We start from the raw sequence: 57,671 nt of genomic DNA on the forward strand, positions 1-57,671 counted from the left end.
CACCATCGGCCGCCTGCTCAAGCATCGTCAGCTGACCGGCATCTGTCTCGGCCAGTTCGCCGGCAACTCGACGCTGGTGTTCTTCCTCACCTGGTTTCCGACGTATCTCGCCACCGAGCGCCATATGGCGTGGCTGAAGATCGGCTTCTTCGCGATCATGCCGTTCATTGCGGCGTCGATCGGCGTGATGTTCGGCGGGATTTTCTCCGACTGGCTCCTGCGGCGCGGCAAGTCGCCGAACGTGGCGCGCAAGCTGCCGATCATCGCCGGCCTGCTGCTCGCCTCGACGATCGTTCTCGCCAACTATGTCGAGAGCAACGTGGCGGTGATCGCGATTCTGTCGGTGGCGTTTTTTGCGCAGGGTATGGCCGCGCTTGGCTGGACGCTGGTGTCGGACATCGCACCCGACGGCCTGCTCGGCGTGACCGGCGGCATCTTCAACTTCGCGGCCAATCTGGCCGGCATCGTGACGCCGCTGGTGGTGGGATTCATCGTCGCGGCAACCGGCTCGTTTGTCGGCGCGCTGGTGTTCATCGGCGCGATCGCGTTGATCGGCGCGCTGTCGTACATCTTTATCGTCGGCGATATCAAGCGGATCGTGCTGGCGGATTGAGCGGCGCCTGAAGCGCTGGAAATCGATGTGGAAACTGAAGGGACGCGGCTTGCCGCGTCCCTTTCTTGATTTCAGTCTTCCTTGCGCACGAAGCGCAGCACGGCATCGACGATCATCGCGCGATGCCGTGCGCGCAAACGCGGATGCGACGGATCGCGGCCGAACGCCGTGCCGAAGGTATGGCGATTGCCGATGCGGTGAAAGCACAGCGAGCTGATCAGCAGATGCAGGTCGATCGCATCGACGTCGCTGCGAAACTGTCCTGCCGCGATACCGCGTTGGAGCAGATCCTCGATCGTGTGGATGACGGTGACGTTGCGGCCTTTGAAGGACTTCACCTGCTCGACGTACTTCGCGCCGTGAATGTTTTCGATCGTCACGAGGCGCACGAAGTCGCGCTGGCGGTCGTGATAGTCGAATGTGAACTCCACCAGCGCGCGCATGCCCTCGACCGGGTCGAGTTCGCTGACGTGCAGATCCTGTTCGAGCGCGCGAATGTCGCCGTACACTTTTTCCAGCACTGCCTGATACAACCCTTCCTTGCTGCCGAAGTAGTAGTACAGCATGCGCTTGGTGGTGTTCGTGCGCTCCGCGATCGCGTCGACGCGCGCACCCGTGAGCCCCATCGCGGAGAACTCCTGGGTCGCGACTTCGAGAATGTTGCGCTTCGTCTGTTCGGGATCGTACTTGCGACGGGCATCGCTACGCCGGGCGTCGGACGGGATGCCGTTGGTATCAGGCTCGGCGGCCTTGCTTCCCTTTTTCATTGTGTATTCGAGCGGCAGTGACGGCGCATTCTAGCATGTCGAAAACGACGCCCGGAGCGGGTTTCGGGCATAAGCGGCGGCATAGGCGGCGGCGTGCGGAGCAGCATCACAGCGGTGGGCGAGGTGCACGGCGCCGGGCGGCGAGCGCGTCGCGTGTTTGCATGGTGGTGTAGGTCAGTTGCGCGGCTGCCAGACCGAGCGCGCCGTACGCGCGCGTCAAACCGAACGCCGCGAATGCTTCGGGCACCGGGCGTTCACCGGAGATAGCCGCCGCCAGCAATTCGCCGGAGACGGTGGTCGGCGCCATGCCGTGACCGCCGAAACCGACCGCGTACCAGACGCCGTCCGCACTGCGGCCGATTTGCGGCATCTTGTGCCGTGCGTAGCTCATCAGGCCGCCCCAGGCGTGCTCGATACGCACGTCGTGCAACTGCGGATAGACCTTCAGCAGATCGCGTCTCAGCAGGCGCGCGATGACCTCCGGCGCGCGCTCGCGTACCGAGATACGGCCGCCCCACAGGATGCGCGTGTCGGGCAGCGGGCGGTAATAGTCGAAGGCGAAGCGCGTGTCGTAGACGGCGGCGGATGTATCGAGCGCGTCTTTCAGGCGCGCGCCGAGCGGTTCGGTGGCCATCACGTAGGTGGCGATCGGCAGCACCGCGCGCTCCACTTTCGCGTAGACGTTGCGCGCATAGCCGCCGCCCGCCATCACGACGTGCCGCGCTTCGATCGCGCCGTGCGGCGTGTGCACGATAAAGCCGGCGCCCTCGCGCTGCAAACGCACGACGGGCGAGTTCTCGTGGATCTGCACGCCTGCGTCGTCCGCCGCCGCGGCGATACCGAGTACGTATTTCAACGGATGAAAATGGAACGCGTTGTGCTCGAGCAGGCCGCCGTGATAACGGCTCGTTTTCAGTTGCTGGGCAAGTCGCGCAGCTGGCACGGGCGCCCACTCGACGCCGAACGATTCCTGCATCAGGCGCCGCTGTGTGTCGAGCCGCGCGGGTTCGTCGAACCAGTTGGCGAGGATCACGCCGGCATAGGTCGCGTCGCAATCGATGCCGTAGCGCCGGATGCGCTGACGCATCAGCTCGACGGCGTCGGTGGTCAGCGTATAGAGTTCGCGTGCGCGGGCCGGCCCCAGGGTTTTCAGCAGATCGGCGCAATCGAGGCTATAGCCGCCGAACACGAATCCGCCGTTGCGTCCCGATGCGCCGAAGCCCACTTGCTGGGCCTCGAGCACGACCACATCAGCGACGCCGCGCTCGGCGAGTCCCAGCGCGGTCGACAAACCCGCCAGCCCGCCGCCGATAATGCACACATCGGCGCTGTGGCGGCCGGACAGCGGAGCACGTTCGGGGCGGGTAACGGTGGCTTCGTAATAGCTTTGCATCCGACTAGTGTAGTGCGTCACAAATAATGCAACTTAATTGCGATTTGCGAGTCTCCTTTATTACCTGGAGGGAGAACTCATGAGAATCGCGGCGCAAGTTGAGCTGAGCGAAGCACAGCGCAAACAGTTAGAGACATGGGCTACGGGTCGGAGGGTTCCGGTTCGACTGGCCGAGCGTGCCAAGATGATTTTGCTCGCCGCGCAGGGCCAGACGGACAAGGAGATCGGTGCGCAGCTTGGTATCTGGCGAGGCACGGTGGCACGCTGGCGCGGTCGCTTTATCGCTGACGGTGTGACCGGAATCGAGCGGGATGAGACGCGACCCGGGCGCAAGCCGAAGATCACCGCCCGCAAGGTCAAGAGCATCGTGACGCTGACGACGCAGCAGCGTCCGGATAACGCGACGCATTGGAGCACGCGCAGCATGGCTGCGGTGGCCGGCGTCAGTGCGGCGAGCGTGCGGCGTATTTGGCAGGCGCATGGCCTCAAGCCGCATCGGATAGAGAGCTTCAAGGTATCGAACGACAAGCACTTCGTCGAGAAACTCGAGGACATCGTTGGGCTGTATCTCGATCCCCCGGCGCACGCATTGGTCTTGTGCTGCGATGAGAAGAGCCAGATCCAGGCGCTTGACCGGACCCAGCCGGGATTGCCGCTCAAGCGTGGTCGCGCCCAAACGATGACGCACGATTACAAGCGCAATGGTGTGACGACGCTGTTTGCCGCGATGAACACGCTCGATGGGAGTGTCATTAGCCAGTGCCAGACAAAACATCGTCACCAGGAATGGCTGAGCTTCTTGCGCAAGATCGATCGCAATACGCCCAAGGGCAAGGAACTGCATTTGATCGCCGACAACTATGCAACTCATAAGCATCCCGAGGTCAAGGCGTGGCTGGCCAAGCATCCGCGATTCCACATGCATTTCACGCCCACCAGCGCCTCCTGGCTCAACATGGTCGAACGCTTCTTTCGTGACTTGTCAGAGAATCAGTTGCGACGTGCGGTCTTGCGCTCGGTACCTGAGTTGATCAGCACGATCGAGCAGTACATCGAAAAGCACAATCGTGATCCAAAACCGTTCATCTGGACGGCTAAGGCCTCCGACATCCTGGCGAAAGTCACGCGCGCCCGCGCCAAGCTGAATAAGATGCAATCCGTTTGACGCACACCACTAGGGTAGCGGCAATCTCACGCCCACGTCCAGCCTCTGCGCGTGAATAGAAGGTGCGGCGCATGGATAAAACCGGCGATAAAACAATCGCCGGCATCCGCATACAGCGAATGCCGGCCGATCACACACCGTTGTCCGTTACTTGCCCCAGCGCAACACCAGCGGATCGAGCCGGCGCGCGACCTTCAGCAAGCCTTCACGGGTGGCCGGATGCATCGACGGCAATGGATGGCGCACCGCGTCCGAGCGGATGATGCCGCCTTCCTTCATCAACGCTTTGCACGACGCGAGACCGCCCTGGCGGTTTTCGTAGTTGATGAGCGGCAGCCATTGCTGATAGTGCGCGGCGGCTGCTTCGGTATCGCCCGCGGCGTAGGCGTCGACGATCAGACGGATGCCGTCGGCATAGCCGCCGCCGGTCATCGAACCGGTTGCGCCCGCATCGAGATCGGCCATCAAGGTGATCGCTTCTTCACCGTCCCACGGACCGGCGATTGCATCGCCGCCCAGTTCGATCAGCTCGCGTAGCTTGTTCGCCGCTTGCGGCACTTCGATCTTGAAGTACGACACGTTTTGCAGTTCGCGCGCCATCCGGGCGAGGAACGCAGCAGAGAGCGCCGTGCCGCTGACCGGTGCGTCCTGGATCATGATCGGAATCCCGATCGCGTCGGATACCACGCGATAAAACTCATAGATCCCACGCTCGCCGATGCGGATCGTCGCGCCGTGATACGGCGGCATGATCATCACCATCGCGGCGCCGGCCGCCTGGGCGTTGCGGCTGCGTTCGGCGCACAGGTGCGAGCTGAAATGCGTGGTCGTGACGATCACCGGCACGCGACCCGCGACATGCTCGAGCACCGCGTGCATCAGCGTGTTGCGTTCGTCGTCGGAGAGCGCGAACTGTTCCGAGAAGTTCGCCAGAATGCACAGGCCGTTGGAGCCCGCGTCGATCATGAAATCGATGCAGCGTTTCTGGCCTTCGAGGTCGAGACGGCCGGCGTCGTCGAAGATGGTCGGGGCGACGGGGAACACGCCGCGCAGAGGGGCTTGGCTGGATGCGTTTGTCATGATGGCCGGTATGAACGAAGGTTGAGGGAAGGCCGTGAAGCGAGGGTGTGTTGAATGTCTCCGGCGTTGACTATACGGCGGGGATCGCAAAGCTGTATATTGAATTGTTTCCATCTTGTGATCGCTTTTGCGACTCACCTCGCTGCCTCCTCGAAGCGCGCCGCTCCCATGAAAGACACCCTGAACGTATTGCTGTCGCGATTGCGCATGAAGCAGCTGCAAATGCTGATCGCGCTCGACGACCACAAGTCGCTGCACAAAGCCGCCGGCGCGATGTCGATGACGCAATCTGCCGCCAGCAAGGCGCTGCAGGAACTGGAATCGATGCTGGAGGCGCCGCTCTTCGAGCGCTCGAAGAACGGCATGATCCCGAATCAGCTCGGCCATTGCGTGATCCGCTACGCGCGGCTGCTGGCGACGGACCTCACGTCGCTGTGTCAGGACGTCGCCGAAATACGCTCGGGGCGCGGCGGCCGTCTGGCGATCGGCGCGATCATGGGGGCGATTCCCGGGCGGGTCGTGCCGGCGCTGAACGAATTGCATGCCGGGCAGCCGAATCTGTCGATCGAGGTGGTGGAAGATACGAGCGCGCGGATGCTGCTGCAACTCGACGATGGCCGCCTCGATCTGGTGATCGGCCGTGCGGCGGTCGCCGCCGATCCGTCGAAATACCACTATCGGCCGCTCGGTGACGAGCCGTTATCGGTGGTGGTCGGTTATAGCCATCCGGCGCTGCCGAAGAAGGAAGTGAACTTGCGCGATCTGACCGGCCACCGCTGGGTGATGTATCCGTCGCATATGCCGCTGCACGCGTTGCTCGAACGGGAGATGGATCTGGCCGGCCTCGACATGCCGGACAATCCGGTTTCAACCGCCTCCACCTTTGTGACGGTTGCGTTACTGCAAAGCAGTGCCGATCTGGTCTCGCTGTTGCCCACGGGTATCGCCGAGTTGTTCGTCCGGCAAAAAATGCTGCGCATGGTGCCGGTCAAACTGAAGTCGCCTTCGCAGACGTTCGGCATCGTGACGCGCAAAGGCGGCGTGCTTTCGCCGGCGGCGGAGCAGTTTATCCAGTTGTTGTGTGGACAGAAGGTGCGGGAGGCGACGCAAAAAAACGCCTGAAACAGCGGTTTTTCGGCAAGTGAAAGACCCCCAATATCGCATGGCAACTCGCGCTCCGCCATGCTTCGCGAGAAGGTGTTGTAGCGGCGACACTCTCGGGTAAATCCGAACCGATTGCGCGCCTCGGTTCCGCGCTACACTGGCTGGAAGGTGCGCCTGATTTGCAGCGTGGCGCCCGCCTCGGGGAGCAGTCATGAATCGGCCACTGGTTCGGTTTCCGCTTCGCGCGACAGGTAGGGCACCTGTCTGGAAGTGGTTCAAATGGGGGCTGGCAGCGGCATTTCTGCTTGCGCTGGCGCTAGCGGCACGCTTTTGTCAACTCGAAATCGAAACCTCGCGGTTGCAGGCGCGCTATCTGTCCGAATTGACGAGCGACGTCGCTTTTTCCGTCGCCGACGGCCCAAGTCGTTCCATTCGCTTTCCCTTAGCCGACCACGGTCCCTACGACGGCCGCCTCGGTTACGCTTTGCTGCCGTCGTTCCAGCAGCGTCTGCTCGAACGCGGATTTGAAATCCGGTCACAGGCGCGCGATTCCGAGCGGATGCTGTGGCTGGCGGATAACGGTTTGTTCCTGCCTTATGCGGAAAAAGATCAGGCCGGGCTGCAACTCTTCGACGGCACCGGCACGCCGCTCTTTGGTGCACAGTTTCCGGGCCGCGTGTATGACGACTTCGACGCGATTCCGCCGCTTGTCGTGAACTCGCTCCTTTTTATCGAAGACCGCTACCTGCTCGACCCGAATCAGCCGAACCGCAATCCGGCGATCGACTGGGGACGTTTCAGCCGCGCGCTGGCCGACCAGGGCGCGCGCCTATTCAACCGGCATCAGTCGACGCCCGGCGGCAGCACGCTCGCTACGCAGATTGAGAAGTTCCGTCATTCGGCGGGCGGACGCACCGCGACGCCGCCGGAGAAATTGCGACAAATCGCTTCGGCCTCGGTGCGTGCGTATCTGAACGGCCCGCAGACCATGCCCGCGCGCCGACAGATCGTGGTGCGCTATCTGAACTCGGTGCCGCTTGCCGCGCAACCGGGTATCGGCGAAATCAACGGTATCGGCGACGGTCTTGCCGCGTGGTACGGGCGCGATTTCGATGACGTGAACCGCATCCTCAAAGCGCCCGCGACGCTGGAAAATCTCCCCGAGCAAGGCATCGCGTTCCGGCAGGTGCTGTCGCTGATGATCGCGCAACGTGCGCCGTCGTATTTCCTGAATCACGGCTATACCGAACTCGAACGCCTGACGGATAGTTATTTGCGTCTGCTGGCGAGCAACGGCGTCATCTCGATCCCGCTGCGCGACGCCGCGCTGTCGGCTCAAGTGGAATTGCGCCGGGCGTCCCGAACGCAGAACGCGGATTCGTTCGTGTCGCGCAAAGCCGTGACGTCGATGCGCTCGCATCTATTGGCCGCGCTCGGCATCCCGAGTTTCTACGAACTCGACCGGCTCGATCTGCAGGCCACCGGCACGCTCAACAACGCTGTGCAGCAGGCGGTCAGCGAACGGCTCGCCGCCGCGGCGACTCGCGACGGCGCACAAGCCGCCGGCCTCGTGGGCTATGAAATGCTGCGCGCGTCGGACGATCCGTCGCGAATCGCGTATAGCTTCACCCTGTACGAACGGCGCGATGGCGCGAACCTCGTGCGGGTGCAAACCGATAGCGTCAACCAGCCGTTCGACATCAATTCGGGCGCGCGCCTGAATCTCGGATCGACCGCAAAACTGCGCACCGTCGTGACGTACCTGCAAATCGTCTCCGAGCTGCATGCGCGTTATGCACCGCTAGGCACAGCGGAGCTGAAAGCCGTCAAAGCCGATCCAAACGACCGGTTGACGCACTGGGCGCTCGATTACCTGTCGCATACCTCGGACCGCTCGCTGCAAGCCATGCTCGATGCGGCCGTCGAACGCAAATATTCGGCAAGTCCCGGCGAGACGTTCTACACGGGCGGCGGTGCGCAGACTTTCAATAATTTCGAAGCCGACGACAACGGCCGCATCCTGACCGTGCACCGCGCGTTCCAGCATTCGGTGAATCTGGTGTTCGTGCGCCTGATGCGCGATATCGTGCACTACGAAATGGTTCAGACCACCGGGCCGTCGTCGCAATGGCTCGGCGATCCGGCGACGCGCAAGATGTATCTGACGCGTTTCGCGGATCAGGAAAGCCGCGTGTACATGAATCGTTTCTACACGAAGTATCACGGCAAAACGCCCAATCAGCAGCTGGCGCTGTTGCTGCTCGGCGTGCGCAAATCGCCGCCAAAAGTGGCGACGGTATTGCGCAGCGTCGCGCCGGATGAATCCAATGCGTGGTTCAACGCGAAGATGCGCGCCGTGTTGAAGAACACGCCGGCCGCTTCGATGCTGGACGATGTGGATCTCGCGAACCTTTACGACAAGTACGCGATCGACCGCTTCAATCTGAACGACCGCGGCTACATCTCGAGCGTTCATCCGCTCGAACTGTGGACCGTCAACTATCTGCGCGAGCATCCCGATGCGACGCTCAACCAGATTCAGATCGCGAGCCGCGACGTGCGTCTGTCCACGTACTCGTGGCTCTTCAAGACGCGCTATCACGCCACCCAGGATCGCCGCATCAAGCGGATGGTCGAACTGCGCGCGTACGACGCGATCGACAAGTCGTGGCAAGCGCTCGGCTATCCGTTCGCGACGCTCACGCCATCGTATGCGGCAGCGATCGGCGCGTCGGGCGACCGGCCGGCCGCGCTCGCGCAACTGATCGGCGTGATCGCCAACGGCGGTAACAAGGTGCCGACCGAAAACCTCACGCAACTCGACTTCGCGAAAGACACGCCGTATGAAACGCATTTCGAGCGCGCGGCAGTCGCGCCGCAACAGCAGTTGTCGCCGGAAGTCACCGGTGTGGTGAGAGGGCTGTTGCGCGACGTCGTAACGGGCGGCACGGCGAGGCGTCTCGCGCAGGGCATGACGTTCCCCAATGGGCAGACGTTCGAGGTGTACGGCAAGACCGGCACCGGCGATCAGCGCTTTAACGTGTTCGCCAAAGGCGCGCGCCTGATCGAGTCACGCAAGGTGAATCGCAGCGCGACTTTCGTGTTCGCGATCGGGGATCGTTTCTACGGCACGCTGACCGCGTGGGTGCATGAACCTTATGCGGCCCGTTACGAGTTCACGAGCGCGTTATCGGTGCAGTTGCTGAAGTCGCTCGCGCCGGTGTTGCAGCCGTTGCTGCAGGAGCAGCCCGCGAAAACCGCGTCCGCGTCGAAGGTCGCCGCGCAATGACGGCTAGTAGCCGGCGTCCACCGCCGGCTTCAGAAACAGTTCATGCACCGGCGCGAAGTGCGCGTAGAGCGGCAGAATCGCGCCGCCCATCGCGCGCGCGTCCGAGCCGATGGTGCCTTCCAGTAGTTGCGGACGCACCATGCCTTCCCACTCGAAACGATCGAGCACGCGCTCGGTACGGCGGATGATTTCGCGTACCAGTTGCCGGTCGAGTTCGCCGTCGATCACCACCGCTTCCAGGTCGAGCAGCGCAGCCGCGTTGGTCAGCGCGTTGGCGATCGCGGGGCATGCGGTGTCGAGCCATTGCTCCGTCTGCCGCCACCATTCCGGCGACAGCGCACGATGGTCGTGCGCGGCGGCAGCAGGCGCGCCCGCATCGCTCAACAGCTGTTCGAGCACGAAGCCGGATGCCGCATGCAGCAATTGCCGGGCGGGCTTGCGCGCACTGCCGTCCCCGAGCGGAATCGAACCGACAGCGCCCGCGTTGTCATGCGGGCCGCCATGCAAACGGCCGTCGATCACCAGGCCACCGCCGATAAACGTGCCGACGAACAGATACAGAAAATTGTGAATCCCGCGGCCCTGGCCCATCACGAGTTCGGCGGCGCAGGCGGCGGTCGTGTCCTTGGCGAACTCGACAGGCAGGCCCGTCATTGTCGCCACACGGCTGCGCAAGTCGATCTCGTTCCACGCCTCCAGCGCTTCGGGCGGCGCGCCGAGAAAGTCGCGCCAGCCGCCGAGCCACAACGGCGCGGCCACGCCTACGCCGACCACTTTGCCGGCCTTCGCGCCGAGCGTCTGGTTCACGCGCGCCAGTTTGCTTTCGAGCGCGGGGAACAGCGTGCGCGGATCGGGATAGGCATACTCGAATACATCGCGGCACACCACGTGGCCCGCGAAGTCCATCGCCAGCACGTCGAGACTGCGGCGTCCCACCTTGATACCGATGGTGTACGCGCCCTCGGCATGCAACGCGATCGGCACCGACGGCTGACCGATCCGGCCGCGCACGCGCGCCTGCTTCTCGAGCAGTCCGTCGTCGATCAGACGCTCGACGATCATTGAGACCGTCTGCATCGACAGGCGCGTGAGACGGCCGACGTCGGCTTTCGGCAGCGGCCCGTGCAAGCGGATCGCCTGCAATACGATCCGTTCGTTGAACTGCCGCATGCCGACCTGATTCGAGCCGACCGTGCGTTTGAGGGGCTTGCGGGTACCGGTGGTTTCCATCGTCGAGTGCCGCCGCTCAGGAGGAAGCGTGGATCATGCAATCGCCTTGACGTCCGCTGTCTTCGCGCCCGTCATGATCGCGACAGCCTCCGACATGTGGACGTCTTTGGTGTTGACCAGCGCGGCACGCCGGCCGAGCCGCTGAATGTGAATGCGGTCGGCAACTTCGAACACGTGCGGCATGTTGTGGCTGATCAGGATCACCGGCAGACCGCGGTCGCGCACCCGGCGGATCAGTTCGAGCACCATGTTGCCTTCCTTCACGCCGAGTGCGGCGGTGGGCTCGTCGAGAATCACCACGTGACGCGCGAATGCCGCGCTGCGCGCCACGGCAACGCCTTGACGCTGTCCGCCTGAGAGGGTTTCGACCGCCTGGCGCATCGAGCGGATGCCGATCTGCAAGTCTTTCATATGCGAGGTCGCTTCCTCCAGCATGCGGCGCTTGTCGATCATCTTGAAGATCGAGCCGCGCCAGCCGGGTTTGAGCAACTCGCGGGCAAGGAACAGGTTTTCGGCAATGCTCATCGCGGGCGCCACCGCGAGTTCCTGATACACGGTTTCGATACCTTGAGCGCGTGCATCCAGAGGGCTGCGGAATTTGACCGGCTTGCCGTCGAGCAGAATCTCGCCTTCGTCTGGCACGGTGGCGCCGGAAAGGGCCTTGATCAACGACGATTTGCCCGCGCCGTTATCGCCGATCACGGCGAGAATCTCGCCGGGCAGCACTTCGAAATCGCAACCGTCGAGCGCGGTGACGTTGCCATAGCGTTTGACGAGTCCGCTCGCCTGTAATACCGGCATCGCGGCGGAAGCGGAAGTAAGTGTCGACATGACTGGCTCCTGGATGATCAACCGCGACGATGAGAAAGTTTATCTGCGGCGACCGCGAGGATCACCAGCATGCCGGTAATCAACACCTGGTACACCGAAGAGACGCCGATCAGCGTCAAGCCATTGCGAAACACGCCGACAATCAGCGCGCCGAGCAGGGTGCCGACAATCGACCCTCGTCCGCCGAACAGACTGGTGCCGCCCAGCACGACCGCGGTAATGCTGTCGAGATTCTCGGTTTGCCCCGCTTGAGGATCGCCGACGCCGGTGCGCGACACCGACAACAGCGCGGCGATGCCGTAGATCGCGCCCGCCAGCGAATACACCGTGAGCAGAATCTTTTGCGACGAGAGGCCCATCAGGCGCGCGGCTTCGGCGTTATTGCCGAGCGCGTACAGATGCCGGCCGGGGACGGTGTCGCGTAACACGAACCACGTCGCCAGATACATCAGCAGCGTGAGTACCGTGCCGTAGGTGACATCGGCGGGACCGAGCTTGAACGTGTTGCCGAAGAACATGATCGCGTCCGGCAGATTCGACACGCTTTCCGCGTTCGAATAGATCTGCGTCAGTGCGAAGGCAATGTTCAGCGTACCCAGGGTGACGATGAACGCGGGCAGTTTGATGCGTGTGATCAGCACGCCGTTGAGCGCGCCGAACAGCGTGCTCGCGGCGATGCCGCACAGAATCGCAAGGACGGGCGGCACGCCGAGCGTGACCGCGAATTTGGTCATGATGATCGAGCCGAACGCCATCACCATCCCGCATGACAGGTCGATGCCGCCGGTGAGCACGATCAGCGTCTGACCGATCGCGATGACGGCGACCACCATCGTCTGCTGCAGGATCAGCGACAGGTTCTGGAACGACAGAAAACGGTTGCTCTGCGAAATGAAGAAGGCGCAGGCAAGTACCAGCGCGATCAGCGGACCGATTTCGGCCAGCGACGGCAAGCGATCGGCGAAGTGGCGCGAGTGGCTGACAGGCGCGGAGGGAGTCGACATGATGGGTGTCCTCGATGCATGAGCGTGGCTGGCAGGCCACGCGGCAAGTCCGGCGGCGGCCCAACAGGGTGGACCGCCGCCGCCGTACTATGTGCGTTACTTGTTGCCCCAGCAGTTGTCGAGGCCGAACTTCGAATCCTTGCTGTCGACCCCGGACATCGGTTTGTCGGTGATCAGCGTCACGCCGGTGTCCTGATAGCCGGAGACTTTCTTGCCGGTCTTCGCATACTCGACGCCCGCGGTTACGCCGAGCGACGCCATCTTCAGCGGATACTGTTGCGAGGTTGCGGCAATCGCGCCGGCCTTTACGTTGCGCACACCTTCGCAGCCGCCGTCGATCGAGACGATCATCACGCTCTTATCCTTGCCCGCTGCCTTGAGCGCGCGGTAAGCGCCGGCAGCGGCAGGTTCGTTGATCGTGTAGACGACGTTGATGTCGGGCGACTTCTGCAGGCAGTTTTCCATCGCCGTCTGGCCTTTCGACTGATCGCCGCGTGTGTCCTGGCTGCAGACCACCGAGGGATCGCCTTCCTTCACGCCGAAGCCCTGCAGGAAGCCGTTATGTCGCAACACGCCGACCGACACGCCAGGCGCCAGGTCGAGCGTGGCAACTTTGGCGGGCTTGCCGTTCAGCGCGGCCTTCGCGTATTGGCCGATCAGCACGCCGGCCTTGAAGTTGTCGGTGGCGAAGAGGGCGTCGGTGGCATCTTGCGGATCGGTCGGCGTGTCGAGCGCAACCACCATCACGCCGGCGGCGCGCGCTTTCTTGATGCTCGGCACGATGGCCTTGGTATCGCTCGGCGTGATCAGAATCGCTTTCGCGCCCGCCGTCAGCATGTTTTCGATCGCGGTGACCTGGCTCGCGTTGTCGCCGTCGAACTTGCCGGCTGCGGTGATCAGCTTGGCGCCGTCTTTCGTGGCAGCTGCTTCGGCGCCCTGTTTCATCTTCACGAAGAACGGGTTGGTGTCGGTTTTGGTGATGAGGCCGACGACCGGTTGGTCGGCAGCCTGGGTGGCGCTCGCGCACCACACGGCGGACGCCGCTATGCACATCGAGACGATTTGCCTGGCGACGGGATGCCTGCGGGAATTCAGATTCATGGGACGCTCCTCCGGATATTGGCAACGATGTTGTGGACTGCGGGCGGTTGGGCACACGAACGCTGCGCGTTTGCAACCTGGTGCTACGGGACGGCAGTCCGAAGCAGACCGCCTAAATCACTCAAGTTGATTTAGTACAGCAGGAGCGCGGACGTTCGTCAAGAAAGCGATCGGCGGAGAAGGTGGTGCGCCAGCTTCGCTATAAGCGCGGTAAGCCTTATGTGACGGGGCTTTGCGGAAGTGGTGCGCTGCAAGATGGAAGCGCGGGGCTTGGGGAAAGTCCTGGCTCAATTGAAAGCTATTTGAATGCTGAATGGGTTTTTCGGAGGGGTAATCTCTTGCGCCGGTTACCCTTTGGCGTGGTGAATTGCCGAGGCGCGACGATTTCCAGATCGAACCTGAGCGTGCTTATCTATCCGGCAGCAGAAAGAGCGGCCCGTCGTCTGCGCGGCAAGTGAGATTCAGGCCGCTTTCCCAGGCAACCGTCATTGCACGGGCGACGTCGGCAAACTCGGGATGTGCGGCGGCATAGTCGTGCAGTTCAGTCGTGGCTTGCTGAACGCCGTGCGCGACTGCATCGAGCGCATCGCGAACGCGCGCGGCGGACAGATCGCAAGCCAGACGGCCGAATTTCATCAGTTCGCTATGCTTCGGATAACGGCTCGTACCGTTGAGCGTCAGAGCCAGCGAGTCGTTGGGAATATAGGCTTGCGTACACACGATGTCGAATGCGGGCGCAAGATGAACGTCTTCGATTGGATCGTCATACAGGACACCGAAGTTTTTCAGGTGCGCGTCGCCGTTACGCAGCGCACAAGACAGCGCGAGCGACGTAAAGAACTGCGACAGCGCTTCAGCCTTGTTTGGCGGCGAAACCATCTCTTTGATGCGCCTCGCGATACGTTCGTACGTGGACTCGTATTTATCGCTAGTCGGCATCACATAGAGGGAGCAGAAGTCCTCGAAGCCGCGATAGTGACCTTCCGGCGCCAGATCGAAACGCTCTACGATCAGCAGCGCGCCGTCGTCGGATAGCGATACACGCGGTACAGGCAATCCCGCAATCTCAGCCGCGCGCATACAGAAGAATTCGTTTGCGGCCAGTCCCGGAAAAACGGCCGGGTCGAACGACTTGACGATGTGCGTGGTGCCGCGCACCGCGAGATGGTTCGGCCGGGTCTCGTCTACCGCGCGCACGAGTACCTTGGGTTGCACGCCGGCGACACCGGAGTAGGTCGCATATTCCTCGAAGATGTTTTCGAGCAGGCCCTCCGTGCCGGGCTTCGCGAGCAGGCTGGAGAGTTGCAGGTTGGGCGCCGCTTCGACACGGGTAGAAGTCTCCGCGTAGCGAAGGCGGCCGATCTGTGAATGCCCGACCACTTGCAGAACCGAGAACTCGTCGGGGTAGGCTGCGGTGCCGCGCAGCATCTGCATCACTCTGTCGAGCAGATAGCCTTCCGGAATGTTCGACTGGAAGATCGGATGCAGATGGTTGTATATCTTGAACTGGTCGGGTCCGATCGGCATCATCAGAGACACCATGTCTGCCGGTGTCGCCTCAGGAAGATAGTTGAAGACGTAACAATTGGCCTCGAGCGCGCTTCGGTCAAGGATGCCGATCGGCTTGCTGTTGTTGAAGACGTACATGATCAGTCCCGCTGCGCCGAAGTGCGCGTTGCATTGAGCGTTGCCAGCTTCAGGCGCTCATTCTCGGCAAGCTGCTCATCCCAACTCAGCAGCTTTTGCTCTCGCGGCCGGACGACGAGTTCCAGGTTGAGCCGATCGCAAAGCGCCATGACTTTCCGGATGCCGACTTCGCTGACGGTGCCGTTCTCGATGCCCGAAATGGTGGCCCGGCTCATTCGCAACGGGCTTCCAGTCTGCTCCTGACTTAGGCCTTTCGCCTTGCGGGCGGCACGAATCGCTTTGCCAATTTCGCTGAAATCCATGATTGCACCATATGTAATGCATGAAGTTTTAAGATGCCCGAATTGACGCGCGCTTAACGTCTTTATGCATTGTATCTGATGCAAAATAGGAATCAAGCAAAATGAATCGTATACGATGCACTGACGCCTTAATCGGCTTTATTTCCTAATAATGCATCGTATGAAGTGCAATTCGTGTCGTATTCTGGCGTGCCTGTTGAAGGCCTGTCTTTCGGGCAAAGCGCTAGCCGAATCGACGATCGTCCTGATCGGACGTTTTACCGATGAAGACGAGTGCGCGGTGAAGCGCTGCCTCGAAAGTACGCGAGCGGTGTGAACTAGCGCTTGCGTGGTGCGGCCTCTCGACGAGGCACAGCCATTCGCTCACTCCATCCGGACCAGGCGCGCTGCACCAGGCGAAACCAACGCACTGGCCCTACCGTCAGGCGCACGCTAAACCTACACTTTTCACCGAGAGATCGCCGCTTAGGCGACATCACGAGACTGATCCAAAATCATTGAGCAGGAGACATGCATGGCCACCACACAAACGTCCGCCCCCATGGTTACCGCAGACACGCTCGCCGCATTTTCCGACGCGTTCAACCGACACGATGCGAACGCGTTGATGAACTTCATGACCGAAGACTGCGTGTTCGACGCAGCGGGCGGAAGCGAAGTCTATGGTGCTCGTTTCGTCGGTCGCGATGCCGTGCGCGCAGCATTCGAAGCGGTCTTCAAGGCCTTCCCGGATGCACATTGGGGAAAGGGTCGTCACTCTGTGATCGGTGAACGCGGTTTGTCCGAATGGGTGTTCACCGGCACGCATGCGGAAGGCTGGCGCATCGAAGCAGAAGGTTGCGACCTCTTCGAATTCCGTGACGGGCTGATCGCGGTCAAGCGTGCCTTCCGCAAGGAACGTCCGAAGCAGAACGTTTGATACCGACGAGGAGCTTCGCATGGAACACAGTGTCATCACACGGGTCGGCGAGGGCTTGTCTGGGGAACGGGACAGCGCCACGCAATATGATCCGACCTACGACCCGCTGGTGTCGCCAGGACCGGGGCAGGGCAAACAATACGCACCGACCTACTGGGTCGCGACCGCCGGTACGCCGCCGCCCGACGATGGGCCGATCACGAAAGACATCGACGTGGACGTTGCGATCATCGGCGGGGGCTATACCGGGCTCGCCACCGCGCTCTGCCTCGCCCGTGAGCATGGCATCAAGGCCGTGGTTCTCGAGGCCAACAAAACCAGCTGGGGCTGCAGCAGCCGTAATGGCGGACAAGGCCAGAATGCTTCGGGACGTCTGTCGCGCTCCCAATGGATCGAGCGATGGGGTAAGGACGTCGCGTTGAAAATGCACGACGAGATCCAGGAGGGCTTTGACAATTTCAAGTCACTGGTGGCCGAAATCGACTGCGATCCGCAGCCAGGCGGGCACTTTCTGATTGCGCACCGGCCGCGCATGTTGGCGAAACTCGCCGCCGAAGCGAAAGTATGGAAGGACGTTTTCGGTTACCCGTCCGAGCTTTTTGATCAGGCAACGTTTCGCCGCCAGTTCGTCAACGATTCCGAAGCGGCCGGTGCGCTTCATGAACCCGAGGGTATCGGCATTCATGCGCTGAAGCTCGCATTTGGCTATTTGCGGCTGGCGCGCGAAGCCGGAGCGCGAGTGCATCCCGCGAGCCCGGTGACCGGGTGGGAAACCATCAACGGCATCCATCATCTGCGCACGCCAGGCGGTATCGTGCGGGCGCGGTCGGTCGGTATCGCGACCGGCGCGTATACGGCCCAAAACCTTCATCCTTCGTTGACTAGCCGTGTGATGCCTATCCTGTCGAATTCGATGGTGACGCGTCCGCTCACGCAGCAGGAGATTGCCGCATGCAATTTTCGCACGACGCAGGTTCTCACCGACACGCGCACCTTGCGTTTCTACTATCGCTTCCTGCCGGACAACCGGTTGCAGATCGGCAGCCGTAGCGCGATTACCGGTGCCGATGCGCCGAATTCCCGTCATTTCGAACTGCTCGTCGAAGGGATGTGCCGCAAGTTTCCGGCATTGCGTGGTGTCGCGATCGACTACTCGTGGTGGGGCTGGGTGGATGTGAGCCACGACATGATGCCGCGCGTCTGTCAGCCGGATCCGAAGCAGTCGGTCTATTACGCACTGGGCTACGGCGGCAACGGCGTGTCATATTCACAGCAGGCGGGCCGTCGACTCGCCGAGCGGATAGCAGGCAAAGGTTCGAAGCAGACGCTGCCGATTTTTACTTCACCCTTGCCTGGCCACCCATTCGCACCGTTCCGTCGAATCGGACAGCGGGTGCTCTATCAGATGTATTTCAGGCGCGACGAGAAACCTTGAGCGCAGCCTGCGTACCGCGCGATGCGCGGCGCCGGAATAAAACAGGATGTGGAGGTGACATGCAACCATCGATGAATAGAAGTGAATTGAAGACAGGACTCAAGCAGCGCCACATGACGATGATCGCGCTAGGCGGTGTGATCGGCGCGGGCCTCTTTGTCGGCAGCGGCGTCGTGGTCCAGCAGGCCGGCCCTGCTGCAGTGCTATCGTTTCTGATCACCGGCGGCCTGATCGTGCTGGTCATGCGCATGCTCGGAGAAATGGCGTGCGCAATGCCGGCGGTCGGCTCGTTTTACGAATACGCGCGCCTCGCCTTCGCCGGAAAGCGGGGGCCCGGCAAACTTGCCGGCTTTTTGACCGGCTGGATGTACTGGTATTTCTGGGTGATCGTCGTCGCGGTCGAGGCGGTGGCCGGCGCGAAACTCGTGCAGTTCTGGCTGCCGGATACACCCGCGTGGGCGATAAGTCTCGTGCTGCTGGTGGTGTTGACCGCGACTAACCTGATCTCGGTTGGCAGCTACGGAGAATTCGAGTTCTGGTTTGCGTCCATCAAGGTCGCGGCGATCATCGTGTTTCTGTTCCTGGGTGGTCTGTATGTGCTGGGGCTGTGGCCCGCGTCGATGCACACGACGGCTGTGATGCCAACGCTTCTGGCGCACGGGGGGCTGATGCCGAAAGGGATCGGCCCGGTATTGAGCGGTGCGGTCGCGGCGACCGGTTTCTACTTCGGTGCTGAGATCGTCACCATCGCGGCTGCCGAGGCACATGAACCGGTCAAGGCGGTCGCCAAAGCAACCAACTCGGTGATTACACGCGTCCTGTTTTTCTATGTCGGTTCGATCCTGCTTGTTGTTGCGCTGGTGCCCTGGGATTCTCCGAAAATGGCTACGCCGTATGTCAGCGCGCTCGATGCGATGGGTATCCCGGCCGCCGCGAACGTCATGAATGCGATCGTGTTGACCGCGGTGCTGTCCGCACTCAATTCCGGCCTTTATGCAGCGTCGCGGATGATTTTTGCGCTGACCCGTCATGGCGACGCGCCTGCCGCCCTCGCAAAGGTTAACCGTCGCGGCGTACCCGTTCGCGCGATCCTGATCGGCACCTTGTTTGGCTACGTGTCGGTTGTCATGTCGTACGTCTCCCCCGACACGGTGTTCGCCTTCCTCGTCAATTCGTACGGCACCGTGGCGATCTTCGTCTATGTGCTGATCGCGCTGTCGCAACTGAAGCTGCGATCCCGGCTCGAGCGCGATGCGCCGCAAACACTGCGGGTGAGGATGTGGTGCTACCCGTACCTGACCTGGTTCGCGATCATCGGCATGATCGGCATTCTGGTGGCGATGGCGTTCATACCGGATCAGCGCACGCCGCTGTGGCTTGGGATCGTGAGTCTTGGCGTGTTGCTGCTGGCGTATGGGTGGCGGGCACGGAAAAGCGGGGTAGCCTCCACTGAACCGGAATTCGTCGACTATCGCCCTCACACCCATTGAAGCCCGTGTAACGCGTGCTGTCTGATGCGCACCGGTTGTCGCCAGCGACGGCCGCTGCGCTCCAACGCCAGGTTGGCGGCGCGCGCCGATACTGCTTTCTACTTTTTCACCGCCGCAGGCTGCAGTAGCGGTCCAATGCGTATCGCTGTTTCCTTTAACTTCGGCACCGCCTTCAGCAGATCCTCGAGGCTCGCTCGTGCCGTGGGTGCATGGACGGCCACGGCCGCGAGCACACGACCATCCTCGAGATTGCGCACCGGTACCGCGACCGCCACCATCCCGCGCACGAATTCCTCGTTGTCGACCCCGATGCCACGCACCGCGAGCCGGTCGAGTTCCGCTTCAAGCAGGTCTGCATCGGTCAAGGTGCGATAGGTCATCGATTTGAGTTGCAAACGCCTGATAGCGAGCCCGCGCTCGGCAGGCGCCATCTGCGACAGAAAAAGCTTGCCGCTCGCGGTGCAATGCAGCGGTACGCGCGTACCCGGTTGCATCTGCAGCCGCAAGGGTTCGGTCGTTTCGACGCGCTCGACGTAGAGCACGGTATCGCCGTCGAGGACGGTGAGATTGCAGGTCTCACCGAGCGCATCCACGAGCGTGCGCAGCAACGAGCGGCAAGCGCGCGTAAACGTGCTGTTCGCGAGCGTGGTCAGCGCGAGCTGCGCGGCGCGTGGGCCGAGTGCGATGGCGCGGTCGGCGCCGCGCGAGTCGGGCATGTGCGTGACGTAGCCTCGTGCTTCGAGCGACTCGATCAGCCGCATCAGCGTCGCCTTCGGAATCAGCAGACGTGAGGACAGCTGAGAGAGCGAAAACGGATGACCCGCAGCCGCGAGCTGTTCGAGGACGCTGAGGGCGCGTAGAACGCGGGTGTCGTCGGCGGGCTCGTGCTGAGGGGAGGGGGGACGCGTGGTGTCTCTCATTGGCCTTCCCGAGGCGGATGAAGGTGAAGGCAGCCCGAACGGATCAGTGACAACCCGGATGGGCGCATTCGAGCAGAATGAAAAATGAAACAAAAAAGGCGGTTTTCGTACCGGATTGGTCAATCGTAACTGGATTCTCTTGAGTCCGAAACAGCAGTCCAATAAATTAGGACGAAACCTACCGGTTTTTATAAGCAAAAAGCATCAGCACGGAGACATCATTCATGACACGGAGTTTCGACTACGTCGTCGTCGGCGCGGGATCGGCCGGCTGTGTACTTGCCAATCGCCTCTCGGAAAACGGCCGCTACTCGGTGTGTCTGCTCGAAGCCGGTCCGCCTGACCGCTTTCTGTGGATCCATATCCCGATCGGTTACGGCAAGACCATGTTTCATCCGGTCTACAACTGGGGCTTTTACACCGACCCGGACCCGAATATGCACGATCGCCAGCTCTATTGGCCGCGCGGGCGCACGCTCGGCGGTTGCAGTTCGATCAATGGGCTGATCTATGTTCGCGGCCAGAAGGAGGACTACGATCACTGGGCGGCGCTCGGCAATCGGGGCTGGAGCTGGAAGGAATGCTTGCCATACTTCCGGCGGCTCGAACACAACGAGCTGGGTGCGTCGCCGACCCGCGGAGTCGACGGGCCGTTGTGGGCCTCCACGATCAAGCAGCGCCACGAACTCGTGGATGCGTTCATCGCGGCGTCGAATCGCCTGGGTGTCCAAACCGTTGATGATTTCAATCAGGGCGATCAGGAAGGCGTTGGCTATTACCAGCTGACAACCCGGCACGGCTGGCGCTGTTCGACCGCTGTCGCTTACCTGAAGCCCGCGCGCAGCCGTCCGAATCTGCGTATCGAGACCGACGCGCTAGCCTCGAAGATTCTCTTCGAAGGCGCGCGTGCGACGGGAATCCGCTACGTGCAGCACGGCAAGGTGCGGGAAGTGCGCGCGCTTCGCGAGGTGGTGTTGACGGCAGGCGCGCTGCAGTCGCCGCAATTGCTGCAGGTTTCGGGAGTCGGGCCGGCGAAACTGCTCAACGAGTTCGGTATCCCGGTGGTCGCCAATCGGGCGGGCGTCGGTGAGAATCTGCAGGACCATCTGCAAGTGCGCCTGACCTACGAAGTGACCCGGCCTATCACGACGAACGACCTGCTGCACTCCTGGACGGGGCGCGCGAAGATGGGCCTGCAATGGGCGCTCTTTCGCGAAGGGCCGCTTTCGGTCGGCATCAATCAGGGCGGTATGTTCTGCCGCGCGTTGCCGGACGAAGCGAAAACACCCGATATACAGTTTCACTTCTCGACGCTCTCGGCCGACTCCGCCGGCGGCGATGTCCATGCGTTTCCTGGCTGTACTTATTCGATCTGTCAGTTGCGGCCAGAGTCGCGCGGCGTCGTGCGGATTCGTACCAGCGACATGCGCGACGCCCCGTCCATCCAGCCGAATTATCTTGCGACCGATCTCGACCGCCGCACGACGGTCGCGGGTGTGCGGTTCGCGCGCCGGGTCGCCGCTACCGAGCCGATGGCCTCGTTGATGAAACGCGAAGTCCGCCCGGGCCCGCAGGCGCAGACCGACGACGAACTGCTGCACTTTTGCCGCGAATACGGCCAGACGATTTTTCATCCATCCGGCACCGCGAAGATGGGTGTGGCGAGCGATCCCGGCGCGGTGGTCGACGAACGATTGCGCGTGTATGGGACGCAGGGGTTACGCGTCGTCGACTGTTCGATCATGCCGACGCTGGTCTCCGGCAATACCAACGTACCGATCGTGATGGTCGCCGAAAAGGCGTCCGGCATCATCCTCGAGGACGCCCGCGCCGACGCTCGGCAGGTCGAGGAACTGCAGCCGCTGAGCGTGGCGGCCCACCATTGACGCCTATGCACTGACGCAGAAGCATTGAAGGCAAGTAGCGGCAAGACGTAAAACGAGCGCTGCCTGGATAGCTGCATTCGAGGTCGATAAAAGCAGCAGGCAGGTAGCGAAGTTCGCGCCCCGGAGGAGACAGACAGGGGCTTCGGTACGTGCGGCGTCGTGAGAACGGCGCACGGCCATCATCGGAGGAGGATTTATGGCAATCGATAAGCGGGTTGTGCGTCGCGTTGCGTTCGCGAGCGTGATCGGTGCGACAGTCGAGTGGTACGACTTTTTTCTATACGGCGTCGTTGCAGGCATTGTGTTCAACAAGCTCTATTTTCCTGTCCACGATCCCCTCGTTTCGACGATGCTCGCCTACGGAACGTTCGCCGTCGGCTTCATCACGCGGCCGCTCGGCGGCGTGATCTTCGGTCATTTCGGCGACAAGGTCGGGCGCAAGTCCGCGCTGATCTGTACGCTCGTCATCATGGGGATCTCGACCGCAGGGGTGGCCTTCGTTCCGACCTTCGATCAGATCGGCATCTGGGCACCGATCCTGCTGCTCACGTTGCGTGTGCTACAGGGCATCGGGCTGGGAGGCGAATGGGGCGGCGCAGTGCTGATGGCCTACGAATATGCGCCGCCCAACCGGCGTGGCCTGTACGCGAGCCTGCCGCAGATCGGTTTGTCGATTGGCTTGTGCCTGGCGTCGGGCATCGTCGCGGGCATTTCGCGGCTGCTGCCGGAAGCGGCTTTCCTCGCGTGGGGCTGGCGTCTCGCATTCGCCGCGTCACTCCTGCTCGTGCTGATCGGCCTCTACATCCGCCTCAAGGTCATGGAGACGCCCGAGTTTCTCGAGCTCAAGCGCAACCGGCGCGATGTGAAAATTCCGTTCATCGACATGATCACGCGCTATCGCAGCTCGGTATTGCTCGGCATGGGCGCGCGCTGGATCGACGGTGTGTTTTTTAACATCTTCGCCGTGTTCATGATCGGCTACCTCACGCAACGTCTTTCGATGAGTCGTACCGAAGCGCTCACCGGCGTGATGATCGCCGCCATGGTGATGTGCTTCTTCATTCCGCTCTTCGGGAGAATGTCGGACGTAATGGGACGTGCGCGCGTGTACCGCTGGGGCTCGCTGATCTGCGGCCTTTCGGTGCTGCCCGCATTCTGGCTGATGGAGAGTCAGGCCAGCAATACGATGGCGGTCTGGCTCGGGATCGTGATTCCGTTCGGCGTCTTCTACGCGATGGTCTATGGTCCGGAAGCGGCCCTCTTCGCCGAACTCTTCGACCCCGAAGTGCGCTACACCGGCATCTCGTTTGTGTACCAGTTCTCGGGCATCTTCGCGAGTGGCCTCACGCCGATCATAGCGACGGCGCTTCTGCGCATGGACGGCGGCAAGCCGTGGTTCGTGTGCGCCTACGTGGTGTTGTCGGCGCTGCTCTCGGCATGGTCAGCGCGAGCGATGGAACAGCGCACGAAAACCTTCGGCGCGGTTGCGATCGTGCGTTGACGGCGCGGGCCGTATGTAATTGCAGGTGACGAAGTGGCGCCTCACGCGCGCCGTTTCCAGATATAATAAAAACGGAACAAATCGTTCCGAAAAATATACATGATGGGCGAGCACCCCGAGGCGTGGAGGAGAAAGAAGTGACTGATATCGTGACTGGCAAACCAGACAGAATGGTCGCGGTACGCACCGTTTTTGGCATCGATTCCGGTCTGATGGTGCCCGCCTTCAGTGAGCGCGACGACCATGTACCGGAGATCGACGAGGTCTACCGCTTCAATCCGGAAGTGACCCTGGCGATCCTGGCCGGCTTCGGCCGCGACCGCAGGGTCATGGTGCAGGGCTTGCACGGTACCGGGAAGTCCACTCACATCGAGCAGGTTGCAGCCCGGCTCAACTGGCCGTGCGTGCGCGTCAATCTCGATGGCCATATCAGCCGTCTCGACCTGGTCGGCAAGGACGCTATCGTCGTACGCGACGACCTGCAGGTGACGGAGTTCCAGGAGGGGATCGTGCCGTGGGCTTTGCAGCGCCCGGTCGCGCTGATCTTCGACGAATACGATGCGGGCCGCCCGGACGTGATGTTCGTGATCCAGCGCATTCTGGAGCGCGACGGGAAGTTCACGTTGCTCGACCAGAATCGCGTGATCCACCCGCACCCGTATTTCCGCATGTTCGCCACCACCAACACAGTGGGTCTGGGTAACCTGAACGGCTTGTATCACGGCACCCAGGTGCTGAATCACGCGCAAATGGACCGCTGGAATGTGGTGGCCACGCTCAATTACCTGCCGCGTGCGGAAGAAGCGGGTATCGTGCTCGCGCGCGTGCCGGAGCTGGCCGACGAAGCGGGTCGCGCGCTGATCGAATCGATGGTGAGCGTAGCCGAACTCACGCGTAAGGGCTTCGCGAGCGGTGACCTGTCGACGCTGATGTCGCCACGCACGGTGATCAACTGGGCAGAGAACTGCCAGATCTTCCGGGACCCCGCGATGGCCTTTCGCCTGACCTTCCTCAACAAGTGCGACGAGGCTGAGCGGTCGATCGTAACGGAGTATTTCCAGCGCTGCTTTGGCACGGAGCTCGAAGCCGCGGCCAGCGGCGAAGACCACGCGCGGGGATCGCACTGATGAGCTCGGACCGCCACGCGGTGCGCCGTGCGGAGCAGCGCGAGGCCCTGTGCGCGGCGGCAGTGCGCGCGCTCACAGGCGACGCTGCGCTGCATTACCGTGACGGCCGTTTGTGCCGCGACCTGCGGCCGCTGCCGTTGCACGCGCCGCATCTACGCACCGACCCACAGGTGGACGACTTCGCTTCGCTGCGCGGCGGCGCCGACGGCGCGGCCTTACGCATCATGCACTCCGATGCGGAGCTGCACAGCCGGCTATGCCCCGGTGATCTGGTCGGGCGGCTGGTGTTCGAGCTGCTCGAGCAATTGCGTTGCGAAACGCAGATACCACCCGGCATGCCGGGCCTGGCGCAAAATCTGCGCGACCGTTTTGAGGGTTGGTCGCGCGCCTTCTATCGCTCGGGGCTCGCTGAGGACCATCTCGGCATACTCCTGTACACGGTGGCGCAAATCTCCTGGTCGCGCCTCACAGGGTGGCCCGTGCTGGAAGACACCGAGGACCTGATCGAAGCCACGCGCGCGGCTATCGTGCCGACGCTTGGCGTGTCGCTGGCCGGCTTGCGCCGGCATCGCGCGGAGCAGGGCGCGTTCGCGGTCCACGCGCTCGAGATGGCGCGGCTGGTGGACGAGATGATCCGGGCCGCGCGTGCTGAGCGGGTGCAGGATGATCCGCAAGACACTGACGACGACAATGCGCGCACGGCGTTTTCACTATGGTTCGATGTCGAGGACGACGAGTACAAGGACATGGCCGTTGCGCTCACCGGCGACAGCCGCGTACTTGGCGCGTCGGACCACGGCTATCATGCGTATACCACGTGTTATGACCGCGAGATCTACCCCGGCTCGCTGGTCCGCAAGTCATTGCTCGGTGAGTTTCGCGACCGCCTCGACGAGCGCATCGCCGGCTTGGGCGTCAACGTGGCCCGGCTGGCGCACGCGCTGAAGGCGGCGCTTGCGATTCCCCAACGCGATGGCTGGTCGTTCGGCGAAGAGCACGGCCGCATCGACGGGCGGCGTCTCGCGCAACTGGTCAGTTCGCCGGCCGAGCGGCGCCTGTTCCGGCTGGAACGGCACACGCCGTTGGCCGACTGCGCGGTGAGCTTCCTGATCGACTGCTCGGGTTCGATGAAGGCGCATATCGAGCCGGTTGCGATCATGGTGGACATCCTCACGCGCGCGCTCGACCAGGCCGGCGTGACCACCGAAGTCTTAGGATTCACAACCGGCGCCTGGAACGGCGGGCGCGCCCGGCTCGACTGGTTGGCGCAGGGCCGGCTACGCCATCCGGGGCGGCTCAATGAAACGTCCCACCTGGTGTTCAAGGACGCGGCGAGGAGTTGGCGCCGCGCCCGCGCGGATATTGCCGCGCTCTTCAAGGCTGATCTATTTCGCGAAGGCGTGGACGGCGAGGCGGTCGACTGGGCCTGCGCGCGGCTGCTCGCCGGTGCCGAAGCCAGACGGATACTGATCGTGATCTCGGACGGCAGTCCCATGGATAGCGCGACAGGCCAGGCCAACGATGCCTACTATCTCGACAACCATCTGAAGGAAGTGGTGGCGCGCCACGAAGCCTCGCGCGACGTGGAGGTGCTGGGCCTCGGTGTCGGGCTCGATCTCCGTCCGTATTACCGCCGCTGTCTGGCGGTGGACCTGTCGGTGCCGCCCGATATGAAGCTATTCGCCGAGATCGTCGGATGGATCGGCGCGCGCAGGCAGGGTGGCGTCCGCTAGCGGATTCCCGCGCGGCCTCAACTTGATAGCGGGTGCAGGGAACACAGTTCTGCCGCGGCTTGTGCCTGCACGCACGTTACTGCGATCACGTAGTAGATGTCGTCGGCGCTGCAGCCGCGCGAGAGATCGTTGGCCGGCTTTTTCAAACCCTGCAGCAAGGGACCGATTGCCTTCGCGCCGCCGATGCGCTCGGCCAGCTTGTAGCCGATATTGCCGGCCTCCAGACTGGGAAAGATCAGCACGTTGGCGTGACCGTGCACCTGCGAATGCTCTACTTTGCGCATGGCGATTTCGGAAACGATCGCCGCGTCGAGTTGCACGTCGCCGTCGATCGCGAGTTGCGGACGCAATGCCCTCACCTGGCGTGTCGCTTCCACGACCTTGTCGACCGCCGCGTGCCGCGCGCTGCCACTGGTCGAGAACGACAGCATGGCTACGCGCGGCTCGTCCATCAGCAGGCTTCGCGCGCTGTCGGCCGCCGCCATCGCGATTTCGGCCAGCTCGCCGGCATTCGGGTCCACCACCAGCCCGCAGTCGGAAAAGATCAGCCCTCCCTTGAGCGTGTGGAAGGGCTCGCACAGCATCATCAGAAAGAAGCTCGACACCAGCTTGAACGACGGATGGATGCCGATGATCTGGATCGCGGTGCGGACCACGTCGGCGGTCGTATACACCGAGCCGGCCACTGAGCCGTCGGCGTGACCGAGCCGCACCATCAGATTGGCGAAGCACAGGGGCTTGAGGATTTCGAGTTTCGCTTCGTCCAGCGTCATGCCTTTCTTGCTGCGAAGCGCAAACAGCGTCTCGGCAAAGGATGCGGCAAGCGGCGAGGTAGCCGGGTCCACCACCTCCATGTCGGACAGCGAGACGCCCTCGCGCGCGGCGGCTTCACGGATGCCAGCAACGGGGCCCACCAGCACGATGCGGGCAATGTCTTCGCGGGTGGCCCGCTGGGCCGCCTGCAGCATGCGCGGCTCTTCTGCCTCGCTCAGCACGATGCGCCTCGGCGAAGTGCGGGCGCGTTCGATGATGCGGTTGATTGCTTTCATGGGATGGAGGCGGCCACAGTTGCCGAACGACTCAGCGAATAAAAAGGCCGGAAACGGCGGGGAAACCCCGTTTCCGGCCTGCCGGGCTCAGCCGGTATTCCCTCCTGAGCCCGGACACCCAGACAACAGGTGAATCAGACGTAGTCCTTGTACTTGTCGAGCAGGCGCACCGGCTTGGCCAGCGCATCGCGGCGGAACGGGTCGCCGAGTTCGCGGGTGCACATGATCTCGATGATGGTGGTCTTGCCGTGATTCATCTGCAGGTCGATGGCGCGCTTGAGTGCCGGGCCCACATCTTCCAGATTGTCCACGACGATGCCTTGCGCCCCCATGGCGCGCGCGATCTCCGCAAAACTCTGGTTATCGAGCTCGCCGGCGACAAAGCGGCGGTTGTAGAAATCCACCTGGTTCTTCTTCTCCGCGCCCCACTGGCGGTTGTGGAAAACCACGGCGGTGACTGGGATGTTGTGACGCACGCAGGTCATGGTTTCCATCAGGCTCATGCCCCATGCACCGTCGCCGGCGTAGGAAACGGCCGGGCGATGGGGCGCGGCGACCTTGGCGCCGATGATGGTCGGGAATGCGTAGCCGCAGTTGCCCCAGCTCATCGCGGCGAAAAAGCTGCGCGGCTTGTTAAAGCGCAGGTAGCTGTTGGCCACCGAGTTGATGTTGCCGATGTCGGTGGAGACCATCACGTCTTCGGGCATGGCCTTTTCCAGTTCGCGCAGCACTTGGCGAGGGTGCAGGTAGCGGCCGCCGCCGGGCGTGCGCTCGTGGCTCTGCTCCTCGATCATGTCGAGACTGTAGGGGTCGCGCTCATGGGTCCAGCCGTCGAGCTCCTTCTCCCAGGCGGCCTTTTCGGCGGCGATCTGGCTGGCGCGCTCCTCGCGTGAGGGGTCGCAGGCGAGGGTACGCCCGGCGAGGCGCTGGGTGAGGGCGACGGCGGCGGCTTTCGCGTCGCCACAGATGCCCACGGAAATCTTCTTCACCAGACCGAGCATCTTGTGGTCGGCATCGATCTGGATGATCCTGGCGTTCTGGGGCCAGTAGTCCATGCCATGCTGAGGTAGCGTACCGAACGGTCCTAGCCGCGAGCCGAGGGCGATGACGACGTCGGCACGGGCGATCAGCTTCATGGCGGCCTTGGAGCCCTGGTAGCCGAGCGGGCCGCACCACAGCGGATGGTTGGCGGGGAAGGAGTCGTTATGCAGGTAGCTGTTGACGACAGGGGCGCCCAGGCGCTCGGCGAGCGCCTTGCACTCCTCGATCGCATCGGCCATGACGACGCCGCCGCCGGAAATGATGACGGGGAATTTCGCCTGTGCGAGCAGTTCGGCGGCTTCGTTCAGGCGTTGATCGCCGCCCGGGCCACGGTCCAGACGTTGGGGCTGAGGAATCTCAGCCTTGATCTGGCCGTAGAAGTAGTCGCGCGGGATATTGAGCTGGGTGGGGCCCATCTCGGCCTGAGCACGGTCAAAGCAGCGGCCGGTGAACTCGGCCATGCGCGCGGGGTGAGTGACGTGGCCCTGGTACTTGGTGAACTCCTGGAACATGGGGAGCTGCTTCGCTTCCTGGAAGCCGCCCAGGCCGATGCCCATGGTACCCGCCTCGGGCGTGATGATAACCACAGGGCTGTGCGCCCAGTAGGCCGCGGCGATGGCGGTCACGCAGTTGCTGATGCCCGGGCCGTTCTGGCCGATGACCACGCCATGCCGGCCGGACACGCGAGCGTAGCCGTCGGCCATGTGGCCGGCGCCCTGTTCGTGCACCACTGGGATCAGACGAATGCCGGCGGGGGCGAAGATGTCCATGGCATCCATGAACGCGGAGCCCATGATGCCGAACATGTCGGTCACGCCGTTGGCGGCAAGGGTTTCGACAAAAGCTTCCGAGGGGGTCATGGCCTGTGGGCCGCTGATGGGGGTGTGATCGCTCATGAGGGCTGTCTCCGGTTTTTAATAAAAACGGAACAAATGGTTCCGAAAAATGAGTGTATGTTTGGGAATGTAGGACAAGAAAGCCCAACTGGTCAAGAGTTAAAATTCAAAAAACGGTATATTTTGTACCTAAAAAAGAATCTTCGACTGTGTCAGCTCCACGGCAACGAATAGGTCTTCACGTTGGGGTCGGACGAACGCCGGCCCCTTCGTTGCGCCTGTCTTCGATGTCGTCCCTGCTGGTCAGGGCTCCTTCGCAACCGAAAAATAATTGACGCTGCTCAGTTGGCGAACGCGGAAAACGCTGTCAGTACGGAGCGCGGGCGCGTCACGCTAAGACGAGAATCCCTTCACTGGAAAGACAGCGAAAAAGTGTTTCAAATGCAAATAAATCTGGCGGCGCAGGCAGATCAACCCTGATTGGCTGACCGATTTCCCTGCTGGCGTAGGCGAGGAGGGTGTGCGCGATACCGCTACGGCGATAGGCAGGTTCCACGCAGACATTCAGCAACGTTGCAACCGCATTCACGGAATCGTCGTTAATGCCGATACGTAACTCACCGACAGGCTCATCGTGGTGATATGCCACTGCGCGTGTGCGATCTTCTTCAAACACAATCTGAATAACGCGATCACAGCGATCCTTGAACACGATCACGCGCATGACTCTTCTCTCTCCTGATGGCGGTAGGCGATATGGATTGGTGAGCCTGTGCGATCAAACTCTGCCTTTCCAGGGGACTAGCACTCGCTCGAGGTGACGCATCAGCAGGTCAAAGCACAATGCAAAGAAGCCGATGACGATAATGCCCATGATCACCACGTCGCTGGCCAGGAACTCGGCAGCATTGAGCACCATGAAGCCGAGGCCGCTCGTCGATGCCACCATTTCCGCGGCCACGAGTGTCGTCCAGCCGACGCCGATGCCGATCCGCATGCCGGTGAAGATCTCCGGCAGCGCAGACTTCAGGATCACATGAAGAACCACCTGCGTGCGCGAGGCTCCCATCGAATAGGCCGCATGAATCTGCTCGATCGACACGGAGCGGACACCGGATCGCGCGGCAATGGCCAGTGGCGCGAAGATGGCCAGATAGATCAGGAAGACCTTGGAAAATTCGCCGATGCCGAACCAGATGATAATGAGCGGCAAATAGGCGAGCGGCGGAAGGGGGCGATAGAATTCGATCGGCGGATCGAATACACCTCGGGCAAAACGCGACACCCCCATCATGACCCCGATCGGAATCGCGCTCACGCAGGCGAGCGTGAAGGCGCCGAAGACACGCAGCAAACTGATGCCGGTATGCTGCGCGAGCGTCGAATTGGCGAAGCCTTCCGTGGCGACCAGAATGAACTTCGCATACACCGCTTGTGGCGATGGCAGAAAGAGCGGCTTGATCCAGTTAAGGTTGGTCGCGGCAAACCACAGCCCGAGGAAAGCGGCGACCGTAATGAGGCTCGTGACGATGCTGCTGCCCTGGCCGGGCACGCCGAATGTATCGCCTGGCTTGGCGGGCTTCTTGGCGAGAAGCCGTGGACGACGACCCGGTGTGCGCGGCGGCTCGATTGGCGTGTCGGTTCCCCGCGGCGCGTGATGGCCGTTGGCAAGTACATGAGCCCGTTTTGAACTAAACATGGGTCACCTCGGCTTCGGCAGCGTGCATTTTCTCGTCGCCATAAATGATGCTGAGTATGCGCTCGCGCATTTCGATGAAATCAGGACTCGACTTGATTGCACGCGCGTCGCGTGTTTCAAGAAAACGGCGATTGAAATTGAGCTCGTAGGTGTGCGTAATGCGGCCGGGGCGGGGCGACATCACGATCAGGTGGCTTGCCAGGAACAGGGCTTCCTCGACGCTGTGCGTGATGAAGAAGAACATCTTGTTGGTCTTGGTCCAGACATCGAGCAGCAATTCCTGAATCGTTTCGCGAGTCAGTGCATCGAGCGCGGCCATCGGTTCGTCCATCAGCAGCATGGCTGGGTCGCAGGTCAGCGCGCGGGCGATGCCCACACGCTGCTGCATCCCGCCGGAGAGCTGATAGATCATGTGCTTGTGGAAGTCCTGCAGGCCCACCAGCGCCAGATTGCGCACCGCGATATCGCGCCGCTGCAATTTCGGCACGCCCTGAAGCTTCAGGCCGAATTCGGCGTTATCGATCACGTTGAGCCACGGCAGTAGCGCGTGCTTCTGGAACACCACGCCACGGTCGGCGCCCGGTCCCGCGATCGGCGTGCCGCCCAGCAGCAACTCCCCGCTGGTCGGCGCGATGAAGCCCGCCATGAGCGACAGCAGTGTGGTCTTGCCACAGCCCGATGCGCCGAGTGCGACGACAAAGTCACCGGAATTGATTGTCAGATTGATGTTGTCGAGCGCGTGCACGGTCTGGCCCGCACTGCGCCCGGGAAAGACCACGCTCACATTCTTGACTCTCATGCTTTCCATACAGCCTCCTGATTCGACAGAACCGGCCTACGTCATTTGAGCTTCATCGCGGCCTCGGCATAAGCCGGGGTCACAAATTTCGAGTAATCGGGCAACACCGCGCTGATCTGTTTCTGGTCCTTCAGAAACGTGGCCGTATCCTTCAGCGCGAAGGTCGCGCGACCCGCACTGCCGCCACCCAGCCATTGCGCGGATGCCTGCTCCTGAATAGTAGGGAACGCATAGAGCGACAGCGATTCCGGGACATCGGCCGGTGAGCCGCCGATCATCTTCGCGATGGCCGCTGCTTGCGGCGAGGTCGCATTCCATTGCGCGGCATTCTTCCGGTATTGATCGTCGGCGTCGGAGATCGCCTTCACCAGTTTTGCCATGAAGTCCTTATGATCCTCGCCCCATTTGCGGTCGACTGCAATCCCGTCAAACGTGGGTTTGCCGAGTTTCGACAGGTCGCCGGACGTAATCAGCACCTTGCCATTTTTTTTCAACTGGGCGAGCGCCGGATCCCACACGTAGGCGGCATCGATATCGCCGCGTTCCCATGCTGCGACCAGCTGGTTGGGCTGCATGTTGAGGATCTTCACGTCGGACGGATTGATGCCCCAATGCTGCAACGCGAACATGGTGTGATAGTGCGTGGTCGACACGAACGGCACACCGATTGTCTTGCCCTTCAGTTCGGCCGGTTTGGTGATGCCGGAGCCGTTGCGCACCACCATCGCTTCAGCCTGATTGATGTTGTCGAGAATCCAGAAGAGTTGCAGGTCGACGCCCTGGCTCACCGCCGCTGCGAGCGGGCTCGAGCCGATCACGCCGACCTTCACGTCCCCGGAGGCCATCGCGGTCGCGACTTTCGCACCGGACTCGAACTGTCGCCAGTTGATCTTGTAGCCAGTCTCTTTCTCGATCGAGCCGTTGGCGATCGCGACGACCCATGGGTCGACAATCTGCTGGTAGGCAATCGTGACCTCCTTGTTCTGCGCGTAGCCGGGTTGCGCCGCGAGGCAGGTCAGTGCAGCCAGCGCCGCGCCGGCGAGGCAACGCGTCAGGCGGTTGAACCAATACGGCAACTTCGGGTGGTGATCGCTTTTCATCGTAGGTCTCCAATATGGCCTTGCGGGATACACGCGAATCTCACGCGTGCCGACGGGGGCTTGTCCCAATCGCCGGGAAAGGGTTAATGCGAGTATCGTCATTAAAAAATAGTGCCGGTTAGGGCCAGACGAGGCTGATCGTTGAGTCCACATCGGCTAGTCTGAAACGCACCGGTCCGCCGGCATCCCGGAATCGTTGTCTTTGCGCGGGTAAGCCCTCTCGCTGGGCGCGTCCACCATGGTTGTGCTCGTCGCTGTGCAGGCGGTGGCCGTCCTCAAGACTCAGGAGTAAGCATGTCTAGTCGTACCTCGGTGGCCCTATGGACCCAGCGGTTCCAGCGTTCACCCGAGTCGAATATGAGCCTGCAAGGCCAGATTCGCCAGATGCTGGTGGCTGCGATTCTCGACGGCCAGCTGCTGCCGGATCACGCTTTGCCATCCAGCCGGGAACTGGCCGACCAGTTGAGCGTGGCCCGCAATACGGTCGTGCTGGCGTACCAGCAACTCGTAGAAGAGGGCTATCTGATCTCGCGCGAGCGCAGCGGGCATTTCGTCAATCCGGGCATCCTCGAGGGGCGCCACGGTTTCAGCCCGCTGCAGACGGTCCCGACCCAGGCGGCCAACGAAGCGCTTGCGCGGCCGGACTGGGACCAGCGCGTGCGCAGACGGCCGTCCGCGCAGCGCAACATCGTCAAGCCGGGCAACTGGTTGAGCTATGAGTATCCGTTTATCTACGGGCAGTTCGATCAGTCGTTGTTTCCGACGAATGACTGGCGCGAATGCTGTATGAAAGCGCTCTCGGTCATGGAGATCCGCAATTGGGCGCCGGACCTGATCGAGCGCGACGACGATACGCTGATCCAGCAGATCCGCACGCGCGTGCTGCCGCGGCGCGGCGTCTTTGCGATGCCTGATGAGATCGTCGTCACGATCGGCTGCCAGCAGGCGCTTTATCTGATCGCGGATTTGCTGGCGAGCGAGCGGACCACGATCGGCTTCGAAAATCCTGGCTATCCGGATGCCCGCAATATCTTCGAGAACCGCAATGCGCGGCTGCAGCCGCTGCCTGTCGATGGCGGCGGTGTGCGCCCTGTCGAGGACGCCGATCTACTCGCGCAATGCGATTACGTCTACGTGACGCCGAGCCACCAGTGCCCGACGACGGCGACCATGCCCATCGAGCGCCGGCACGCCCTCCTGGAAATGGCGCAGGAGCATGACTTCGTCCTGATCGAAGACGACTACGAGAGCGAGAACAACTTCTCCGGCGCACCGCACCCTGCGTTAAAGAGCCTGGATACGGCTGATCGCGTGATCTACATCGGCAGCCTGTCGAAGACTTTTGCGCCTGGGTTGCGGCTCGGTTATATCGTCGGCCCGCGCGAGCTCGTTCGCGAACTGCGCGCGCTGCGGCGCCTGATGGTGCGCCACCCGGCAGCCTATATTCAGCGTGCCTTTGCCACCTTTCTGGCGCTTGGACATCACGACGCGCTATTGCGACGGCTCGCCTACGCGTATCGGGAGCGGGCGCAGGCGCTGATGGCGGCGCTCGACACCCACCTGCCCGAAGCGCGCTATGTGCCGATTGGCGGCGGTGCATCGTGCTGGGTCGAGGGGCCGCCCTGGCTCGACGCGACACGCCTCGCCGCGGATGCGCAAGCCCACGGCATCCTGATCGAGCTGGGTCACGTCTTTTTCATGGATGGACTGGAGCAGAACCACTGCTTCCGGATGGGCTTTTCGGCCATCAAGCTCGAAAAGATCGATGCCGGTGTGCGCCTGCTCGCGCAGCTCGTGCGCGCGCAGCGGCCCGAGGCGTAAGCGGCTAGAACGTTCTTGCGAGTTCCCGCGCCGCTTCCTGCAGGCGCGGAACGAATTCGAGCGCGCGCGAAAGCGGCGCACGTGAAACCGGCGCATGAACCGCGATCGCCGCGATGCATGTGTTGTTTCCATCCATCACCGGCGCGGCCACGCACGCGATGCCGGCCACAAACTCTTCGTTGTCGATCGCGATGCGTTTGTGCGCGGTGCGGTCGAGTTCCGCTTCGAGCAGTTCGGGATCGGTGATGGTGTTCGGCGTGAAGCGTTCGAGCTTCAGCGTGTGCACTATCGCCGTGCGTTGCTCGCGCGGCAGCATCGCCAGCAGCAGCTTGCCGCTCGCGCTGCAGTGCGCGGGCACGTGTGAGCCTGGCTTGAGATCGAGCCGCAATGGCCACGGCGCTTCCATCCGGTCGAGATAGAGCACCTCGGTTTCGTGAAGCATCGTGAGATTGCAGGTCTCGCCGAGATCGGCGACGAGGTGCGCCAGAATCGCATGCCGCAGCCGGCGCGCACCCGAATGCATCATGACGCCAAGACCGAGTTGCGCGAGGCGCGGCCCGATCACATAGGCGTTCTTCTGACCCGGCTCGCGGATCACCAGACCGCCGGCCTCCAGCGAAGCCAGCATGCGGTGCAGCGAAGCCTTCGGCAGGTCGACGTCCTGCGCAATGTCGGCGAGCGACACCGGACCTTCGGCGTTGACCAGATGCTCGAGCAGCGCGAACGCGCGTAGGGTTGGAGTATCCGCGTTAGTCATATCTACCGTTCCGGAAAATGGATCGGCATCATTGTACAGCGCGCCTTTACAGAGGCCGGTTTTCGCGGATACACGGTGTTTGACACGCTAGTTCCGGCTCATATCGTCCCGTTTTTCGGAATGGGCGTGCCGCTGCGCGAGAGGGCACCTAATCTCGGTGAACAGGATGCGCGCCGTCAGGCCGATACGCCTCGTCACGCCCGGAATGTTTTCGCGGTTTCTTCGGCGGCGAGGCGCAGATCGGGCAGGAAGGCCAGCAGGTCGTCGAGCACGACCCTTCCGACCGGCGCCTGAACGGCAATCGCCGCGCACGCACGATTGCGATCCAGCATGACGGGCACGGCGATGGCGATGAGCCCCTGCAGATGCTCCTGATTGTTGATCGCCAACTGGCGCCGCCGCGTGGTCGCCAGTTCCTTGCGTAATGCCTCGCGATTCGTGATCGTCCGTTCCGAATAGGCGCGCAGCGGCAAGGTTTCGATGACTCGTTCCCGTCGATCCTTCGGAAGAAAGCTGAGCAGCAGCTTGCCGCTTGCCGAGCAGTGCAGCGGAACATGCGAGCCCGGCTGAAGGTGCATGCGCAGCGGCCACTCGGTTTCCACCCGGTCCACGTAGACCACATCGTTGCCGGAGAGCATCGTTAGATTGCATGTCTCGCCGATTTTCGCCACCAGTTGTTCGAGCAACACGTGGCGGGCGGCAGCCGGGCCCGCATGCATCAACACGTTGACGGCGAGCATGCGCACGCGCGGCGAACATTCATAGAGCCGGTCGCCCGCGCTGCGTGTGACGAGCCACGCATCCATCAACTGCACGAGGATGCGATGCACGGTCTGCTTCGGCAGTTCGAGTGCATGCACGAGGTCCGTCATCGAAAGCGGACCGCCTGCCGCCGCCAACGTTTCGAGTACGCGAAACGCGCGCACCGCCGCCGCATTCGATTGATTCGAAGTCGACACTCCGTCTCCTCACCGTCGTATTTATAAGTTGGATTGTGCATCGACTTGATTGGTTTTCGGGACTATGGAAAGTCCCGAATTTCGCACTTTCTGATTCTAGCGAGCGTGGAGCTTGGGATAGTTCAAAAAACGGGACTCCGAAGCAGGCATGGCTGGCTAGATTGGTACAACTGCCAATCTTTTCCATCCGGAGTGAACAGTATGAACGTCAGGGCCACAGAAGCCGAAGCCGCGCGCGAGCGCGTGGACGGCGAAGTCGGGCGCAGCGTCGCGTCACTGATCGCGCGTGCCCGCGCCGCGCAGCGCGTATTCGAGTTCGCGGGGCAAAACGTGCTCGATACCGCCGCCGATGCCGCAGCGTGGGCCATCATGGAGCCCGCGCGCAACCGGCAGCTTGCCGAACTGGCGGTGCGCGACACCGGTCTCGGCAACGCGGACGACAAGTTTCGCAAGAACTATCGCAAGACGCTCGGGCTGCTGCGCGATCTGCACGGACAGAAGACCAGTGGCGTGATCGCGCGCGACGCGGCAACCGGTATTGTCGAGATCGCGCGAGCTGTCGGCGTGGTCGCGGCCATCACGCCGTCCACCAATCCCGCGGCGACACCGGTCAACAAGATCGTCAACGCCCTCAAATGCGGCAATGCCGTCATTGTCGCGCCTTCTCCAAAGGGGTATTCGTCCTGTGCGTTGCTGATCGAGTTCATCCATGCGCAATTCGCCAAAGCCGGTCTGTCGGCGGACCTCGTCCAGATGTTACCCGCGCCGATCAGCAAGGCCGCCACCGCTGAGTTGATGCGTCAGGCTGATCTGATCGTCGCGACCGGATCGCAGGCGAACGTACGGATGGCCTACGCAAGCGGGACGCCCGCGTTCGGCGTAGGCGCGGGGAACGTCGCTTCGATCGTTACAGCATCGGCGGATCTGCACGATGCAGCGCACAAGATTGCGAGCTCGAAAACCTTCGATAACGCGACGAGCTGTTCATCCGAGAACAGCATCATGATCGAGGACGCGGTGTACCCGCCGATGTTGCGTGAACTGGCCGCATGCGGCGGCGTGCTGCTCGACGGCGCGCAAAAGGCAACGCTGCAGGCCGCCATGTGGGTGAACGGCAAGCTGTCCGAGCATTGCACCGCGAAGTCCGCAGCAGCGATTGCACGTGCAGCAGGCCTCGATGACATTGCCGCACGGGATCCCGCCTTTCTGATGGTGGAGGAAACCGGCTTCGGCGCGGACTTTCCGTTCTCGGGCGAGAAGCTCGCGCCGGTGCTGACCGTTTATCGTGCCAACACCTTCGACGCCGCTTCCGAGATCGTGCGCGGCGTCTACGCCTACATGGGAGCAGGGCATTCGGTCGGCCTGCATTCCACCGATCCCGAGCAGGCTGTGCTACTGGGTTCGGCGTTGCCGGTCGCGCGCGTGATCGTGAATCAGGCGCATTGCTTCGCGACCGGCGGCAACTTCGATAACGGCTTGCCGTTCTCGCTGTCGATGGGGTGCGGGACGTGGGGCCGCAACAATTTCTCCGGTAATCTGGGCTTCCGCCAATACCTGAATATCACGCGCGTCGCGTATCCGATTGAGGAGCGCGTGCCCGAGGCCGATGACCTGCTCGGCGAATTCTTCAGGAGATATGGCCAATGAACAAGCCTCTGACGATTCGCGCGCTGATCGACGAGCGTGCTGTGCAGTCTCCGGATACGCCTTTCCTGCTGGCTGCTCCCGAGTGCGATGAAAGCGGTGCCGCCGGTGCTCGCACGGACACGCTGACATTCGCCGCATTGCGGGACGACTGCCGTACGCTGGAAGCGTGTTTTCGCGAAGCCGGCTTGCGGCCCGGCGATGTCGTCTCAGTGTTCATGGGCAATGGCCTTCAGACCGCACGCTTGTTGCTCGCTGCGATGTACAGCGGGCTCGTCGCCAACCCGCTCAATCTGCTGTGCCAGCCTTCGCAGCTTCGCTACATCGTCGAGCATTCGGATACGCGCATGATCTTTACCGGGCGCGATACGCACGACGCGATGACTACGGCGATCGCCGGCTTGCACGAACAACGTCTTGCGCTCGACGTCATGCTCGTGCAAACGGAACCGGATGCGCTGAAGCTGCCCGCATTGCTGCAAATCGAACCCGCACTGGCGGAAGCGGCCGTGGGCGCTGCCGTGCAACCAGCATCGCCGCCGCGCATCGACGGGCGCGATGCCGCCCCGTCGTCCGCGCTCGAACCGCGCGCGAACGATGTCGCGCTGCTGATGTACACATCCGGCACCACGGGCGCGCCGAAGGGCGTCTTGCTGACCCATCGGAACCTGCTGGCCAACGCGCGGAACATCACCCAGGAGCACCAGCTCGGCACCGACGACCGGGTCCTCGCCGCGTTACCGCTTTATCACATCAATGGGCTGGTCGTGACGCTGATCGCGCCGCTCTTTCACGGCGGCTCGGTTGTCATGACGTCGCGCTTTTCGGCGCGCACCTTCTGGCGCGACGTCGCGCGCCACGGCTGCACGTGGATCAACGTGGTGCCGACGATCGTCGCCTATCTGCTCAATAACGACGAACCGTGCCCATTCGATCTGTCGGCGCTGAAGTTCTGCCGCAGCGCCTCGGCGGCACTGCCCGTCGACCATCATCGTGCGTTCGAGGCGCGCTTCGGCATCGACATCATCGAAACCATGGGAATGACTGAAACAGCCGCACCCGTATTCAGCAATCCATACGATGCGGCGTTGCGAAGAGTCGGCAGCATTGGCCTGCCTTCAGGCGGCGAAGCAAAGGTGATCGGCCCGGACGGTCGCGAGTGCGCACCCAACGAGTGCGGCGAACTCGTGTTGCGCGGCGAGCAGGTCATGGGCGGCTACTACAAGCGGCCCGAGGAAACGCGTGCGGCCTTCACCGCCGACGGCTGGCTGCGTACCGGCGACCTCGGCTATCGCGACGACGACGGCTACTTCTATATCAACGGCCGGGCGAAGGAACTGATCATCAAGGGCGGCGAAAACATCGCCCCGCGCGAAATCGACGAAGCGTTGCTCAAACACCCCGGCGTGCTGGATGCGGCGGCGGTCGGCGTGCCGGATACGGCATACGGGCAGGAGATCGTTGCTTTCGTCGTGCCGCGCGTCGCCGATGGACAAGGCGCGCTCGACGTAGCGGATCTGCATGCGCACTGTCTGCGCGAACTGGGCCGTTACAAGACGCCGAAGGAGTTCCGCTTCGTCGCGGAACTGCCCCGCGGGCCCTCGGGCAAGGTTCAGCGCCTCAAGCTGGTGCCGCCCTGACGGCTGCTGCGGGAATGTGCCGGCAGCAGCGCGCCGGTGAGCATAAGGAGACGCACCAGAGCGGACACAGTCCGCCCGTACAGATCGAACGACCACGGACGTCGCAGGCGTCATAGACGTCGCCGGCGTCACATAAGAGAGACAGGAGACAGCATGCAAACGCACAAGCGGCGCGTGAAGACGCGCCACATCATCCTGGCCGTCATGTGCCTGATGTATTTCATCTCGTACATTGATCGTGTGAACATCGCCGTGGCCGGTCCCATGATTCGCCACGAAATGGGGCTGACGACGGTCCAGCTCGGTCTCGTGTTTTCGGCTTTCGCGTATCCGTACGCATTTATGCAGATCATTGGCGGATGGCTGTCGGACAAGTACGGACCGAAACTGGTGCTAACGGTGCTGTCGCTGATATGGGGAGCGGCGACGCTCGCCACGGGGTTCGCCGGCAGTGTGGTGATGCTCGTCGCGCTGAGGTTCGCGCTCGGAATCGGCGAGGGCGGGGCATTCCCGAGTGCCACGCGGGCATTTACCTACTGGATGCCGGTTGCAGAGCGTGGTTTCGCACAGGGCATCACGCACAGTTTCGCGCGTCTCGGCGGCGCGGTGACGCCGCCACTCGTGCTCGCGGTGGTGGTGGCGGGCGGCTGGCGCGATGCGTTCATTCTGCTAGGTGTGGCCAGTCTCGCGTGGACGATGCTCTACTTCTGCGTGTTTACGAACTCGCCGGAACAGAACCGGCGTATAACGCCCGAGGAAACCGCGGAGATCGGCTATCGTGCCGGCGACTGCGACCGCGCTAAACACGCGGCCACGCCGTGGCGCAAGTTGATTCGCCGGATGTGGCTCGTCACTTTCGTCGACTTCTGTTATGGCTGGCTGCTATGGGTCTATCTGACCTGGCTGCCTTCGTATCTGAAGGAGTCACGCGGCTTCGATCTCAAGCAACTGGCGCTTTTTACCGCGCTGCCGCTGCTCGCGGGGGTGATCGGCGATACCTTGGGCGGAGTCGTGTCGGACCGGCTCTACAAGCTCACCGGCCGGTTACGCTTTGCGCGGTGTGCCGTGCTGGTGGTGGGCATGGGCGGCTCGCTCGTGTTCCTGCTGCCGATGGTTTCCGCGACCAACCCGTTGATGGCGGTGCTGTTCCTGTCGGCGTCGTTCTTTTTCCTCGAGATCACGAATCCCGTCTTGTGGACGTTGCCGCTCGACATCGCCGGCAAATACGCGGGTACTGCGGGCGGCATGATGAACACGGGCTTCGGCGTGGCGGGCATGGTCTCGCCGGTCGTGTTCGGTTATCTGATCGAGACGACCGGCAGCTACAACGTACCGTTCACGATTTCCGCGTGCCTGCTGGCAGTGGGCATCGTGGCGGCGCTTTTCATCGATACGGCCAAGACGGTCGAGGCCGACGAGGAGCGCGAGCGGCTGCAGGGGGGAGAGCTGGGCGGCATGCCCGCATTTCTTCATGCGGGCGCGGCCGTCAGGCTGGAGCGGCATCATCTGCGCCGCCCATTGCGGTGGCGCAAATGACGCACCGGCAGGCGCCCGGGAAGCCTCAGCCGGCCGATCAATTATGTCAGCGATATCGCCCATGCGCGAGGCGCCCGTCAGCCGGCCCCAGCGACCATAACTATCGGCTGGGACGATGAATTCGATATGAAATAGCGATTTTTCTTTTGCCTCTATCGCCCTTAGGATGATCAGCACGGTTGCCGGCGGCCAACGCGGCCATCGCGCAACCCATTGAAGGAGGCACACATGGAACACCACGCGCGCACGCAGAATGAGAAGCTCGAAGTGAAAACGACGACGTGTTACATGTGCGCGTGCCGGTGCGGCATCCGCGTGCATCTGCGCGACGGCGAGGTGCGTTACATCGATGGCAACCCCGATCATCCACTGAATCAGGGGGTGATCTGCGCCAAGGGTTCCTCGGGGATCATGAAGCAATATTCGCCCGCGCGCCTGACCCAGCCGCTGATGCGCAAACCGGGCGCGGAGCGCGGCAGCGCGCAGTTCGAACCCGTATCGTGGGACGTCGCGTTCGCCACGCTCGAACAGCGCCTTGCCCATCTGCGCGCAACCGATCCGAAGAAGTTCGCGCTCTTCACCGGGCGCGACCAGATGCAGGCGTTGACCGGGCTGTTCGCCAAACAGTTCGGCACACCGAACTACGCGGCGCACGGCGGATTCTGTTCGGCCAACATGGCGGCCGGCATGATCTACACGATCGGCGGGTCGTTCTGGGAGTTCGGCGGCCCGGACCTCGACAGCGCGAAGCTGTTTTTCATGATTGGCACCGCGGAGGATCATCATTCGAATCCGCTGAAAATCGCGCTTTCGAAGTTCAAGCGCGCCGGCGGCCGGTTCATCGCGATCAATCCCATTCGCACCGGGTACGCCGCGATTGCCGATGAATGGGTGCCGATCCGTCCCGGCACCGACGGCGCGCTGTTTATGGCGTTGATCCGTGAGTTGATCGAGAGCGACGCCTACGACCACGAGTTCGTCGCGCGCTATACGAATGCCGGCGAACTGCTCGACATGAATGCGGATGCCGACACCTTTGGCCTGTTCGCGCGCGATCCCGATGCACCCGAAGGCAATCCGCTGTTTCCGCAAAACCACCTGTGGTGGGACCAGAACACCCAGCGCCCGGTGCTGCATCACACGCGAGGCGCAGTGCCGGCGATGTCGGGAAAATACACGCTCGACGACGGCACACCGGTGACGCCGTCGTTCGCGTTGCTGCGCGAACGCGTTGCCGATTGCACGCCGGCGTGGGCCGCGCAAATCACCGGTATTCCCGCCGACACCATCCGGCGGCTCGCGCACGAGATGGCGCAGACGGCACGCGAACACAAGATCACGTTGCCGATCCGCTGGACCGACGCGTGGGGCGAATCGCACGAGACGGTCACCGGCAGCCCGATCGCCTTTCACGCGATGCGTGGACTGGCCGCGCATTCAAACGGTTTTCAATCGATCCGCGCGCTGGCCGTGCTGATGTCGCTGCTGGGCACGATCGATTCGCCGGGCGGCTTCCGGCACAAGGCGCCGTATCCGCGTGCGGTGCCGCCATCGGCCAAACCGCCGAACAGTCCCGACGCCGTGCAGCCCAATACGCCGCTGGCGACGGGACCACTCGGCTGGCCGGCTGCGCCCGAAGACCTTTTTATCGATGCCGCCGGCGAACCGGTACGTATCGACAAGGCCTTCTCGTGGGAATACCCACTCGCCGTACACGGGCTGATGCACAGCGTGATCACCAACGCATGGCGCGGCGATCCTTACCCGATCGACACGCTGATGATTTTCATGGCCAACATGGCGTGGAACTCGTCGATGAACACGATGGAAGTCCGCAAGATGCTCGTGGACAAACACGACAGCGGCGAATACAAGATTCCGTTCCTGGTGGTCTGCGACGCGTTCCAGTCGGAGATGACCGCGTTCGCCGATCTGATCTTGCCGGACACCACCTACCTCGAGCGTCATGACGCGATGTCGGTGCTCGATCGGCCCATCTCGGAGTTCGACGGTCCGGTGGATTCGGTGCGCATACCGGTCGTGCCGCCGACCGGCGAATGCAAGCCGTTTCAGGAAGTGCTGATCGAACTCGCGAGCCGTCTGAAACTGCCGGCCTTCACAACGAGTGAGGGCACGCGCAAGTTTCGCGACTATCCGGACTTCATCGTCAATTTCCAGACCGCGCCGGATTCCGGCGTCGGCTTCCTGATCGGCTGGCGCGGCAAGGACGGCGACAAGGCGCTCGTGGGTGAACCGAATCCGCGGCAATGGGAGGCGTACGCGAAGAACAACTGCGTGTTCCATTACACGCTGCCCGAGACGCTGCAGTACATGCGCGGCGTCAACGGACCCTATCTGAAGTGGGCGGTGGAACACGGCTTCCGTAAGTTCGACACGCCGATCCTGATTCAGCTCTACTCGGATGTGATGCAGAAATTCCGCCTTGCAGCCCAGGGCAAAACCGCGGCCCGCCAGCCGCCTGACCATCTGCGGGCGCGGGTCGAGCGCTATTTCGATCCGCTACCGTTCTGGTATGAGCCGCTCGAACTCGGCGCCACCGATCTCACGCGCTATCCCCTTGCCGCCGTTACGCAGCGGCCGATGGCGATGTATCACTCGTGGGACTCGCAAAATGCGTGGCTGCGGCAGATTCACGGCGAGAATTACCTGTTCATGAATCCATCGATGGCGCGCGCAAACGGTATCGAAGACGGCGGGTGGATCTACGTCGAATCGCAGTGGGGCAAGGTGCGCTGCATGGCGCGTTATAGCGAGGCGGTGGAACCGGGCACGGTGTGGACGTGGAATGCGATCGGCAAGGCGGCCGGTGCCTGGAACCTCGGCCCCGATGCCAATGAATCGCAACGTGGCTTCCTGCTGAATCACCTGATCACCGACGAACTGCCGGGCACGGCGCAGCACGCGGCGCGTACGTCGAATTCCGATCCGATCACCGGACAGGCGGCGTGGTACGACGTGCGCGTGCGGATCTATCCGGCCGAAGCCGACGCGGACCACACGTTGCCGCAGTTCGCGCCGATGCAGGCGCTGCCCGGTTCGACCGGCGCGGCCCAGGCCGGAATGGCCCAACGCATCGTGCAAACGTATTTTGCCGGGCGCGGCGAGTTCGCGGCGCGTCTGCGCGGCCTGTCCAGGCGTAACGAATGAGGAGCATCGCATGACACAAATGGCGCTCGTAATCGATCTTAACGTCTGCGTGGGATGCCACGCGTGCGTGACGAGTTGCAAGGAGTGGAATACGTCCGGTGAGGCGGGCAGTCTTGCCGACTTTCGTCCATACGACGCCGACCCATCGGGCACGTTCTTCAACCGCGTGCAGACCTTTGAAGCCGGCGAGTTTCCGCTTACCGACACGATTCACTTTCCGAAGTCGTGCCTGCATTGCGAAGATCCGCCGTGCGTGCCGGTGTGTCCGACCGGCGCGAGCTACAAGCGCAAGGAAGACGGCCTGGTGCTGGTCGATTTCGACAAATGCATCGGCTGCAAGTACTGCGCCTGGGCGTGTCCATACGGTGCTCGCGAACTCGATGAAGAACGCAAGGAGATGACCAAATGCACGCTGTGCGCGGACCGCATCAATAACGAAGCGCTGCCCGAACGTGACCGCAAACCTGCCTGTGTGTTGGCGTGCCCGACCTCCGCTCGGCTCTTCGGCGATATTCACGACCCGGAATCGGGGGTTTCTCAGGCGATTCGCGATCGCGGCGGCTATCAACTCATGCCTGAGTGGGGGACGAAGCCGGCGAATCACTATCTGCCGCGTCAGAAGACGAGTTCGTGCGGCGGCGAGTCGTGTTCGTGCAAGTCGGGCAGTACCGAGGCTGAATCCGCGGAAGGGCTGAGTTCCGCCACCCCCCTCGATACGGAACTGGAGCAAGGACGACTACACGCTGAAGAGCGGCGATCGGCGTCGGGGATGGTGGGACGCGTGTTCAATATTCTGGGTCTTGGGAGACACGCATGAAGCCTGCATTTTCCGTCGTGTTCCTGACCACGCTGAGCGGTGCAGGGCAGGGCTTGTTGATCGCGCTGTTCGGTGTCGAGTTCGCCCTGCACCTCGGGCTGATTGCGGCAAGCTCAGCACCGCCGCAGATGTTCTTTGTGCTGGGTGCGGCATTGGCCGTCGTCCTTGGCGGGCTCGGTCTGCTGGCCTCGTTCTTTCATCTCGGACATCCGGAGCGCGCCTGGCGTGCGATCGCGATGTGGCGCACGTCCTGGCTTTCTCGCGAATGTCTGGCTTTGCCTGTCTTTCTCGCCAGTGCGTTTGCCTACGGCATCGCGCATTGGTTCGGCTCACCCTGGTCACTGGCGATTGGGGCACTCGGCGTACTCGCGAGCGTCGCGCTGTTCGTGTGCACCGCGATGATTTATGCGTGTTTGCGCTTCCTTCAGGAATGGGCCACGCCGCTCACGATGGTGAACTTCATGCTGCTCGGCTGCGCATCGGGTTTCACGCTTGCGACGACTTGCGCCGCATGGCTTGCGCCGTCGCTCGTTGCGGCGCTGGCGGTCTGCGCCTGTGCGCTGACGCTTGCGGGTTGTGCCACGCGCGTGGCGTCGCTCGTGCGCAATGCGCGGCTGCGGCCGAAATCGACGGTGCAGAGCGCAACGGGTATCAAGTCGCCGAAGCTCGTGCAGAAGTCGCGAGGCTTCACAGCAGGCGCATTTAATCTGCGGGAGTTTTTTCATGGCCGGACACAGCGAACGCTGAAACACATCAAGTGGACGTTCCTGGTCGCCGCGTTTGCGGTGCCGTTCGTGCTGATCGCGCTCGGCGGCGGTTCGTCTTCGGTGGCCGCGTCGGTCTGGCTGCTGTGTGCCGCGTGTGCAATCCAGTATGCGGGTTTGGTCGCGGAGCGCTGGTTCTTTTTTGCGGAAGCCCGGCATCCGCAGAATTTGTACTACCGGCAAGTGTCCTGAGCGCAGAGGCTTACGCGCGGGTCATTTCATTGACGACGACAACGTGCCGATCGGATTGAACGCACAGCCTTTGAGCCGCTCAGAACAACTGTTTCTGACCGCTCATCAACCTCATGAAGTTATCGCGCAACATCGGCAGGATAGCGTCGGCGACCGGTTGCAACTGGCGCGTCAGATAGTGTTCGTAGTCGACCGCCGAGCGCAGTGTTTCGAGCGGTTCCGGTCCGGCGACCGTCATCACGTAGCTGATCCAGCCGCCGTTCTGGTATTGCAAGGGCCGGCCCTGCCGGCGATTGAACTCGTCGGCCACACGTGCCGCGCGAACATGAGGCGGCACGTTGCGCTCGTAGTCGCCGAGCGGTCTGCGCACCTGCTTGCGGTACACGAGCTGGTCGTCCAGCTTCCCCTGCAGCGTGTCGCGCACGTAGTTCCGCACGTAATCCTCATACGGCTGCTGCCTGAAAATGCGTGAGTAAAGTTCCTGCTGAAACCGCTGCGCAAGCGGGGTCCAGTCGGTACGCACCGTTTCCAGGCCTTTATAGACGATGTCCTCGCCGCCGTCCGGCAGCACCGTCAATCCGGCGTAGCGTTTCTTGCTGCCTTCCTCGGCGCCGCGAATGGTCGGCATGAAGAAGCGCCGGTAATGCCGTTCGAATTGCAGTTCGAGCGCGCTGTCGAGGCCGAAGCGCTCCTGCAGATGGTGCCGCCACCACTGGTTGATGTGCTCGACCAGCGCCCGGCCGATGCGGCTCGCGTCTTCCTCGGTATGCGCGTGTTTCAGCCACACGAAGGTCGAATCGGTATCGCCGTAGATGACCTCGTAACCTTCGGCCTGAATCAGCTCGCGCGTGCGGTGCATGATTTCGTGGCCGCGCATGGTGATCGACGACGCCAGACGCGGGTCGAAGAAGCGGCAGCCGGTGGAGCCCAGCACGCCGTAAAAGGCGTTCATGATGATCTTCAACGCTTGCGAAAGCGGCTTGTTGTGCTCGCGCTTGGCCGTTTCGCGTCCCTGCCAGACCTGGCCGACGATCGACGGCAAGCAGTGGCGATCGCGCGAGAAACGCGCGCCGAGAAAGCCCGGCACCGATTGATCGTCGCCGGGATGCTGCATGCCTTCGACGAGACCCACGGGGTCGATCAGGAACGTGCGAATGATCGACGGATACAGGCTCTTGTAGTCGAGAACCAGCACCGAATCGTAGAGGCCGGGCCGCGAATCCATGACAAACCCGCCCGGACTCGCGGCGCCCGCTACATCGCCGAGATTCGGCGCCACATAACCCTGCCGATGCATCCGCGGCATATACAGATGCGTGAACGCCGCCACCGATCCGCCGCTGCGATCAGCGGGCAAACCGGTGACAGTCGCGCGCTCCAACAGGAACGGCAGCAGTTCGGTCTTCGCGAAGATGCGCGTGACCAGCTCGCAATCCTTGAGGTTGTACCGCGCGAGAGCGGGTTTGTCTTCATCGAAACGGCGCTGGATTTCATCCATCCGCTGATACGGATTGTCGATCGACTTGCCTTCACCCAGCACCGAGCGCGCGACGTGTTCGAGACTGAACGACGGGAAACTCCACGTCGCGGAGCGCAGCGCCTCAATGCCGTCGATGATCAGTCGGCCAGCGGCACCGGCGAAGAAATGATTCTGTTTGTGGCCGTGCTCCCGCCACTCCATCACGGCGCCGCCACGTCCCAGACGCAGCGGTACGCGATACTGTTCGGCGTGCTGCTGCAGCACGCGCAAATCGAACTGCACGAGGTTCCATCCGATGATCGCATCGGGGTCGTACCGCACCAGCCACGTGTTCAGCTTGTCGAGCAACTGGGCGCGTGTTTCGCAGTATTCGAGCTGGAAGTCGAGTTCGCCGGCGTCGCCATTCGGCGGGCCCAGCATGTAGACCTGGCGCTGTCCGCAGCCTTCGAGCGCAATGGAGTAAAGCTCGGCGTGAGCGCTGGTTTCGATGTCGAGCGACACCAGTTTTAATGATGGGCGATAGTCCGTGGCAGGCTTCAATTCGCCGTTCACCAGCGTGCCGCTGTCTGGTGACTCGCCGCCGAACCACACCGGCGCGGTGATGAAGCGCTCCATCATGTAGCGCTCGGGCGGGAAGATATCGGCTTCGTAGACATCGACGCCGCCTTGCTTCAAACGCTTCCCGAGACCGGTCAATTGCCGGTACTGAGGGCAGTAAAGTCCCATGACCGGCCGGCGCTGGAAGTCGCACAGATCGAGTGGGCGCAATTCGATCTGTGTTTCGCGGCGCAGGATCGTTTCGGCGCGCTCGCGATGTGCAACCGGGATGAACGCAACCGAAGGCTGTTGACGCAGACGGATGTGACGGGGCCCTCCGTCTGTTGCCAGCCAGAAGTCGACCTCCGTGCCGGCCGGCGTGTCGCGCCAATGTCGGGTCAAAATGAAACCCTGTTCAAGCTCAGTCAAACGTCCACCTCGAAACGGCCACCATCGCGATGCGCAATTTTACCGCCATGCGTTCGTTGCCGTTGCCGTTGCCGTGGCCGCGCTGCCGTTGCACTCGCTCTCGTGGCTGCAACCGCGGCGCGTAGTCTGTATGATCGTTTTGCAGCGATTCCTTCGGCACAGTCGATGTGCCGGTCAGTCTACTAAGAACGGAGTGACGAATATGACTTTGGGAAAACTTGTTGTTGTGGTCGCCGTGGCAGCAACCAGCTTTGGTGCACAGGCGCAAGTCGCCGGCACGCAACCTCTTAGTGTCACAGTCGAGCAATCCAACGCGCTGTTGAGCGGCTGGAGCGCGAAGAAAAGCATTCTCGGCAAGGCCGTGTACAACGACCAGAACGAAAAGATCGGTTCGATCCGCGATCTGGTGATCGCACCCGACGGTTCGCTGTCGGCTGCAATCGTCTCCACCGGTGGGTTTCTCGGCGTGGCGTCGCATGACGTAGCGGTGCCGATCGCGGCACTCGATATCCGCTCGGGGAATTTCTATCTGGCAGGCGCGACGAAAGATGCGCTGAAAGCGACGCCTGCGTTCCAGTACAACAAGGTTCAGGCGCCGCCGAAGCCTAAGAAGCTGACCGGGCAGTAAGCTGTTTTCGCAGGGTGAGATGTGAAATCACGCTTCCAGGGCGAGCGTGGCGAAGGTGCCGAGCCAATGCTCGCCCATGTAGTCGCCGGCCACGTGCGCCAACGCGCATTCGAGGTGACGCTCGGCCGATGCGAACAACGCGACCCGGCGTGCGTCGCCGGCCGGCAGCGCGCGCGCCAGCGACCGCTGACACCATGCGCGGCTCAGATTCAAGCCGTCGAGGTGGGCGATCTTGCCGTCGGTGCGATCGGTCACGGTAACGGGTTCGAACAGGGTGGCGGGCTTGCGCGCGCCGAGATCCGGCAGAAAGCGGCCGAACCACGAGACGAACTGTGCGGGCGGCAGCACACGCCGCATCAACTCCGCTTCCATGAGCGAAGGCGACAGGAACTCGTCGCCGGCGGGCTCCCATGCCTGACACGCGACGTCGTTCAGAAACCAGCGCTCAGCTGTGTTCACCAGCAGCACTTCGAGCGATTCACGCGAGGTTTGACGCGCGAAATCGAGCGTGAGCGCGAGCGCGAACGCCATGTTGAAGTGCGTGCCGACCCGCAGCGGGTAAGTCGCTTTTGGCAGAAAATCTTCGAACCGTTCGACAAAGGCTTCGGTGAGCGGCACAAAGGTCTTGGACCAGCGCGCCGCTTCCGACAGCTTCAACGATTGGAGTTGCGCGCTCAGTGCGAGCAACCAGGCCCACCCATAGGGACGCTCGAAGCCGCGGTTGTGCGGCAAGTCGAGATACGCGCGTTCGCCGGCCACGTTCGCATCGGTGAAGTGCTCGTCGACCACCGCGATGATGCGCGCCGCTTCGGGCAGATCGGGAAAGCGCTCGAGCAGATGCAGGATCAGCCAGTAGCCGTGCACGCACGAATGCCAGTCGTAGCTTCCAAAAAAAATCGGATGCAATGCACGCGGGCCCTGCACGTCTTGGGGACCGGCGAGGGAGTGGGTCAGCTTGTTCGGATACTCGCGTGTGAGGTGATTCAGCGCGAGATCGGCAAATTTGGACGCGAATTCGGGGGTGAGTTGAGCAATCATCGAGCGCCTCCTCAAAAGCGGAATGCGAAAAGATACATCAGTATGGTATTGACCCTCAACAATAGCAAAACCGTCGGCTATCAGGACTTCCTGCGGTCATCATCGGAAACGAGGCGAATTGAATGCGTTGTGCATGATTTCCTGGTTTAGTCTCTCGACTCAGTAGAGGTCAACTGGCAACGGAGCCAGCACCATACAGGACCCAATATGCCTCCCACTTTTCGTCGCTATGTAGGGATTGACTATTCGGGAGCGCGAACTCCAACTGACGGCTTGAAAGGCCTTCGCGTATACATGGCACACACCGAAGACGAGGCGCCGGCCGAGGTATTCCCCCCGCCAAGTCCGCGCAAATACTGGAGTCGGCGTGGCATTGCCATGTGGCTTGCAGAGCTACTGAACGAGGACATCCCGACAATCGTCGGCATCGACCATAGCTTCTCTTTCCCGCTTCGCTATTTCGAGGTCCATCAGCTCGAACCAGAATGGTATGCATTTCTGGAAGACTTCCAGGCACACTGGCCAACGGACGAAGAACACGTCTACGTCGATTTCGTGCGCGATGGCCTCGCTGGCAATGGCAGCGCGCGACAAGGAAGCCCGAGATGGCGACGCATAGCCGAGGAACGCTGCAGAGCGAAGTCCGTGTTTCACTTTGATGTGCAGGGTTCCGTTGCCAAGTCGACTCATTCCGGCATCCCGTGGCTGCTCTACCTGCACCGTCAGCTCGGAGACAAGGTTCACTTCTGGCCATTCGACGGATGGGACATTCCGTCAGGTCGCTCTGCGATTGTCGAGGCCTACCCGTCGATGTGGACACGGGGACGAGTCGCGCCTGATGACATGACTGGCGACCAGTACGACGCATACACTATCGCCGCGTGGTTGCGTCTCGCCGACTTGGACGAACGCCTTCAGTTAGCATTGCACCCGCCGTTGACGGCATCAGAACGCGCCGTCGCTCAGGTCGAAGGATGGATTATAGGAGTGGGCTCCGTTGACTCCTCTGAAGTGGTGCCGCCGACGCCAGTTTGACCCAGATGCCGGTTGACCCGTCTGCTTTCGACGCCCACTCCTCAACCCTCTTCAGGCGTTCGAGTTCATTGCGGAAAATGTTCGCTATGCGTTTCAGACCGTCAACGGGGTACGGCGAGAATCGGCTCGCAAGATTGGATAGGTGCGGTGAGCACGCCGGTGAGCCAAGGCCATACGGCGCACCCTCTGCGGCTAGCGACAATCAAGATAGACTTTTGCTCCGTCTTGTCCACCGCTGGCCTCGATGCGCAGAGGGCCAGGCGCGGAAACGACTTTGTCAAAAGCGGAGGGTTCCAGACAGACAACCGGTACATCGAGGTTGTAGAGCTCGGCCGCGACGATGGCACCAATCGAGATGATGAGGTCTCGTTCTCTAAGCACGATGCCGACAGGGCCCGTGCCGTTACGAATTGCCTCAGCAAGCACGCTGCTGCTCGAACTCGAGCCTTTTGCGTGAGCCATGACCATAATCTTGCCCGCGAGGCTGTCGCCGACCTGCGGATGAGTGCGGTCAATAATCTTTCCGGCGTCCGAGTCGTAGCCACCCCAAAAGCTCAGGGGTTTTCCGAGCACAATCTTTTCAGCCTGCGCGGTGCCTGTCACCAGGACATCACCGACCAAAACGCGGCCGGAACTAGCTGCCTTCGGCGAACTCAGAACGCCGGCGTCGGAATCGTTAGTCATTGAATCGCACCTTCCCATCAAAAGCCGACTGCACGCATTCGTTCATGCTTCCATATGCCACCGTCACGCCGATGTTCGTCGGCGCGTACGACGCCCACTTGCCTGAATTGGTCATCACAAGCCCAGTCAGCTTTTTCATCACTGGCGTGATGTAGGTGCAGGTGTCGACGACAATCTGGATGCCTCGCTCTTCGAACTTGTCCGCAAGGCCGAGTTCATTCAGTTCCCAGAGAATGAAGCGACTCGTGTTTACGTAGAAATCCGCTTTGAGCTTTCCTTCGAACTGCTCGAGGATGTCCGCCAACCGGCGAAATTCCGGGAGCGAGAAGTGAGGCGTGCCCAGCGACACAGCAACGAGGTCGTCGCCTTCGCGGCCGCTGTTGAGATTGCGCCTGATTTCGTTGAGGTCCGAAAGCGAGACGTCGACTGTCTTCAAGGGGGCATGGCCTTGCAACGCGGCGTCCAGCGTGGGCGCTTCAGGCGTGATGCCGACAGCGTGAAAGAGTGCGACCGCGCCGCTGGAGGCTGCCGCGGCGCCCAGGGCCTTCAGTTCGTCTTCGTTGGTGTCGCACGGCAGGCCGACAATTACGGGAACTATTGCGCCAGCAATCCTGCCAACCAGCAGGCCAAGGGATGCAAAGTAGATATCGCGGGAAGGCAGACGGGTGAAGTCTGCTACCTTGAAAACAATCTGGCCCGCGCGGTTTGCTTCCACATGCAGTCCGGCATATGGCGCGCGTCCAGTGATGGCTGCCGCCAGGTCGAGAAAATCGCCGTAGCGGCTGGTTCTTGCTCCGAGCACCGAGTTTGCGAAGACAATCGCGTTGGATTCAGCCCACACGATTTGCTCTCCCTTTGCAGGCCTGTTCTTCAGTTGATACGGCGCGCACGTGAAGCTCGACTCACAGCCCAGTAGAAGATGAGCGTCCATCAGCCTTTGCGCATCGCGCTGAATCGAGCGGTCGCCGTGATAGAGCTCGGGATGAATCAAATCGAGTGAGCCCACATTCAGGGTGGTCGGCACCGCCACCTTTGCTCCCGCGGCCACGAAAAGCTCGACAAAGTCGAGGCTTGTCTGTCCGTGGTACAGGCAGCCGTCGATATGCGCCGAGCTGATGTCAATCAGGTGCGGCGCTGACATGACGTCAGCGGTGCGCGCAACAATTCGCATCGCGCGCGCGGGTCCTTCACCGAACTCGCCATTCAACATCGTCTTGTCATGCTCGCTTAACTGCAACATCTGGTGTTCCTCATGAGTCACCACCGGGACTTCGTTCTGAAGTATCTGGCCGAAATGTACAACTGGAGCAAAAAACTGTCCATACTGGTAATCGTGTAGGCCACTTTTCCCCGGGTGGAAGCGTAGCTGGCCGTCAATATCGGGCAAAACCACACCCGTCGGTCCACTTTTGGACTCGATGTGCACCAATTATGCGGCGCGATGGCCGGCAGGCACAACCATCTTGACCTTGAGTTGCAAACTTTGCCTTCGGTTGTACCAGGTTGGTCAAATTTTAGACTAATTGGTGTATATTAACTCCACAAATAGGCTTGTTAGCCCGGAAAGGCGTCATTATTGGGCTTGATGAAAACCAGTATGGACATATTTTTGTTCCAGTTATACAGTTCGGCTATGCAGTGAACATCCGCCATCGAAGTTGGACGCGATGGCTGCGGAGGATGTGGCGGCCCACGCAGGTAACCAACGAGAATCGGCGGGATGCAACTGCTCAGCTTTGGAGGTTTTCCTTTGCCGGCCTGGAGGGTTGGTCTGGTGACAGGTGGTTTTCGACCTCTGGTTCGCCGCTAGACCACATCCGCTCTTCGCGTATGTGAGGGGCACCGCGTAGAGTCAGCCCCTTTTGTTTCAAGTTTGCTAGCAGCTCCAAAGACAGACGCAGTCATCGTCAACGTCGATGGAATTGACCGCAGGGTTGAAGTCCTTTAACTGACAAAGCTATAAGGACTGCGAATGATGTTTGGTCTCTTTGTGAGTTCCGTGGATGGCGGTAAACGTATGGCTCGTGCGAAGAAATTCGCGAACGGGTGCGTGCAACAGTGGTTAGGACACTTGTTGCACTCGGGGAGCCTTCACTTCTTCTTGTCAGGAAGCATGTCCTCTACCTCGTATCAATGAGAAAAGAAAGTGTGTTGACCAACAGTGCTCGCGGAAGGGCGAGTCTTAGATAAGGAAACGTCATGAAACTTAAGGCCGCAATCGCTACGCTCGCGTTGGGTGGCATGTCAATCGGCGCCGCACATGCCGACCAGGTCGTGAAAATCGCGCTTTCCGGACCACTGACCGGCCCTCAAGCCGCCAGCGGCAAGGACGATGAGAATGGCCTTCGCCTGGCCATCGACACGCTCAATCAGAAGCCGATTAGGGTGAACGGGCAGGCAGTTAAATTTGAGGTGCTGTCAGAAGACGACCAGGCCGACCCGAAAACGGGCGTTCAGATTGCGCAACGTCTGATTGACCAACAGCCTTCCGCGTTTCTTGGCCCGCAGAACTCCGGCGTAGCGATTCCGGTCGCTCGTTTGACTACCGCAGCGCATATTCCGATGCTCACCGTCGCTTCGAATCCGCAGTTGACGAAGCTGGGTTACGACAACATCTTCCGCACCGGGGCAAACGATTCCGTGCTCGGTTCGTCAATGGCGGTGTTCGCTGCAGAAAAGCTGCACGCCAGGACCGCTGCGGTTATCGACGACCGCACGGCCTACGGCCAAGGCCTGGCGGACGAATTTGTCGCGAAAGCAAAATCGGTCGGCTTGCAGGTGGTGGGCCGTGAGTTCACTAACTCGTCAGCAACTGACTTCCTCGGCATTCTGACGACAATCAAGGGAAAGAATCCCGACGTCATTTTCCTCGGTGGCTACGTGCCTCAAGGCGCGCCGATGGCGAAGCAGATGGTCGCCCGCGGAGTACGAGCCAAGCTGCTCGGCGGTGACGGAATCTGCGCAGATGACATGGCAAAGGTTGCAGGCCCGGCCGCCGAAAATGCCTACTGCTCGATGAGCGGCTCGGGCCTTGATGGCACGCCGGAAGGCCGGGATTACATTGCGCGATACAAGGCGCGATTCAAGACGGAGCCGCAGGCATACGGCATCACCTATTACGACGGTATGATGCTGCTGGCAAACGTGATGTCGTCTGCCCAGACAACTGACCCAGCCAAGCTCGTTCAGGCACTGCGCAACGCGAATTTCAAGGGCGTCGCGGCGACCTATACCTTCGATAAGGTGGGTGACCTGAACAATGCGCCGACGACCGTTTTCACTTTCAGGAACGGCCAGATGACGGTAGTCAAATGAGCTGACTTACTGGAGAAGTCGAGTGACGCGTGGATTTCCTGGTTACGAATCGCAGAATGGACCGCGCTCGCTCCCTGGCAGGTGTTGTAAGGAGTGGTAGTTCTTTTGTGGTACCAGGTTGGCGCGCAATCCCTCCGATTGCGCGCCTGTTTTCGACTCGACGGAGTAACGAGAGCGTGCTACAGGAAGCGCTGCCCGTCGTTCGACTACGTCGGAGTGATGTCTCGCTTAACGCGATGGATGTGCTGTTCGACGTAGAACGCCGCAGCATCCGCATCGCCCGTCACTATTGCCTCGTAGATGAGTCGATGTTCCGCGACGTAGAGCCGGATGCGTTGTGGGTCGAAAATCCCATCATCCTTTATCCGCTTCCACAGGGACTGGTCCATTGTCTCGGCGATTTCGTCGGCGATTCTTGCCAGCAACGCGTCGCCTGTCATCTGGGCAAGTTGCCGATGGAAGAGCCGGTCGCTGTTGTTCCAGAGCGTGCGTTGCTCCGGGTCGGACACGTCCGTGAGCGTTTCCATCTGCGCCAGATAGTGCTCGGCAAGCTTGTCGCGTTTTTTGTTGGCCGCAGCACGGCGCGCAATCGCAGGTTCCAGTATCAGACGAACGTCCAACGTCGCAGAGGGGCTGTAATCGGGCTGCAGCTGGCCATCCGGTGCTTCCGCTGTTGCCTCCACGGCCTTGGCAAGCACTTCTGGAGCGTTGCTCGCGACATACGTCCCCGAGTTTCTGCGCGTGACGACAAGCCCTTCATTCTGCAGGGCACCGATTGCCTCTCGGACTGCAGGCCGCCCAACACGGAAGAGTGCCGCAAGCTCGCGCTCCGACGGCAGCCTTGCATCAGGCATGAAGCGACCTGAGCGAATTTCTGCCCTGATTTTTTCTGAGACCTGCTCATAAATCTGAAGCGGACGGAAATTCCGGGAAAACTCGGGCAACGGGGAAGCCATGACGGGATAAAGACGAAAGAAGAATGTGGTTCTAAATATACCACTTGGGCAGGGCTGCCAGACCACTCTGTAAGGCTGTTATTTGTTATTTGGAAGGGTCTTCCCTATCGCGTGGTAACAACATCAATCCAGATTTCTATGAATTTCATAGTTTTGGCTTGTTTAAGCACCACAAGTGGTTTAAATTCAATCCAATAGATATCTGACCTGACCATCTACCGGCGCACGCCGCGTCGCCCCTTCCAACCTCCGCGGGAACAGCATGAACACCGAAAAGACCACCTTTGATGCACAGAAAACCGTCTCGTTGCTCGATTACTCCGCGCTCGTAGACACTCTGCGGCAAACAATCGTCGAGTACGGCGCTGGCAAAATCGTCAGCCCCGAGCGACTCTCCGTTCCGTTGCAAGGCGGCGTGATGCTTTCCATGCCGTCGAGCGCGAAAGACATCGCGATTCATAAACTGGTGAACGTTTGCCTGGGCAACGTCTCCCGCAACATTCCGACCATCAATGGTCAGGTCATCGCATGTGACGCGCACACCGGGGAAATGTTGTTCGTGCTCGACGGGCCGACCGTGACCGGGCGGCGAACGGCAGCTGTCACAGTGCTGGGCATCCAGGCCCTGCACGGCATGGCTCCGCGCGAAATTCTCATCATTGGCACCGGGAAACAGGCGGCCAATCACGCTGAAGCTCTCGCGACCACCTTCCCGGAAGCCAAGCTGTTCGCAAAGGGCATCTCGCCGGCAGACGCAGAGGCCTTCGTGGCCCGGACCCGGTCGGTAGCACCGAACCTGTCTGTCCTTGATGGCGATGTAATTCCCGACAGCATTGAAGTCGTCATCACGTTGACAACCAGTAAGTCTCCGGTCTACACGCAGCCGGCGCGGCCCGGTCGTCTCGTCGTCGGAGTGGGCGCTTTTACGTCGGACGCAGCGGAAATCGGCAAGGAAACCGTCGACGGAAGTTTCGTAGTGGTAGACGACCCTGTCGGTGCAAAGCATGAAGCGGGCGACCTTATCCAGGCCAAGGTCGACTGGACCTCGGTTTCTTCGCTTGCCAAGGCACTGGCCGGCGACCTGAAGCCGAGTGTGCCGATTCTGTTCAAGAGCGTTGGCTGCGCTGCGTGGGACCTGGCCGCGTGCCGCGTAGCACGTAAAGCGCTCGATGCGAACGCCTGTCAGGCCGGTGCTGAGGTGTAAGTATCC

45 protein-coding genes (1 of these 45 running past the window's edge) are annotated in these 57,671 nt (G+C 61.7%); 22 read left to right on the forward strand and 23 right to left on the reverse strand.

The annotated features are described in order from the left end of the window. A protein-coding gene (locus SB772_RS27785) for an MFS transporter (RefSeq protein ID WP_410836379.1) crosses the window boundary here: on the forward strand, nt 1-613 show its end. Its footprint begins 767 nt before the window's first position; the window shows 613 of its 1,380 coding nt (coding positions 768-1,380); the start codon falls outside the window, past its left edge; its stop codon occupies nt 611-613. Nucleotides 614-684: 71 nt separating this feature from the next. Here the strand turns inward: SB772_RS27785 and SB772_RS27790 are convergent, their stop codons facing one another. Together SB772_RS27790 and SB772_RS27795 are read right to left on the reverse strand one after the other, a co-directional pair. Next, nucleotides 685-1,380, reverse strand: coding sequence for a TetR family transcriptional regulator (locus SB772_RS27790; RefSeq protein WP_410836380.1), 696 nt, complete (start codon nt 1,378-1,380; stop codon nt 685-687). Nucleotides 1,381-1,486: 106 nt separating this feature from the next. After that, nucleotides 1,487-2,773 (reverse strand): NAD(P)/FAD-dependent oxidoreductase, encoded by a 1,287-nt coding sequence (locus tag SB772_RS27795; RefSeq protein ID WP_410836488.1) that lies wholly within the window; start codon nt 2,771-2,773, stop codon nt 1,487-1,489. Between the two features lie 79 nt (nt 2,774-2,852). Between SB772_RS27795 and SB772_RS27800 the strand changes: the two genes are divergently transcribed. Beyond that, nucleotides 2,853-3,938, forward strand: a complete 1,086-nt coding sequence (locus SB772_RS27800) for an IS630 family transposase (protein WP_410836381.1) — start codon at nt 2,853-2,855, stop codon at nt 3,936-3,938. A 147-nt stretch (nt 3,939-4,085) separates the two neighbouring features. Here the strand turns inward: SB772_RS27800 and SB772_RS27805 are convergent, their stop codons facing one another. Further along, nucleotides 4,086-5,018, reverse strand: coding sequence for a dihydrodipicolinate synthase family protein (locus tag SB772_RS27805; RefSeq protein ID WP_410836382.1), 933 nt, complete (start codon nt 5,016-5,018; stop codon nt 4,086-4,088). 168 nt (nt 5,019-5,186) lie between these two features. Between SB772_RS27805 and SB772_RS27810 the strand changes: the two genes are divergently transcribed. Together SB772_RS27810 and SB772_RS27815 are read left to right on the forward strand one after the other, a co-directional pair. Next, a complete protein-coding gene (locus SB772_RS27810) occupies nt 5,187-6,140 on the forward strand; it encodes a LysR family transcriptional regulator (protein ID WP_410836383.1) in 954 nt (317 codons plus the stop codon). A gap of 193 nt (nt 6,141-6,333) precedes the next feature. Beyond that, nucleotides 6,334-9,411, forward strand: a complete 3,078-nt coding sequence (locus SB772_RS27815) for a transglycosylase domain-containing protein (protein ID WP_410836384.1) — start codon at nt 6,334-6,336, stop codon at nt 9,409-9,411. Nucleotides 9,412-9,414: 3 nt separating this feature from the next. Here SB772_RS27815 and SB772_RS27820 read toward each other — a convergent pair whose 3' ends face one another. The 6 genes from SB772_RS27820 to SB772_RS27845 all read right to left on the reverse strand — a co-directional run bounded on the left by SB772_RS27820 (nt 9,415) and on the right by SB772_RS27845 (nt 15,526). Beyond that, nucleotides 9,415-10,641 carry an ROK family transcriptional regulator gene (locus SB772_RS27820; protein WP_410836385.1) on the reverse strand — a complete coding sequence of 409 codons (1,227 nt, stop codon included), beginning with the start codon at nt 10,639-10,641 and terminating at the stop codon, nt 9,415-9,417. A 33-nt stretch (nt 10,642-10,674) separates the two neighbouring features. Continuing rightward, a complete protein-coding gene (locus SB772_RS27825) occupies nt 10,675-11,472 on the reverse strand; it encodes an ATP-binding cassette domain-containing protein (RefSeq protein ID WP_410836386.1) in 798 nt (265 codons plus the stop codon). 17 nt (nt 11,473-11,489) lie between these two features. Next, the gene (locus SB772_RS27830; RefSeq protein WP_410836387.1) at nt 11,490-12,476 is read right to left on the reverse strand and encodes an ABC transporter permease; all 987 of its coding nucleotides are present in this window, start codon (nt 12,474-12,476) and stop codon (nt 11,490-11,492) included. A gap of 96 nt (nt 12,477-12,572) precedes the next feature. Next, nucleotides 12,573-13,577 carry a sugar ABC transporter substrate-binding protein gene (locus tag SB772_RS27835; RefSeq protein ID WP_410836388.1) on the reverse strand — a complete coding sequence of 335 codons (1,005 nt, stop codon included), beginning with the start codon at nt 13,575-13,577 and terminating at the stop codon, nt 12,573-12,575. 408 nt (nt 13,578-13,985) lie between these two features. Continuing rightward, a complete protein-coding gene (locus SB772_RS27840; RefSeq protein WP_410836389.1) occupies nt 13,986-15,224 on the reverse strand; it encodes a type II toxin-antitoxin system HipA family toxin in 1,239 nt (412 codons plus the stop codon). Nucleotides 15,225-15,226: 2 nt separating this feature from the next. Beyond that, on the reverse strand, nt 15,227-15,526 hold the full coding sequence (locus tag SB772_RS27845) for a helix-turn-helix domain-containing protein (RefSeq protein ID WP_410836390.1): 300 nt from the start codon (nt 15,524-15,526) through the stop codon (nt 15,227-15,229). A gap of 514 nt (nt 15,527-16,040) precedes the next feature. Between SB772_RS27845 and SB772_RS27850 the strand changes: the two genes are divergently transcribed. The 3 genes from SB772_RS27850 to SB772_RS27860 are packed head-to-tail and all read left to right on the forward strand — an operon-like array spanning nt 16,041 to nt 19,370. Beyond that, nucleotides 16,041-16,445 carry a nuclear transport factor 2 family protein gene (locus SB772_RS27850; RefSeq protein ID WP_410836391.1) on the forward strand — a complete coding sequence of 135 codons (405 nt, stop codon included), beginning with the start codon at nt 16,041-16,043 and terminating at the stop codon, nt 16,443-16,445. 19 nt (nt 16,446-16,464) lie between these two features. Continuing rightward, nucleotides 16,465-17,880, forward strand: coding sequence for an NAD(P)/FAD-dependent oxidoreductase (locus tag SB772_RS27855; protein WP_410836392.1), 1,416 nt, complete (start codon nt 16,465-16,467; stop codon nt 17,878-17,880). A gap of 59 nt (nt 17,881-17,939) precedes the next feature. Further along, nucleotides 17,940-19,370, forward strand: coding sequence for an amino acid permease (locus tag SB772_RS27860; protein ID WP_410836393.1), 1,431 nt, complete (start codon nt 17,940-17,942; stop codon nt 19,368-19,370). A gap of 98 nt (nt 19,371-19,468) precedes the next feature. On the opposite strand, the gene SB772_RS27865 is transcribed toward SB772_RS27860, so the two are convergent. Further along, nucleotides 19,469-20,290, reverse strand: a complete 822-nt coding sequence (locus SB772_RS27865; RefSeq protein ID WP_410836394.1) for an IclR family transcriptional regulator — start codon at nt 20,288-20,290, stop codon at nt 19,469-19,471. A gap of 224 nt (nt 20,291-20,514) precedes the next feature. On the opposite strand from SB772_RS27865, the gene SB772_RS27870 reads away from it, so the two are divergent. From SB772_RS27870 to SB772_RS27885, 4 genes are all read left to right on the forward strand, one after another. Next, nucleotides 20,515-22,176: a GMC family oxidoreductase gene (locus SB772_RS27870; protein WP_410836395.1), complete on the forward strand. Its 1,662-nt coding sequence runs from the start codon at nt 20,515-20,517 to the stop codon at nt 22,174-22,176. 196 nt (nt 22,177-22,372) lie between these two features. Continuing rightward, on the forward strand, nt 22,373-23,677 hold the full coding sequence (locus SB772_RS27875) for an MFS transporter (protein WP_410836396.1): 1,305 nt from the start codon (nt 22,373-22,375) through the stop codon (nt 23,675-23,677). Nucleotides 23,678-23,814: 137 nt separating this feature from the next. Continuing rightward, nucleotides 23,815-24,804 (forward strand): AAA family ATPase, encoded by a 990-nt coding sequence (locus SB772_RS27880; RefSeq protein ID WP_410836397.1) that lies wholly within the window; start codon nt 23,815-23,817, stop codon nt 24,802-24,804. Next, nucleotides 24,804-26,537: a cobaltochelatase CobT-related protein gene (locus tag SB772_RS27885; RefSeq protein ID WP_410836398.1), complete on the forward strand. Its 1,734-nt coding sequence runs from the start codon at nt 24,804-24,806 to the stop codon at nt 26,535-26,537. Before SB772_RS27880 ends, SB772_RS27885 begins: the two co-directional genes overlap by 1 nt. Before the next feature lie 17 nt (nt 26,538-26,554). On the opposite strand, the gene pta is transcribed toward SB772_RS27885, so the two are convergent. The 6 genes from pta to tauA form a co-directional block, all read right to left on the reverse strand. Next, nucleotides 26,555-27,586: a phosphate acetyltransferase gene (pta, locus tag SB772_RS27890; RefSeq protein WP_410836399.1), complete on the reverse strand. Its 1,032-nt coding sequence runs from the start codon at nt 27,584-27,586 to the stop codon at nt 26,555-26,557. 134 nt (nt 27,587-27,720) lie between these two features. Continuing rightward, nucleotides 27,721-29,523, reverse strand: coding sequence for a sulfoacetaldehyde acetyltransferase (xsc, locus tag SB772_RS27895; protein WP_410836400.1), 1,803 nt, complete (start codon nt 29,521-29,523; stop codon nt 27,721-27,723). Nucleotides 29,524-29,851: 328 nt separating this feature from the next. Beyond that, nucleotides 29,852-30,187: a GNAT family N-acetyltransferase gene (locus SB772_RS27900; protein ID WP_410836401.1), complete on the reverse strand. Its 336-nt coding sequence runs from the start codon at nt 30,185-30,187 to the stop codon at nt 29,852-29,854. Between the two features lie 54 nt (nt 30,188-30,241). Then, complete coding sequence (locus SB772_RS27905; RefSeq protein WP_410836402.1) at nt 30,242-31,162, reverse strand: ABC transporter permease subunit; 921 nt, start codon at nt 31,160-31,162, stop codon at nt 30,242-30,244. After that, entirely contained in the window at nt 31,155-31,970 is an 816-nt protein-coding gene (locus SB772_RS27910; RefSeq protein WP_410836403.1) for a taurine ABC transporter ATP-binding protein, read from the reverse strand. The genes SB772_RS27905 and SB772_RS27910 overlap by 8 nt, the downstream gene beginning before the upstream one ends. A gap of 32 nt (nt 31,971-32,002) precedes the next feature. After that, nucleotides 32,003-33,061, reverse strand: a complete 1,059-nt coding sequence (tauA, locus tag SB772_RS27915; RefSeq protein WP_410836404.1) for a taurine ABC transporter substrate-binding protein — start codon at nt 33,059-33,061, stop codon at nt 32,003-32,005. A 294-nt stretch (nt 33,062-33,355) separates the two neighbouring features. On the opposite strand from tauA, the gene SB772_RS27920 reads away from it, so the two are divergent. Then, a complete protein-coding gene (locus SB772_RS27920) occupies nt 33,356-34,882 on the forward strand; it encodes a PLP-dependent aminotransferase family protein (RefSeq protein ID WP_410836405.1) in 1,527 nt (508 codons plus the stop codon). A 4-nt stretch (nt 34,883-34,886) separates the two neighbouring features. Here the strand turns inward: SB772_RS27920 and SB772_RS27925 are convergent, their stop codons facing one another. Further along, nucleotides 34,887-35,639 (reverse strand): IclR family transcriptional regulator, encoded by a 753-nt coding sequence (locus SB772_RS27925; RefSeq protein ID WP_410836406.1) that lies wholly within the window; start codon nt 35,637-35,639, stop codon nt 34,887-34,889. A 194-nt stretch (nt 35,640-35,833) separates the two neighbouring features. Continuing rightward, a complete protein-coding gene (locus SB772_RS27930; protein WP_410836407.1) occupies nt 35,834-36,598 on the reverse strand; it encodes an IclR family transcriptional regulator in 765 nt (254 codons plus the stop codon). Nucleotides 36,599-36,799: 201 nt separating this feature from the next. On the opposite strand from SB772_RS27930, the gene sauS reads away from it, so the two are divergent. The 6 genes from sauS to SB772_RS27960 all read left to right on the forward strand — a co-directional run bounded on the left by sauS (nt 36,800) and on the right by SB772_RS27960 (nt 46,359). After that, nucleotides 36,800-38,245 (forward strand): acylating sulfoacetaldehyde dehydrogenase, encoded by a 1,446-nt coding sequence (gene sauS, locus SB772_RS27935; RefSeq protein ID WP_410836408.1) that lies wholly within the window; start codon nt 36,800-36,802, stop codon nt 38,243-38,245. Then, nucleotides 38,242-39,882 carry an AMP-binding protein gene (locus tag SB772_RS27940; RefSeq protein WP_410836409.1) on the forward strand — a complete coding sequence of 547 codons (1,641 nt, stop codon included), beginning with the start codon at nt 38,242-38,244 and terminating at the stop codon, nt 39,880-39,882. The genes sauS and SB772_RS27940 overlap by 4 nt, the downstream gene beginning before the upstream one ends. Nucleotides 39,883-40,035: 153 nt before the next feature. Next, on the forward strand, nt 40,036-41,418 hold the full coding sequence (locus SB772_RS27945) for an MFS transporter (RefSeq protein WP_410836410.1): 1,383 nt from the start codon (nt 40,036-40,038) through the stop codon (nt 41,416-41,418). 228 nt (nt 41,419-41,646) lie between these two features. After that, nucleotides 41,647-44,586 carry a molybdopterin-dependent oxidoreductase gene (locus tag SB772_RS27950; protein WP_410836411.1) on the forward strand — a complete coding sequence of 980 codons (2,940 nt, stop codon included), beginning with the start codon at nt 41,647-41,649 and terminating at the stop codon, nt 44,584-44,586. A gap of 10 nt (nt 44,587-44,596) precedes the next feature. Then, nucleotides 44,597-45,403, forward strand: a complete 807-nt coding sequence (locus SB772_RS27955; protein ID WP_410836412.1) for a 4Fe-4S dicluster domain-containing protein — start codon at nt 44,597-44,599, stop codon at nt 45,401-45,403. After that, on the forward strand, nt 45,400-46,359 hold the full coding sequence (locus SB772_RS27960; protein WP_410836413.1) for a dimethyl sulfoxide reductase anchor subunit family protein: 960 nt from the start codon (nt 45,400-45,402) through the stop codon (nt 46,357-46,359). The genes SB772_RS27955 and SB772_RS27960 overlap by 4 nt, the downstream gene beginning before the upstream one ends. Before the next feature lie 79 nt (nt 46,360-46,438). Here the strand turns inward: SB772_RS27960 and SB772_RS27965 are convergent, their stop codons facing one another. Next, entirely contained in the window at nt 46,439-48,805 is a 2,367-nt protein-coding gene (locus tag SB772_RS27965) for a DNA polymerase II (RefSeq protein WP_410836414.1), read from the reverse strand. A 202-nt stretch (nt 48,806-49,007) separates the two neighbouring features. Between SB772_RS27965 and SB772_RS27970 the strand changes: the two genes are divergently transcribed. Beyond that, the gene (locus SB772_RS27970; protein ID WP_410836415.1) at nt 49,008-49,433 is read left to right on the forward strand and encodes a PRC-barrel domain-containing protein; all 426 of its coding nucleotides are present in this window, start codon (nt 49,008-49,010) and stop codon (nt 49,431-49,433) included. Between the two features lie 27 nt (nt 49,434-49,460). Here the strand turns inward: SB772_RS27970 and SB772_RS27975 are convergent, their stop codons facing one another. After that, entirely contained in the window at nt 49,461-50,471 is a 1,011-nt protein-coding gene (locus tag SB772_RS27975) for a DUF2891 domain-containing protein (protein WP_410836416.1), read from the reverse strand. 294 nt (nt 50,472-50,765) lie between these two features. Here SB772_RS27975 and SB772_RS27980 point away from each other — a divergent pair, with 294 nt between their 5' ends. Next, nucleotides 50,766-51,506, forward strand: coding sequence for a hypothetical protein (locus tag SB772_RS27980; RefSeq protein WP_410836417.1), 741 nt, complete (start codon nt 50,766-50,768; stop codon nt 51,504-51,506). A 192-nt stretch (nt 51,507-51,698) separates the two neighbouring features. Here SB772_RS27980 and SB772_RS27985 read toward each other — a convergent pair whose 3' ends face one another. Beyond that, entirely contained in the window at nt 51,699-52,190 is a 492-nt protein-coding gene (locus SB772_RS27985) for an aconitase X swivel domain-containing protein (protein ID WP_410836418.1), read from the reverse strand. Beyond that, entirely contained in the window at nt 52,183-53,430 is a 1,248-nt protein-coding gene (locus tag SB772_RS27990) for an aconitase X (RefSeq protein WP_410836489.1), read from the reverse strand. The genes SB772_RS27985 and SB772_RS27990 overlap by 8 nt, the downstream gene beginning before the upstream one ends. 959 nt (nt 53,431-54,389) lie before the next feature. On the opposite strand from SB772_RS27990, the gene SB772_RS27995 reads away from it, so the two are divergent. Continuing rightward, complete coding sequence (locus SB772_RS27995) at nt 54,390-55,505, forward strand: branched-chain amino acid ABC transporter substrate-binding protein (RefSeq protein WP_410836419.1); 1,116 nt, start codon at nt 54,390-54,392, stop codon at nt 55,503-55,505. Nucleotides 55,506-55,711: 206 nt separating this feature from the next. Here SB772_RS27995 and SB772_RS28000 read toward each other — a convergent pair whose 3' ends face one another. Then, nucleotides 55,712-56,461: a FadR/GntR family transcriptional regulator gene (locus tag SB772_RS28000; protein ID WP_410836420.1), complete on the reverse strand. Its 750-nt coding sequence runs from the start codon at nt 56,459-56,461 to the stop codon at nt 55,712-55,714. 262 nt (nt 56,462-56,723) lie between these two features. On the opposite strand from SB772_RS28000, the gene lhpI reads away from it, so the two are divergent. Continuing rightward, a complete protein-coding gene (lhpI, locus tag SB772_RS28005) occupies nt 56,724-57,665 on the forward strand; it encodes a bifunctional Delta(1)-pyrroline-2-carboxylate/Delta(1)-piperideine-2-carboxylate reductase (RefSeq protein WP_410836421.1) in 942 nt (313 codons plus the stop codon). The last annotated feature ends 6 nt before the right edge of the window (nt 57,666-57,671 follow it).

This window comes from Paraburkholderia sp. SIMBA_030, from assembly GCF_046535245.1.
Lineage (GTDB): Bacteria > Pseudomonadota > Gammaproteobacteria > Burkholderiales > Burkholderiaceae > Paraburkholderia.

Excerpts from the sequence above, each read along its gene's own strand:
- SB772_RS27790 (WP_410836380.1), bottom strand. The coding sequence starts at position 1,380 with ATGAAAAAGGGAAGCAAGGCCGCCGAGCCTGATACCAACGGCATCCCG.
- SB772_RS27795 (WP_410836488.1), bottom strand. The coding sequence starts at position 2,773 with ATGCAAAGCTATTACGAAGCCACCGTTACCCGCCCCGAACGTGCTCCG.
- SB772_RS27800 (WP_410836381.1), top strand. The coding sequence starts at position 2,853 with ATGAGAATCGCGGCGCAAGTTGAGCTGAGCGAAGCACAGCGCAAACAG.
- SB772_RS27805 (WP_410836382.1), bottom strand. The coding sequence starts at position 5,018 with ATGACAAACGCATCCAGCCAAGCCCCTCTGCGCGGCGTGTTCCCCGTC.
- SB772_RS27810 (WP_410836383.1), top strand. The coding sequence starts at position 5,187 with ATGAAAGACACCCTGAACGTATTGCTGTCGCGATTGCGCATGAAGCAG.
- SB772_RS27815 (WP_410836384.1), top strand. The coding sequence starts at position 6,334 with ATGAATCGGCCACTGGTTCGGTTTCCGCTTCGCGCGACAGGTAGGGCA.
- SB772_RS27820 (WP_410836385.1), bottom strand. The coding sequence starts at position 10,641 with ATGGAAACCACCGGTACCCGCAAGCCCCTCAAACGCACGGTCGGCTCG.
- SB772_RS27825 (WP_410836386.1), bottom strand. The coding sequence starts at position 11,472 with ATGTCGACACTTACTTCCGCTTCCGCCGCGATGCCGGTATTACAGGCG.
- SB772_RS27830 (WP_410836387.1), bottom strand. The coding sequence starts at position 12,476 with ATGTCGACTCCCTCCGCGCCTGTCAGCCACTCGCGCCACTTCGCCGAT.
- SB772_RS27835 (WP_410836388.1), bottom strand. The coding sequence starts at position 13,577 with ATGAATCTGAATTCCCGCAGGCATCCCGTCGCCAGGCAAATCGTCTCG.
- SB772_RS27840 (WP_410836389.1), bottom strand. The coding sequence starts at position 15,224 with ATGTACGTCTTCAACAACAGCAAGCCGATCGGCATCCTTGACCGAAGC.
- SB772_RS27845 (WP_410836390.1), bottom strand. The coding sequence starts at position 15,526 with ATGGATTTCAGCGAAATTGGCAAAGCGATTCGTGCCGCCCGCAAGGCG.
- SB772_RS27850 (WP_410836391.1), top strand. The coding sequence starts at position 16,041 with ATGGCCACCACACAAACGTCCGCCCCCATGGTTACCGCAGACACGCTC.
- SB772_RS27855 (WP_410836392.1), top strand. The coding sequence starts at position 16,465 with ATGGAACACAGTGTCATCACACGGGTCGGCGAGGGCTTGTCTGGGGAA.
- SB772_RS27860 (WP_410836393.1), top strand. The coding sequence starts at position 17,940 with ATGCAACCATCGATGAATAGAAGTGAATTGAAGACAGGACTCAAGCAG.
- SB772_RS27865 (WP_410836394.1), bottom strand. The coding sequence starts at position 20,290 with ATGAGAGACACCACGCGTCCCCCCTCCCCTCAGCACGAGCCCGCCGAC.
- SB772_RS27870 (WP_410836395.1), top strand. The coding sequence starts at position 20,515 with ATGACACGGAGTTTCGACTACGTCGTCGTCGGCGCGGGATCGGCCGGC.
- SB772_RS27875 (WP_410836396.1), top strand. The coding sequence starts at position 22,373 with ATGGCAATCGATAAGCGGGTTGTGCGTCGCGTTGCGTTCGCGAGCGTG.
- SB772_RS27885 (WP_410836398.1), top strand. The coding sequence starts at position 24,804 with ATGAGCTCGGACCGCCACGCGGTGCGCCGTGCGGAGCAGCGCGAGGCC.
- pta (WP_410836399.1), bottom strand. The coding sequence starts at position 27,586 with ATGAAAGCAATCAACCGCATCATCGAACGCGCCCGCACTTCGCCGAGG.
- xsc (WP_410836400.1), bottom strand. The coding sequence starts at position 29,523 with ATGAGCGATCACACCCCCATCAGCGGCCCACAGGCCATGACCCCCTCG.
- SB772_RS27900 (WP_410836401.1), bottom strand. The coding sequence starts at position 30,187 with ATGCGCGTGATCGTGTTCAAGGATCGCTGTGATCGCGTTATTCAGATT.
- SB772_RS27905 (WP_410836402.1), bottom strand. The coding sequence starts at position 31,162 with ATGTTTAGTTCAAAACGGGCTCATGTACTTGCCAACGGCCATCACGCG.
- SB772_RS27910 (WP_410836403.1), bottom strand. The coding sequence starts at position 31,970 with ATGGAAAGCATGAGAGTCAAGAATGTGAGCGTGGTCTTTCCCGGGCGC.
- tauA (WP_410836404.1), bottom strand. The coding sequence starts at position 33,061 with ATGAAAAGCGATCACCACCCGAAGTTGCCGTATTGGTTCAACCGCCTG.
- SB772_RS27920 (WP_410836405.1), top strand. The coding sequence starts at position 33,356 with ATGTCTAGTCGTACCTCGGTGGCCCTATGGACCCAGCGGTTCCAGCGT.
- SB772_RS27925 (WP_410836406.1), bottom strand. The coding sequence starts at position 35,639 with ATGACTAACGCGGATACTCCAACCCTACGCGCGTTCGCGCTGCTCGAG.
- sauS (WP_410836408.1), top strand. The coding sequence starts at position 36,800 with ATGAACGTCAGGGCCACAGAAGCCGAAGCCGCGCGCGAGCGCGTGGAC.
- SB772_RS27940 (WP_410836409.1), top strand. The coding sequence starts at position 38,242 with ATGAACAAGCCTCTGACGATTCGCGCGCTGATCGACGAGCGTGCTGTG.
- SB772_RS27945 (WP_410836410.1), top strand. The coding sequence starts at position 40,036 with ATGCAAACGCACAAGCGGCGCGTGAAGACGCGCCACATCATCCTGGCC.
- SB772_RS27950 (WP_410836411.1), top strand. The coding sequence starts at position 41,647 with ATGGAACACCACGCGCGCACGCAGAATGAGAAGCTCGAAGTGAAAACG.
- SB772_RS27955 (WP_410836412.1), top strand. The coding sequence starts at position 44,597 with ATGACACAAATGGCGCTCGTAATCGATCTTAACGTCTGCGTGGGATGC.
- SB772_RS27960 (WP_410836413.1), top strand. The coding sequence starts at position 45,400 with ATGAAGCCTGCATTTTCCGTCGTGTTCCTGACCACGCTGAGCGGTGCA.
- SB772_RS27970 (WP_410836415.1), top strand. The coding sequence starts at position 49,008 with ATGACTTTGGGAAAACTTGTTGTTGTGGTCGCCGTGGCAGCAACCAGC.
- SB772_RS27975 (WP_410836416.1), bottom strand. The coding sequence starts at position 50,471 with ATGATTGCTCAACTCACCCCCGAATTCGCGTCCAAATTTGCCGATCTC.
- SB772_RS27980 (WP_410836417.1), top strand. The coding sequence starts at position 50,766 with ATGGCACACACCGAAGACGAGGCGCCGGCCGAGGTATTCCCCCCGCCA.
- SB772_RS27985 (WP_410836418.1), bottom strand. The coding sequence starts at position 52,190 with ATGACTAACGATTCCGACGCCGGCGTTCTGAGTTCGCCGAAGGCAGCT.
- SB772_RS27990 (WP_410836489.1), bottom strand. The coding sequence starts at position 53,430 with ATGTTGCAGTTAAGCGAGCATGACAAGACGATGTTGAATGGCGAGTTC.
- SB772_RS27995 (WP_410836419.1), top strand. The coding sequence starts at position 54,390 with ATGAAACTTAAGGCCGCAATCGCTACGCTCGCGTTGGGTGGCATGTCA.
- SB772_RS28000 (WP_410836420.1), bottom strand. The coding sequence starts at position 56,461 with ATGGCTTCCCCGTTGCCCGAGTTTTCCCGGAATTTCCGTCCGCTTCAG.
- lhpI (WP_410836421.1), top strand. The coding sequence starts at position 56,724 with ATGAACACCGAAAAGACCACCTTTGATGCACAGAAAACCGTCTCGTTG.